This window comes from Achromobacter xylosoxidans (genome assembly GCF_002192695.1).
Lineage (GTDB): Bacteria > Pseudomonadota > Gammaproteobacteria > Burkholderiales > Burkholderiaceae_B > Achromobacter > Achromobacter xylosoxidans_C.
Genome location: NZ_MTLG01000011.1, coordinates 227,479 through 282,931 on the forward strand (window position 1 = coordinate 227,479; position 55,453 = coordinate 282,931).

At 66.1% G+C, this 55,453-nt stretch carries 53 protein-coding genes and 2 tRNA genes (2 of these 55 running past the window's edge); 23 read left to right on the plus strand and 32 right to left on the minus strand.

The window, feature by feature from the left end; translation table 11 throughout:
* A protein-coding gene (locus tag BRO63_RS03460; RefSeq protein WP_088138542.1) for a hypothetical protein crosses the window boundary here: on the plus strand, window positions 1-23 show its final stretch. It extends 205 nt beyond the left edge of the window; the window shows 23 of its 228 coding nt (coding positions 206-228); the start codon falls outside the window, past its left edge; it ends in the stop codon at window positions 21-23.
* Window positions 20-508, plus strand: a complete 489-nt coding sequence (locus tag BRO63_RS03465) for a MarR family winged helix-turn-helix transcriptional regulator (RefSeq protein ID WP_088138543.1) — start codon at window positions 20-22, stop codon at window positions 506-508. Before BRO63_RS03460 ends, BRO63_RS03465 begins: the two co-directional genes overlap by 4 nt.
* Here BRO63_RS03465 and BRO63_RS03470 read toward each other — a convergent pair.
* The 6 genes from BRO63_RS03470 to BRO63_RS03495 all read right to left on the minus strand — a co-directional run bounded on the left by BRO63_RS03470 (window position 505) and on the right by BRO63_RS03495 (window position 6,384).
* Window positions 505-825, minus strand: coding sequence for a 4a-hydroxytetrahydrobiopterin dehydratase (locus tag BRO63_RS03470; protein WP_088138544.1), 321 nt, complete (start codon window positions 823-825; stop codon window positions 505-507). The genes BRO63_RS03465 and BRO63_RS03470 overlap by 4 nt on opposite strands.
* A 68-nt stretch (window positions 826-893) precedes the next feature.
* Entirely contained in the window at window positions 894-1,541 is a 648-nt protein-coding gene (locus tag BRO63_RS03475) for an OmpA family protein (RefSeq protein WP_088138545.1), read from the minus strand.
* 230 nt (window positions 1,542-1,771) lie between these two features.
* Window positions 1,772-3,088, minus strand: coding sequence for an MFS transporter (locus BRO63_RS03480; RefSeq protein ID WP_256943231.1), 1,317 nt, complete (start codon window positions 3,086-3,088; stop codon window positions 1,772-1,774).
* Between the two features lie 40 nt (window positions 3,089-3,128).
* A complete protein-coding gene (gene argE / locus BRO63_RS03485) occupies window positions 3,129-4,313 on the minus strand; it encodes an acetylornithine deacetylase (RefSeq protein ID WP_088138546.1) in 1,185 nt (394 codons plus the stop codon).
* A 30-nt stretch (window positions 4,314-4,343) separates the two neighbouring features.
* Window positions 4,344-5,546, minus strand: coding sequence for a pyridoxal phosphate-dependent aminotransferase (locus tag BRO63_RS03490; protein ID WP_088138547.1), 1,203 nt, complete (start codon window positions 5,544-5,546; stop codon window positions 4,344-4,346).
* 43 nt (window positions 5,547-5,589) lie between these two features.
* Window positions 5,590-6,384, minus strand: coding sequence for an HpcH/HpaI aldolase family protein (locus tag BRO63_RS03495; protein ID WP_088138548.1), 795 nt, complete (start codon window positions 6,382-6,384; stop codon window positions 5,590-5,592).
* 165 nt (window positions 6,385-6,549) lie between these two features.
* Between BRO63_RS03495 and BRO63_RS03500 the strand changes: the two genes are divergently transcribed.
* Window positions 6,550-7,029: an Lrp/AsnC family transcriptional regulator gene (locus tag BRO63_RS03500; protein WP_088138549.1), complete on the plus strand. Its 480-nt coding sequence runs from the start codon at window positions 6,550-6,552 to the stop codon at window positions 7,027-7,029.
* Between the two features lie 33 nt (window positions 7,030-7,062).
* Here the strand turns inward: BRO63_RS03500 and BRO63_RS03505 are convergent, their stop codons facing one another.
* The 6 genes from BRO63_RS03505 to BRO63_RS03530 all read right to left on the minus strand — a co-directional run bounded on the left by BRO63_RS03505 (window position 7,063) and on the right by BRO63_RS03530 (window position 12,993).
* Window positions 7,063-7,719: an HAD family hydrolase gene (locus BRO63_RS03505; protein ID WP_088138550.1), complete on the minus strand. Its 657-nt coding sequence runs from the start codon at window positions 7,717-7,719 to the stop codon at window positions 7,063-7,065.
* A 100-nt stretch (window positions 7,720-7,819) separates the two neighbouring features.
* Window positions 7,820-10,252, minus strand: coding sequence for a TonB-dependent siderophore receptor (locus BRO63_RS03510; RefSeq protein WP_088138551.1), 2,433 nt, complete (start codon window positions 10,250-10,252; stop codon window positions 7,820-7,822).
* Window positions 10,253-10,340: 88 nt separating this feature from the next.
* On the minus strand, window positions 10,341-11,309 hold the full coding sequence (locus tag BRO63_RS03515; protein WP_088138552.1) for a FecR family protein: 969 nt from the start codon (window positions 11,307-11,309) through the stop codon (window positions 10,341-10,343).
* Entirely contained in the window at window positions 11,306-11,821 is a 516-nt protein-coding gene (locus BRO63_RS03520) for a sigma-70 family RNA polymerase sigma factor (RefSeq protein ID WP_088138553.1), read from the minus strand. Before BRO63_RS03520 ends, BRO63_RS03515 begins: the two co-directional genes overlap by 4 nt.
* 198 nt (window positions 11,822-12,019) lie before the next feature.
* Window positions 12,020-12,095: transfer RNA gene (locus tag BRO63_RS03525), tRNA-Lys, on the minus strand.
* A 151-nt stretch (window positions 12,096-12,246) separates the two neighbouring features.
* Window positions 12,247-12,993 carry an SDR family oxidoreductase gene (locus BRO63_RS03530; protein WP_088138554.1) on the minus strand — a complete coding sequence of 249 codons (747 nt, stop codon included), beginning with the start codon at window positions 12,991-12,993 and terminating at the stop codon, window positions 12,247-12,249.
* Between the two features lie 115 nt (window positions 12,994-13,108).
* Between BRO63_RS03530 and BRO63_RS03535 the strand changes: the two genes are divergently transcribed.
* Together BRO63_RS03535 and BRO63_RS03540 are read left to right on the plus strand one after the other, a co-directional pair.
* Complete coding sequence (locus tag BRO63_RS03535; protein ID WP_088138630.1) at window positions 13,109-13,726, plus strand: TetR/AcrR family transcriptional regulator; 618 nt, start codon at window positions 13,109-13,111, stop codon at window positions 13,724-13,726.
* 4 nt (window positions 13,727-13,730) lie between these two features.
* Window positions 13,731-15,320, plus strand: a complete 1,590-nt coding sequence (locus BRO63_RS03540; RefSeq protein ID WP_088138555.1) for a sensor domain-containing diguanylate cyclase — start codon at window positions 13,731-13,733, stop codon at window positions 15,318-15,320.
* Between the two features lie 3 nt (window positions 15,321-15,323).
* Here BRO63_RS03540 and BRO63_RS03545 read toward each other — a convergent pair whose 3' ends face one another.
* The gene (locus BRO63_RS03545) at window positions 15,324-17,411 is read right to left on the minus strand and encodes an AsmA family protein (protein WP_088138556.1); all 2,088 of its coding nucleotides are present in this window, start codon (window positions 17,409-17,411) and stop codon (window positions 15,324-15,326) included.
* A 346-nt stretch (window positions 17,412-17,757) separates the two neighbouring features.
* Here BRO63_RS03545 and BRO63_RS03550 point away from each other — a divergent pair, with 346 nt between their 5' ends.
* Window positions 17,758-19,680 carry an LTA synthase family protein gene (locus BRO63_RS03550; protein ID WP_088138557.1) on the plus strand — a complete coding sequence of 641 codons (1,923 nt, stop codon included), beginning with the start codon at window positions 17,758-17,760 and terminating at the stop codon, window positions 19,678-19,680.
* Window positions 19,681-19,698: 18 nt separating this feature from the next.
* On the opposite strand, the gene BRO63_RS03555 is transcribed toward BRO63_RS03550, so the two are convergent.
* Entirely contained in the window at window positions 19,699-20,304 is a 606-nt protein-coding gene (locus BRO63_RS03555) for a DNA-3-methyladenine glycosylase I (RefSeq protein WP_088138558.1), read from the minus strand.
* Window positions 20,305-20,543: 239 nt separating this feature from the next.
* Here BRO63_RS03555 and BRO63_RS03560 point away from each other — a divergent pair, with 239 nt between their 5' ends.
* Entirely contained in the window at window positions 20,544-21,005 is a 462-nt protein-coding gene (locus BRO63_RS03560; protein WP_088138559.1) for a YkgJ family cysteine cluster protein, read from the plus strand.
* Between the two features lie 11 nt (window positions 21,006-21,016).
* Here the strand turns inward: BRO63_RS03560 and BRO63_RS03565 are convergent, their stop codons facing one another.
* Window positions 21,017-21,880: an alpha/beta hydrolase gene (locus tag BRO63_RS03565; RefSeq protein WP_088138560.1), complete on the minus strand. Its 864-nt coding sequence runs from the start codon at window positions 21,878-21,880 to the stop codon at window positions 21,017-21,019.
* 186 nt (window positions 21,881-22,066) lie between these two features.
* On the minus strand, window positions 22,067-22,849 hold the full coding sequence (locus BRO63_RS03570; protein WP_088138561.1) for a helix-turn-helix domain-containing protein: 783 nt from the start codon (window positions 22,847-22,849) through the stop codon (window positions 22,067-22,069).
* 104 nt (window positions 22,850-22,953) lie between these two features.
* Between BRO63_RS03570 and BRO63_RS03575 the strand changes: the two genes are divergently transcribed.
* From BRO63_RS03575 to BRO63_RS03585, 3 genes are all read left to right on the plus strand, one after another.
* Complete coding sequence (locus tag BRO63_RS03575; protein WP_054457561.1) at window positions 22,954-23,394, plus strand: Fur family transcriptional regulator; 441 nt, start codon at window positions 22,954-22,956, stop codon at window positions 23,392-23,394.
* Entirely contained in the window at window positions 23,391-23,810 is a 420-nt protein-coding gene (locus BRO63_RS03580; protein WP_088138562.1) for a hypothetical protein, read from the plus strand. The genes BRO63_RS03575 and BRO63_RS03580 overlap by 4 nt, the downstream gene beginning before the upstream one ends.
* Window positions 23,811-23,920: 110 nt before the next feature.
* On the plus strand, window positions 23,921-24,208 hold the full coding sequence (locus tag BRO63_RS03585) for an MSHA biogenesis protein MshH (protein ID WP_088138563.1): 288 nt from the start codon (window positions 23,921-23,923) through the stop codon (window positions 24,206-24,208).
* Between the two features lie 12 nt (window positions 24,209-24,220).
* Here BRO63_RS03585 and BRO63_RS03590 read toward each other — a convergent pair whose 3' ends face one another.
* The 6 genes from BRO63_RS03590 to BRO63_RS03615 form a co-directional block, all read right to left on the minus strand.
* Window positions 24,221-25,240: a fumarylacetoacetate hydrolase family protein gene (locus tag BRO63_RS03590; protein WP_088138564.1), complete on the minus strand. Its 1,020-nt coding sequence runs from the start codon at window positions 25,238-25,240 to the stop codon at window positions 24,221-24,223.
* A complete protein-coding gene (locus BRO63_RS03595; RefSeq protein ID WP_088138565.1) occupies window positions 25,237-25,779 on the minus strand; it encodes a VOC family protein in 543 nt (180 codons plus the stop codon). The genes BRO63_RS03590 and BRO63_RS03595 overlap by 4 nt, the downstream gene beginning before the upstream one ends.
* Before the next feature lie 8 nt (window positions 25,780-25,787).
* Window positions 25,788-26,765, minus strand: coding sequence for a Bug family tripartite tricarboxylate transporter substrate binding protein (locus BRO63_RS03600; protein WP_088138566.1), 978 nt, complete (start codon window positions 26,763-26,765; stop codon window positions 25,788-25,790).
* Between the two features lie 65 nt (window positions 26,766-26,830).
* Window positions 26,831-27,808, minus strand: coding sequence for a Bug family tripartite tricarboxylate transporter substrate binding protein (locus BRO63_RS03605; protein ID WP_088138567.1), 978 nt, complete (start codon window positions 27,806-27,808; stop codon window positions 26,831-26,833).
* 30 nt (window positions 27,809-27,838) lie between these two features.
* On the minus strand, window positions 27,839-28,042 hold the full coding sequence (locus BRO63_RS03610) for a hypothetical protein (RefSeq protein WP_088138568.1): 204 nt from the start codon (window positions 28,040-28,042) through the stop codon (window positions 27,839-27,841).
* Window positions 28,039-29,697: an FAD-dependent monooxygenase gene (locus BRO63_RS03615; protein ID WP_088138569.1), complete on the minus strand. Its 1,659-nt coding sequence runs from the start codon at window positions 29,695-29,697 to the stop codon at window positions 28,039-28,041. The genes BRO63_RS03610 and BRO63_RS03615 overlap by 4 nt, the downstream gene beginning before the upstream one ends.
* A gap of 106 nt (window positions 29,698-29,803) precedes the next feature.
* Between BRO63_RS03615 and BRO63_RS03620 the strand changes: the two genes are divergently transcribed.
* The gene (locus BRO63_RS03620) at window positions 29,804-30,607 is read left to right on the plus strand and encodes a helix-turn-helix transcriptional regulator (RefSeq protein ID WP_088138570.1); all 804 of its coding nucleotides are present in this window, start codon (window positions 29,804-29,806) and stop codon (window positions 30,605-30,607) included.
* 75 nt (window positions 30,608-30,682) lie between these two features.
* Here the strand turns inward: BRO63_RS03620 and BRO63_RS03625 are convergent, their stop codons facing one another.
* The gene (locus BRO63_RS03625) at window positions 30,683-31,588 is read right to left on the minus strand and encodes a LysR substrate-binding domain-containing protein (protein WP_088138571.1); all 906 of its coding nucleotides are present in this window, start codon (window positions 31,586-31,588) and stop codon (window positions 30,683-30,685) included.
* Between the two features lie 371 nt (window positions 31,589-31,959).
* On the opposite strand from BRO63_RS03625, the gene BRO63_RS34400 reads away from it, so the two are divergent.
* From BRO63_RS34400 to BRO63_RS03660, 7 genes are all read left to right on the plus strand, one after another.
* Entirely contained in the window at window positions 31,960-32,226 is a 267-nt protein-coding gene (locus tag BRO63_RS34400; RefSeq protein ID WP_088138572.1) for a hypothetical protein, read from the plus strand.
* A gap of 139 nt (window positions 32,227-32,365) precedes the next feature.
* Entirely contained in the window at window positions 32,366-33,712 is a 1,347-nt protein-coding gene (locus tag BRO63_RS03635) for an MFS transporter (RefSeq protein WP_088138573.1), read from the plus strand.
* A complete protein-coding gene (locus tag BRO63_RS03640; RefSeq protein WP_088138574.1) occupies window positions 33,713-34,804 on the plus strand; it encodes a M14 family metallopeptidase in 1,092 nt (363 codons plus the stop codon).
* Window positions 34,804-35,895 carry a M14 family metallopeptidase gene (locus BRO63_RS03645; RefSeq protein ID WP_088138575.1) on the plus strand — a complete coding sequence of 364 codons (1,092 nt, stop codon included), beginning with the start codon at window positions 34,804-34,806 and terminating at the stop codon, window positions 35,893-35,895. The genes BRO63_RS03640 and BRO63_RS03645 overlap by 1 nt, the downstream gene beginning before the upstream one ends.
* 89 nt (window positions 35,896-35,984) lie before the next feature.
* Window positions 35,985-36,251, plus strand: a complete 267-nt coding sequence (locus tag BRO63_RS03650; protein WP_088138576.1) for a transposase — start codon at window positions 35,985-35,987, stop codon at window positions 36,249-36,251.
* Between the two features lie 71 nt (window positions 36,252-36,322).
* Window positions 36,323-38,059: a GGDEF domain-containing protein gene (locus BRO63_RS03655; protein WP_088138577.1), complete on the plus strand. Its 1,737-nt coding sequence runs from the start codon at window positions 36,323-36,325 to the stop codon at window positions 38,057-38,059.
* A 178-nt stretch (window positions 38,060-38,237) separates the two neighbouring features.
* The gene (locus tag BRO63_RS03660) at window positions 38,238-39,869 is read left to right on the plus strand and encodes a methyl-accepting chemotaxis protein (protein ID WP_088138578.1); all 1,632 of its coding nucleotides are present in this window, start codon (window positions 38,238-38,240) and stop codon (window positions 39,867-39,869) included.
* A gap of 230 nt (window positions 39,870-40,099) precedes the next feature.
* On the opposite strand, the gene BRO63_RS03665 is transcribed toward BRO63_RS03660, so the two are convergent.
* The 6 genes from BRO63_RS03665 to mnmC all read right to left on the minus strand — a co-directional run bounded on the left by BRO63_RS03665 (window position 40,100) and on the right by mnmC (window position 47,427).
* Window positions 40,100-40,175: transfer RNA gene (locus BRO63_RS03665), tRNA-Lys, on the minus strand.
* A gap of 130 nt (window positions 40,176-40,305) precedes the next feature.
* The gene (locus BRO63_RS03670) at window positions 40,306-41,103 is read right to left on the minus strand and encodes a MetQ/NlpA family ABC transporter substrate-binding protein (protein ID WP_088138579.1); all 798 of its coding nucleotides are present in this window, start codon (window positions 41,101-41,103) and stop codon (window positions 40,306-40,308) included.
* 55 nt (window positions 41,104-41,158) lie between these two features.
* Window positions 41,159-41,812, minus strand: a complete 654-nt coding sequence (locus tag BRO63_RS03675) for a methionine ABC transporter permease (RefSeq protein WP_042796433.1) — start codon at window positions 41,810-41,812, stop codon at window positions 41,159-41,161.
* On the minus strand, window positions 41,769-42,857 hold the full coding sequence (locus BRO63_RS03680) for a methionine ABC transporter ATP-binding protein (RefSeq protein WP_088138580.1): 1,089 nt from the start codon (window positions 42,855-42,857) through the stop codon (window positions 41,769-41,771). The genes BRO63_RS03675 and BRO63_RS03680 overlap by 44 nt, the downstream gene beginning before the upstream one ends.
* A 199-nt stretch (window positions 42,858-43,056) precedes the next feature.
* Entirely contained in the window at window positions 43,057-45,282 is a 2,226-nt protein-coding gene (locus BRO63_RS03685) for a glycoside hydrolase family 31 protein (protein WP_088138581.1), read from the minus strand.
* A 273-nt stretch (window positions 45,283-45,555) separates the two neighbouring features.
* Window positions 45,556-47,427: an FAD-dependent 5-carboxymethylaminomethyl-2-thiouridine(34) oxidoreductase MnmC gene (gene mnmC / locus BRO63_RS03690; RefSeq protein ID WP_088138582.1), complete on the minus strand. Its 1,872-nt coding sequence runs from the start codon at window positions 47,425-47,427 to the stop codon at window positions 45,556-45,558.
* A 142-nt stretch (window positions 47,428-47,569) separates the two neighbouring features.
* Here mnmC and BRO63_RS03695 point away from each other — a divergent pair, with 142 nt between their 5' ends.
* On the plus strand, window positions 47,570-48,445 hold the full coding sequence (locus BRO63_RS03695; RefSeq protein ID WP_088138583.1) for an inositol monophosphatase family protein: 876 nt from the start codon (window positions 47,570-47,572) through the stop codon (window positions 48,443-48,445).
* 6 nt (window positions 48,446-48,451) lie between these two features.
* Here BRO63_RS03695 and BRO63_RS03700 read toward each other — a convergent pair whose 3' ends face one another.
* Window positions 48,452-50,152, minus strand: a complete 1,701-nt coding sequence (locus BRO63_RS03700; protein ID WP_179215028.1) for an AMP-binding protein — start codon at window positions 50,150-50,152, stop codon at window positions 48,452-48,454.
* Between the two features lie 75 nt (window positions 50,153-50,227).
* Between BRO63_RS03700 and BRO63_RS03705 the strand changes: the two genes are divergently transcribed.
* The gene (locus tag BRO63_RS03705; protein ID WP_088138585.1) at window positions 50,228-51,424 is read left to right on the plus strand and encodes a M20 aminoacylase family protein; all 1,197 of its coding nucleotides are present in this window, start codon (window positions 50,228-50,230) and stop codon (window positions 51,422-51,424) included.
* A 3-nt stretch (window positions 51,425-51,427) separates the two neighbouring features.
* Here BRO63_RS03705 and BRO63_RS03710 read toward each other — a convergent pair whose 3' ends face one another.
* Window positions 51,428-52,321: a LysR family transcriptional regulator gene (locus BRO63_RS03710; protein WP_088138631.1), complete on the minus strand. Its 894-nt coding sequence runs from the start codon at window positions 52,319-52,321 to the stop codon at window positions 51,428-51,430.
* A gap of 120 nt (window positions 52,322-52,441) precedes the next feature.
* On the opposite strand from BRO63_RS03710, the gene BRO63_RS03715 reads away from it, so the two are divergent.
* Window positions 52,442-53,530: a YeiH family protein gene (locus tag BRO63_RS03715; RefSeq protein ID WP_088138586.1), complete on the plus strand. Its 1,089-nt coding sequence runs from the start codon at window positions 52,442-52,444 to the stop codon at window positions 53,528-53,530.
* Here BRO63_RS03715 and BRO63_RS34405 read toward each other — a convergent pair.
* Window positions 53,503-53,772 (minus strand): hypothetical protein, encoded by a 270-nt coding sequence (locus tag BRO63_RS34405; protein WP_256942813.1) that lies wholly within the window; start codon window positions 53,770-53,772, stop codon window positions 53,503-53,505. The two genes, BRO63_RS03715 and BRO63_RS34405, sit on opposite strands and share 28 nt — an antisense overlap.
* Between BRO63_RS34405 and BRO63_RS03720 the strand changes: the two genes are divergently transcribed.
* Window positions 53,702-54,046 (plus strand): acyl-CoA thioesterase, encoded by a 345-nt coding sequence (locus BRO63_RS03720; RefSeq protein WP_256942812.1) that lies wholly within the window; start codon window positions 53,702-53,704, stop codon window positions 54,044-54,046. The genes BRO63_RS34405 and BRO63_RS03720 overlap by 71 nt on opposite strands.
* Before the next feature lie 10 nt (window positions 54,047-54,056).
* Window positions 54,057-55,453, plus strand: the 5' portion of a protein-coding gene (mgtE, locus tag BRO63_RS03725) for a magnesium transporter (protein WP_088138587.1). Its footprint extends 76 nt past the window's final position; the window shows 1,397 of its 1,473 coding nt (coding positions 1-1,397); the start codon lies at window positions 54,057-54,059; its stop codon lies beyond the right edge, outside the window.

The following is a 55,453-nucleotide window of genomic DNA, read 5'->3' on the forward strand; positions in this document are numbered from 1 at the left end:
CTGCCCCTGCCCGCCCGACGTGAACCCGCCTGCCCTCGAACGATTCCTGACCTACCGCCTGCACGTGCTCAACAAGATCACGGACAGGGACACGAATCGCGCCTATCTGGAAGACTGCGGCATTCCGCTAGGCGAGGCGCGCTGCCTGGCGGCCATCGGCCGCTACGCGCCGCTCTCGGTCAACGACCTGGCGCGCGCGGCCAATCTGAACAAGGGCCAGGCCAGCCGCTCGGCGCAGGCGCTGGTGGACCGCGGCCTGGTGGAAAAAACCATGTCCGCCTCCGACGGCCGCGGCGTGGTGCTGGCGCCGACCCAGGCCGGCCTGGCGCAATACCAGCGCGTCATCGACCTGATCGCCCAGCGCAACGAGGAAATCTTCGGCTGCCTCAGCGCCGACGAACAGCGCCAGCTGGGCGACATGCTGGACCGCGTCATCGGCCATCTGCAGCCGGACGCGGACGGCGCGCAAGACCTGCTCGCGCCCGCGCCGCCGCAAGACACGCGCTAAGCCTTGGGCGCGGTCGCACCCAGTTGCGCCGCGGCCTCGTCCATGAACTGCGCCATGCGCACGTCCAGCTCGGTCACGCCGCCGGCGTCGTGCGTGGTCAGGGTCACGTCGACGCGGTTGTAGACGTTGGTCCACTCGGGGTGATGGTTCAGCTTCTCCGCGAACATGGCGACGCGCGCCATGAAGCCGAATGCCGTATTGAAATTGGGAAAACGGAAGCGCTTTTCGATGGCGTCGCGCATCGCCACGGCCTGCCAGCCGGACAAGGCGGCCACGGCGGTATCGGTGCCGACGCGGGCGGGAGGGAACATGCTCATGACGGACTCCAAAAAAACAGGCGGCGGCGCGTCGCGCCAGCCGCCTTGGACACTGGGCTGGCCCAGGCCTACTGCTGGACCGCGTACAGGTAGATTTCCACCCGGCGGTTCAGCGCGCGGCCTTCGGCGGTCGCATTGTCGCCGATCGGATCGTTCGGCCCGCGGCCCTCGACCGTCAGGCGGCCCGCGGCCACGCCCTGCTTGCCGAGGTAGTCCGTCACGCTCTTGGCACGATTGACCGACAGCGTCTGGTTGTGCGCCAGGGCGCCCGTGCTGTCGGTATGGCCGACGACCTTGGCCCGCAGTTCAGGATGCTGGTTGAGCGAACGCGCCACGCTGTCCAGCACCGGCAGCAGCGCGGGCTTGAGCTGCGTCTTGTCGGTATCGAACGACACGCCGCTGGGAATGTTGACCTTGAGGCTGCCGTCGGGCATTTCGACCACGTCGATGCCCAGCGACGAAGCGCCCGACTTCTGCACGTCTTCCTTGACGACCTTCCAGTTGTAGCCGACCAGGCCGCCCGCCACCGCGCCGATGCCAGCGCCAATGGCCGCGCCCTTGCCGTGGCCGATCAGCGCCCCGATGCCGGCGCCGATCGCGGCCCCCGCGCCCGTGCCCACGGCGGTATTGGTCTGCTGCTGCGTGGCGCATCCCGCCAGCAATGCACCCGCCGCCGCAACGACTGCGATCCGGTTGAATATTGTTCTTGAGCTCATGGCAACCTCCACTTATTTCCGTCGGTGTGCCGGATCATTCCGGCCAGACCATGCTAGCAAGCACGCGAAGGATGGCGGGCAACATTTTGTACTATCAGGAGGACCCTGAAGATAGCGCGGCCGCGCGGTGAGGCACGGCCGCGGCCAGGGCGGAAACGCGCCCAGTTCCGCAACAATGGGCTACATTCCACCCGCCGCCGGCCTCTCATGCGAAGGCCGGCGCCTGGCGCCTAACGCTGCTGGAACGTCCGGCGCGCCACGTTCAGCGACACCATGGCCATGAGCGCGATGGCCAGCAGGTAGTAGCTCGGCGACAGCTTGGAATCGGTGGCCGCGATCAGCCAGGTCAGGATGAATGGCGCGAAACCGCCGAAGATCGTCACCGCGATGTTGTAGCCCAGGGACAGGCCGGTGGTGCGCACCTGCACGGGGAAGATGGCGGACATCAGCGCCGGCATGGGCGCGAAGTACGCCGTCGCCAATACGCCCAGGATGACCTGCACGATCATCAGCACGCCCACGGTCGGATACGACACCAGCAGATAGAACAAGGGATAGCACAGCAGCGCTGTCGCCAGGGCCGCGGCCGTCATGATGCGCGCGGGTCCGATGCGATCGGCCAGCGCGCCGACGAAGGGCGCGCCTACCGTCATGATGACGCCCGTGACCAGCGTCGCCAGAAAGCCGATGGTGGGCGGCAGGCCCAGCTGACGGATCGAGTACGTGGGCATGTACAGGGCCAGGTAGTTGCCCACCGAGCCCAGCGCCACGAAGCCGACGGTGACCAGCAGGCGCAGCTTCTGCCCCGCGAACATGTCGCTCAGCGGCGAAGCCGAGGCCTCTGCCGCGCTGAACTCCGGCGTTTCATCCATGTGATGACGGATGTAGTAGCCCACCGGCGCGATCAACAGGCCGAAGACGAACGGAATGCGCCAACCCCAGCTTTCCAGCTGGGCCTGGGTCAGCGTCGCGTTGAGCACCGCGCCGAACAAGGCGGCGAGCAGGATCGCGGCGCCCTGGCTGGCGACCTGCCAGCTGGCGTAGTAGGCGCGCCGGTCCGGCGCATACTCAATCAGGAAAGCCGTGGCGCTGCCGAATTCCCCGCCCGCCGAGAAGCCCTGGATCAACCGGGCGACCAGGATGATGATCGATGCGGCCACGCCGATCTGCGCATGCGTGGGCACCACCACGATGATCAGCGTGCCTATCATCATCAGGAAAATGGATGCCGTCAGCGCCGCCTTGCGGCCGGCCCGGTCGGCATAGCTGCCCAGCACGATGGCGCCCAGCGGCCGCATCAGGAACGACACGCCGAAGGTGGCCAAGGCCAGCAACAGCGAGGAACTCTCGCTGGCCGACGGAAAGTAAAGCTTGGCGATGATCAGCGCAAAAGTGCCGTACGCGATCATGTCGAACCATTCCAGCGCATTGCCTATGGACGCGGCGATCACCGCGCGCCGCGCCTGGGCGCGCCGGTCGCCTGCCGGCGCCGCCTTGCCGCGGCCGGCAGCGGCCGCGTTCCACGTAGTCTTCTCCGAGTAAGCCATTTTTCCCTCTGTTTTTTTGAAGAGTAGTTATCGATTCAACTCATTGCCGGGCCATCGCAAGATGGCCCGCCAGCTTTTCCATGAATTGTTCGCACAGGCTGATCTGCGACAGCGCGACATACTCGTCCGGCCGGTGCGCCTGCTGCAGATTGCCGGGGCCGCAGATGACCGCCGTCATGCCGGCCCGCTGGAACAGGCCGGCCTCCGTGCAGTACGCCACCTTCTCGGTGCCGCGCGCGCCAGTCAGCGCCTGCGCCAGCCGCGCGATCTCGGCGGTCGCGGCGGTATCGAAACCGGGCACCTCGGCCAGCGCTTCCAGCTCGATGTCGGCCTGCGGGTTCTCTGCCTTGATGCGGTCGCGCAGCTCGCCGGTGATGTAGCGGCGCAGGCCGCCGATCACGTCCGGCGCCAGCACGCCCGGGATGGTGCGGAACTCGAACTCGAACTGACAGCGATCCGGAATCGTGTTGACGGACAGGCCGCCCGAGATCGTGCCGGTGTTGGCGGTGGTGTACGGCACCTCGAAATCCTGGTCGAAGGGGCCGTTCTGGCGATGGCCGTCGGCCATGTCGCGGATGTGGCAGATGGCGCGCGCCGCGTACTCGATCGCATTGACGCCGCGCGGCGTCAGCGAGGAATGCGCGGCCTGCCCGTGCACGGTGCAGCGGTACAGATTGCTGCTCTTGTGCGCCGAAATGACGCGCATTTCCGTGGGCTCGCCGACGATGCAGCTGTCGGGCCGGATTTCCAGCTTCGCCAGTTCGCGCAGCATGGCATCCGCCCCCAGGCAGCCGACCTCCTCGTCATAGCTCAGGGCCAGATGCAGCGGCACGCGCAGGCGCCGCGACGTGAACGACGGCAGCATGGCCAGCGCCGTTCCGATGAAGCCCTTCATGTCGCAAGTGCCGCGGCCATACAGTCGGCCATCGCGCACCTCGGGCGCGAACGGATCACTGCTCCAGGCTTGGCCGTCCACCGGCACCACGTCGGTATGGCCCGACAGCACCACCCCGCCCTGCGTGCCGCCGTCGCCGGCGGGCACGGTCACGAAGAGATTTGCCTTCTTGCCGTCGGCGTTGTAGATCAGCCTGGGCGCCAGGCCGGCCGAGGCCAGGTGGTCGCGCACGGTTTCGATCAGGCCCAGATTGGACAGGCGGCTGGTCGTATCGAAGCGCACCAGCCGTTCTATCCATTCCAGGGAACGGGGAAGCTCTGCAGTATTCATGGGTCGTACCCTAAGGTTGAGGCCTGGCGCTCAGGCAGCCTTGCCCCGCGCCGCATCCAGAAAGCGCGCTAGTCTAGCCACGCCTTCATCCAGCCGCTCATGCGCGCTGGCGTAGCACCAGCGCAGATAGCCCTCGCCCTCGGGACCGAAAGCCATGCCCGGCGCCAGGCCCAGCCCGCCGCGCACGACCAGGTCCTTGCAGAACGCCAGGCTGTCCGACACGCCACGGATACGGAAGAAGGTGTACATCGCCCCCGGCGCCGCGCCGGCCAGCTCGACCCCGGGCACCTGCGACAGCTTCGACGCCAGGTGGTCGCGCGCCAATCGCAGGCGTTGCACGGTGCGCGCAATGACGGGCTCGCCCTGTTCAAGCGCGCACAGCGCGGCGGTCTGCACGAAGCCAGGTGTGCAGGTGTTGCTGTATTCGATCAACTTGCCGATTTCCGGCAGCAGCCCACGCGGCACCACGACCCAGCCCACGCGCCAGCCCGTCATCAGCCAGGCTTTCGAAAACGAGTTGCAGCTGACCACGCGGTCGTCCGGCGCGGCGATGTCCAGGAAGGTGGGCGCCACCGCGCCTTCGTAGTAGTAGCGTTCGTAGACGTCGTCGGAAATGATCCAGATGCCGTGCTTGCGGCAGTGCTCCAGCACCGCGCGCTGCTGCTCGGCGCTCATCACCCAGCCCGTCGGATTGTTCGGCGAATTCACCAGGAGCGCCCGCACGTCCGGCGTCAGCGCGCCGAGCAAGGCGTCCAGGTCCAGGCGCCAGCCGCTCTCGGAGAACGACAGCGCAACCGTCGTCACGCTTGCCCCCAGCACCTTGGGCATTTCCACCAGATTGGGCCACAGCGGCGTCACGGCGACCACGCGATCGCCCGCGCCCACGATGGCCTGCACGGCCGTCATCAGCGCCGAGGTGCCCGAGCTGGTCACCGCGATGTTGTCCACATCGCGCTGGCCGTGCAGGCCGCTCACATATCCGGCCAGGCGTTCGCGCAAAGCGGGCACGCCCAGGGTCTGTACATAGAAGGTCTGCCCGGAAGCGATATGGGCGATGGCCGCGTCGCGGAATGCGGGCGGCGTCTGCTCGTCGGGTTCGCCGAACCAGAAGGGCAGCACGTCGGCGCGGCCCATGCCTGCATTGGCGACTTCGCGGATTTGCGACGAACGCAAGGTCTGCACGCCGGCGCGCGCGGTCGCGCCAAGGCCGCCGGAAGATACTGCTGTATTCATGCCTGTTCCTGTCTTGCCAGAAGAAAGAGATCGCGCCGCCGGTTCAGCGGCAAGCCTCGCTGAACTGCGCGCGCGCTTGGCGGGCGCCCCGGGCCAGCCAGGCCACGTCGGAGTGCAGCGCAATGAATTGCACGCCCAGCTTGCGGTAGCGCGCGGCCTCTTCGGGATCGTTGGCGAAGATGCCGACCGCCTTGCCCGCCGCGCGGCCGGCTTCGATCACGCGGCCGACGGCCTCGCGCACCTCGGCATGGGCCATGTCGCCCAGACGGCCCAGGCTGGCGGCCAGATCGGCGGTGCCGACGAACAGGCAGTCCGCTCCCGACAAGGCGGCAATGGCTTCCACGTTGCGCACCGCCTGCGCCGATTCGATCTGCAGGATCGCGCACGCCTGCTCATTGGCCCGCTTGACGTAGGAAGGGTCCTGTCCGTACATGCCGGCCCGCACCAGCCCCGCCACGCCGCGCACGCCGCCATTGCCCTCGGAGGGAAAGCGCATGGCCGCGATCGCGCGGCGCGCGTCCTCGGCCGTGTCGATGTTCGGGAAAATGATCGTCCGGGCGCCGCAGTCCATCGCGCGCTTGACCAGCGCCGCATCGTTCACCGTCACGCGCACAATCGGATACGCGGCGGCGCCATGCGCGCGCGCCGCGTCGATGGCCTGCAATTGCGCCGCCAGGCCCGCCACGTCATTGGGCGCATGCTCCATGTCGACGACCAGCCAGTCGAAGCCGCAGTGCGCAATCGCCTCGGCCACCGCCGGGCTCGCCAGCGTCAGCCAGCAGCCCTCGGAAGGCTGCAGCGCCAACAGCGCCGAGCGGATCGGATTCGGATCTTTCATGTCTGCTCCAAAGTGTTCAAACGGGGAGCATTCATGACGTCGACGCCCCCTCCAACAACCGAACAAAGATACCGGAGCAGAATCGCGAATATTTCCGAATTTTTGACGTGAATGTGTAATATTTTGGATTGAAATTAGCGAAACCTTCAATTTCTTGGAAAAATCGTGCAAAGCAAGAATTTCGACCCCACGGACCTGCGGATCCTGGCCGCCTTGCAGGTCGACGGACGCCTGTCCAGCGCCGATCTGGCCGAGCGCGTTTCGCTCACGCCCTCGCCTTGCTGGCGGCGCGTCAAACGGCTGGAGGACGAAGGGGTGATCCGCGGCTACCGGGCCGAGGTCGACGTCAAGAAGCTCGGCTTCGGCGTGACCGCGTTCGTCTGGATTTCGCTGGACAAGAAGGGTGCCGAACACGTCAAGGCGTTCGAGGACGCCATCAAGCACGTGCCGGAGGTGCTGACCTGCCATTGCGTGTCGGGCCGCTATGATCATCAGCTGACGGTCATCGCCCGCGACCTGGACGCTTTCGGCGATCTGGCGCGCTACGTGCTTGGCGCCCTGCCCGGCGTGAAGGAGGTCTACACCTCCTTCGTGCTGAAGGAGGTCAAGGGGCTGGGGGATGCGATTTCGTTGCCGGCGGACTGATGCAAGGCCCTCTGTGCCGGAGGCGGCCAGCCATCAGGCCGCGTTGAACCGTTCCAGCCACGGCAGCGCCGCTTCCAGCCGCGCGGACTCCAGCTCCGGCCGCGCCGCCCCTTCCGGCAGCGTCAGGCCCACCCGGTTATGCCAGTACGTGCGCAGGCCCACCTTGCTGGTGCCGAACATGTCGTAGCCAGAACCGGCGACGAACGCGGCCTCGGAGGGCTGCACCTGCAATCGGGCCAAGGCCAGCTCATAGGGGCGCGGATCGGGCTTGTAGTAGCCCGCCTCCTCCGACGTCACCACCACGTCCCAGTCCACGCCCAGCAAGCCGGCGGCGCGCTGCCCCAGGCGTGCGGAACAGTTGGTGACCACGGCCAGGCGGCAATGCGGCCGCAAGGCCTGCAGCAATTCACGGGCGCCATCCCAGGCAGGCAGTTCGTCCCAGCCCGCCTCCAGCGCGGCGGGCGCGGCCGCCGACAGGCCGACCGCGGACGCGGCCTCCTGCACCAGACGCTCATACGGTTGATAGACGCCGCAGCCATAGGTGCGGCGCAGATACTCCGCGCGCCAGGCCCGTCCGGCGGCCTCGGAACCGGCGGCACGGTTCCAGATGGTCCAGGAGTCGAGCAAGGCCGTCAGCAGGTCGAACAACACGGCCCGGGGATAGGCGGGTACTGCGGTGGGACTGGACATGCGCGGCTCTCTCGGGTGGGGATGGACCCACTATAAAGAGCAACGCCGCCGCTGTGATTCAACCTGCGTTTACCCAGCATTAAGCCTGAACTTAATCACGCTACCAGCGGTACGCCACCCGCGCCATGATGGTCCGCTCCAGGCCGTAATAGCAGTTGGTCACGCTGTCGCACGCGGCCACGTAGCGCTTGTCGAACAGGTTGCTGGCGTTCAGCGAGAACTGGTAGCTCCCCATGTCGTAGCGCAACGCGGCATCCACCAGCGTATAGGCAGGAACGTGCACCGCGTCCGGGATGTCATTGGTCGACCCCATGTAGCGCACGCCCGCGCCGAACCACAAGCCGGCCAGCGGCCCCGTCGCCGACAGGCGGTAGTCGGCCCACAGCGACGCCATGTGATCGGGAATGTAGGGCGGACGCTTGCCCAGGTTGACCGCCGTCCGCGCCGCCTTGGTCACCTTGACGTCGTTGTAGGTGTAGGACGCCAGCACGTTCAGCTGCGGCGTGACTTCCCAGGTGCCTTCCAGCTCGATGCCGCGCGAACGGATTTCGCCGGTCTGCACGCTGAAGCCGGGATGAGCCAGGTCCGCGGTCGACACATTGGTCTGCCGCAAGTCGAAGAGCGAGACCTGCGCGAAGCTGCGGGCGCCGGCCGGTTGATACTTCAAGCCGATTTCATACTGCTTGCCACGCGTGGGCTGGAACGGCGTGCCGCCGTAGCCCGCGCCCGCCACGGGTTCAAAGGACTCGGTGTACGACGCGTAGGGCGCCAGGCCGCTGTCGGCCAGATAGACCAGCCCGACCTTGCCGCTGAACTGCTCGTCGTTGGTGCGCGTGGTGGTTTCCACGCCGGTGCGCAGGATCGTCTCGCCCGTGGTGGAACGCGCCCAATCGTAGCGGCCGGCCAGTTGCAGCACCCATTTGTCGTAGAACTTGATCTGGTCCTGCGCATACAGGCCGAACTGCCTGCGCACCTGGTTGGTGTCGTTGGACGCCTGCGGCGTCGCGCCGGGGAATGGGCGGCCATACACCGGGTCCCACACATTGATCGGATCCACCGCGGCCGTGCGCAAGCCGTAGAGCCGGTCAAAGCGCGACTCCTGGTAATCCGCGCCCAGCAGCAGCGTGTGCGCCACCGGCCCATGAGCGAGATTGAACTGGGCCTGGTTGTCCAGCGTGAACAGGTGGAAGCCCTCTTTGCTGACCAGCGAAATGCGGCGCAGATCGGTATAGGGTTCGCGCGTCTGCACCCAGCCGCCGTTCGCCCCCAGGCTGCGGTAATCGACGTCCAGAGTGGAATAGCGCAGGTTCTGGCGCAACGTCAGCTGGTCGTTGACCCGATGCTCGGCCAGGTAACCGATCTGCGCCTTGCGCCGGTCGGTCTGGTCGAAGGTCGGGTCTCCCGTGAAGAAGTCCACCGGGATATGGCCGTTGGCGACTGGCCAGACCGTGCCCGCCGCAGGCAGGAAGTTGGCCGTATTGCCCGTGCGGTCGTGCTGGTACTGCGCCAGCAGCGTGATCGAGGTCGCCGCGCTGGGCTTCCAGGTCAACGACGGCGCCAGCAGGACCCGGTCGTCGTCGACGTGATTGGTCTGCGTGCCGCCCTCGCGCCCCACCGCCGTCAGGCGGTAGAGCCAGCGGCCGGCATCGTCCAAGGGGCCGGTGAAGTCGCCAGAGAGCTGCTTGCGGTCGAAGCTGCCGTACTGCACCGCCAGCTCGCCGCTGCGCGTATCCAGCGGACGCTTGCTGACCTGGTTGACGAGGCCGCCGGGCACGGTCTGCCCATACAGCACGGACGAAGGGCCGCGCAGGACCTCCAGGCGTTCCAGTGTGTAGGGATCGACCTCCCAGCCGCCGTAGCCGCCCGAGTAAGCCAACTTCAGGCCGTCCAGGTACTGGCCGTTGTTGGCGACGTTGAAGCCGCGCACATAATAGGTGCCGCGGCGCGTGTCGTAGATGGGCTCGGTGCGCACCCCGGCGCTATAGCGCAAGGCCTCGTCCACGCGGCTGACGCCCTGCGCCGCCATTTGCGCCTGCGTAATGACGCTGATCGATTGCGGCGTCTCGATCAGCGGCGTGTCAGTCTTGGTGGCGGTCGCGCTGTTGCGCGCGACATAGCCGTCGACCGGCCCCCAGGCCCGCTCGCCGCTGCCATGCACGGTGATCGGGTCCAACGTGCTGGTGGCGGCGCCGGGTGCGCGCCGGATCGTGTAGCCCGCCTCGCCACGCGCAACCGCCTCCAACCCGGTGCCAGCCAGCAGGCCGGCGAACGCATCCCGGGGCGCCAACGTGCCCGACAGGCCCGGGCTTCGCAGCCCCGCGGTCAACGCCGGATCGAACGACAGGATCAGGCCGGCCTGCTCGGCATAGCGGTTCAGCGCCGGGGCAAGCGGACCAGGCGGCACATCGACCGCGCGGGCGATCGTCGCAGCAGATGCAGCCGACGGCTGCGCCCAGACGGGATGAACCGCGGCCAGCGCGGCCGCGGCGGACAGCGCGCGCAGGGCGCGTGCAGTGAATTTGGAATGACTCATGAGCGGACGACCCTCTCCAGATTGATGGCTACTCATGAGTCATGACGAAGCAAACCGCGCCAGGGACAGCGGCATGCGGAATTTTTTTTCAACGGCGCTGCACCAGCACCAACCAAGGCGTGTATCGGCCGACCGTGATGGGAAGACTGGCCGCCAGCGATGCCAGCGCCTGGTCGGGCGCTTCCAGCGGAAACACCCCGGACACGCGCAAACCGTCCAGCGAACCCGGGTCGTATTGCAGGCGCCCCTTGCGGTAGCGGCTCAGCTCAGCCAGCACATCGGCCAGCGGCTGGTTGTCCACCACCAGGCTGCGCCGCGTCCAGGCCAGCGCCTGTTCCGGATCCACCGGTTCAACCTCCCCCACCTGGCCCCCGCCCATGCGCACGCGCTGCCCCGCCGCCAGATCGGCACAAACCGGCGCGGGAGCCTGGGCGCAAGCCCGCACGCGGGATTCCTGCACGATCACATCCGTATGGCCGTCGCCGCGCCGCACGGCATAACGCGTGCCCAGCGCCTGCGCCGTGCCGTCCGGCGTCTGCACCACGAAGGGCCGTCCCGTAGCCTCGTGGGCCACGTCGACGAGAATCTCTCCTTGCCGCAGAGTGATGAGACGCTGGCGGGCATCGAAGCGTACGTCGATGGCCGAATCGCTGTTCAAGGTAATGCGGCTATGGTCATCCAGTTCAATGACGCGCCACTCGCCCACGCCGCTGCGGTGATCGGCCAGCAACCAGGCCGGCGGCGCCATGCGCCACAGGCCGGCCCCGCACACCAGCAATGCCAGCGCGGCCGCTCCCAGGGCGCGGCGTCCGATACGCGGCTTGCGGTCGGCCTGCTCCAGGATGCGGCGGGCTGCCGCAGGCGAATCGAAGGCCGCGACCCGATCAAAACTTCCCCAAAGATCCTCGAGCCGACGATAGACCCGCTCGTGCTCGGGATCCGCCGCCCGCCACCGCAGACAGGCCTCGCGGTCGGCGTCGCTCGCGCCCTCATCGCGCAAGGTGGCCATCCATTGCGCCGCGTCCGCCACGATGGGAGGAAGGGCCTGCGCCTTCACGCAGCCTCCAGCGCCAGATAGCAATGGGCAAGCGCGCGCGCGACATACTGCTTCACCATGCTAGAGGACACGCCCAGTTCGGCAGCGATCTCGCCATAGCTCCACCCTTCCAGCCTATGCAGCAGAAAGGCGCTGCGCGGCTTGGCAGGCAAGGTATCGAGCATGCGCGCCAATTCCGCCAGGATCTCGACGGTTTCAAGCAGCTGTTCGGGCGCGGGCGCAGTTTCGCCGCCATGCAGGATGGCCCAGCTTTCCAGGCAGAACGCCTCGAGCTTGCGCCGCCGCGCATCGTCGATCACCAGCCGTGTCGCAGTCGTCGTGAGGTAGGCGCGCGGCGTCCTGATCGCCGCCAGATCGTCGCGGCCGATCAGCCGCACGAAGGTGTCCTGCGCGAAGTCAGCGGCGTCGCAGGGCGAGCCCAGCTTGCGGCGCAGCCACCCGACCAGCCAGCCGTGATGATCGCTGTACCAGGTCAACAAGGCCGCGTGGCGGGCGGTATCGGGAGCGGACATGGCACGCGCGGAGGAATTTGGAAATAAGAATGATTAGCAATCATATCAAAGTCCGTTTCCCGTCATCGCGCTTTTTCCATCGCGGCGCGGATGCGTTTTTTTCTAAGCCCGACGATTCACGCAGCCTGCCGCTGCTATCAGTTTGACGCGGCAAAAACAAAAGGCCGTTGACGATAACGTCAACGGCCTTTGAAATTCTGGTGGGCTGTGAGTGGCTCGAACACTCGACCTACGGATTAAGAGTCCGCTGCTCTACCAACTGAGCTAACAGCCCTGCAACTTCACTCAGTCTCGTCCGCTTTGCTGCGCGTTTTTTAATCCGCTGCCGCTGCGTTTCGTTATGTGTGTAGTGCGAAGAAGCAAGATTATATGCAGCTTTTTTGGTTTGTGCAAGTCACGTGGAAAAAACTTTCTTCAGCCCTGCCTCAAGCCGCAAATCCGCCGTCCACCGACAGGCTCGCACCGGTGACGTAGCGCCCTTCCGGTCCAGCCAGGAACGCCACCATGCCGGCGATGTCGCGGGCTTCGCCGTAGTGCGGTAGGGACAGCACCGCCACCAGGTCCGCTGCATGCGCGCCGTCGGCCGGATTCATGTCGGTGTCGATCGGGCCGGGGTGCACCACATTGGCGGTGATGCCGCGCGCGCCCAGGTCGCGCGCCAGGCCCTGGGTCAGGCCGACCAGCGCGGACTTGCTGGCGGCATACAGCGCGACGCCGGCGCGGCCCGCGCGCCCTGCCAGGCAGCTGCCAATGTTGATGATGCGTCCGCCGTCCGGCATGGCCGCCTGCGCCGCCTGGATGGCGACGAAGGGCGCGCGCACGTTGATGTCCATGGTGCGCTCGTAGTCGTCCAGGCTGGTCTCGCCGATCGCGCCGGTCAGGAAGATGCCGGCGTTGTTGACCAGCACGTCGATGGGGCCCAGTTCGGCGATGGCCCGGTCGACCGCGCCCCGGACCGCGGACGCGTCTGCCGCATCTGCCTGGATGGCGAGCGCGCGGCGCCCGTCCACCGACAGTTCACGCGCCAGCGCCTGCGCGCTGGCGGCCGAGGAAGCGCTCACGTAAGTGAAAGCCACGTCGGCGCCATCGGCCGCAAGGCGGCGCACGATGGCGGCGCCGATACCCCGGCTTCCGCCGGTGACGAAGGCAATTTTTCCAGTCAGATTCGGCATTGCGATACCCATATTTGTAGTGATCAGTACAAATATATTCGCCGAGCCCACTAACGCCCGTCAACTATTTTTTTATCGATCACCACAAAAATCCCTGGCAGGTAAAATCATGCCCATGGCAGAACGTGGGCGCCCCCGGAACTTCGACCGAGCCCAGGCCTTGCGCAAGGCCATGGACGTCTTCTGGTCGAAGGGATATGACGGAGCATCGCTGACCGACCTCACGGCGGCGATGGGCATCAATTCGCCCAGCCTCTATGGCGCATTCGGCTCAAAGGAAGGACTGTTCCGCGAAGCGGTGGAGCTCTACCGCGAAACCGAGGGCGGATCGGCGCGGCGCGCGCTGCAGGATGCGCCCACCGCCCGCGAAGCCATCCAATCCATGCTGCTGTCATCCGCCGAACGCTTCACAGCTCCCGGCACGCCGTCGGGCTGCATGATCGTGCTGGGCGCGCCGGCAGGCTGCGCGAACCAGGCCGGCGTAGGCGACTTCCTGGGCGACAACCGCCGGGAGATGCAAAGCCGCATCCTGGCCCGCCTCAATGCCGGCGCCTCGCATGGCGAACTGCCGGCCGGCGCCGACCTCAAGAGCCTGGCCGCCTTCTACACCACCGTGCTGCATGGCATGTCGATCCAGGCGCGCGACGGCGCCAGCCGCAAGACCTTGCAAGCCGTGGCCAGACAGGCGATGTGCGCCTGGGACGCACTGACCGAACGCATACCCAACGGATAACGTCATGTTCCGGATCAATCTGCGGCATCTCATCCTGTGGATCAGCCTGCTGTCGGTTGTGCTCGCGCTGATGGGCAGCCTGCATGCCAGCTACCTGGTGCAGCGCGACCTTCTGCTGCGTACCGCGCTGGAACTCAACCAGGCCTACGCTTCCAAGCTGGCTTCCGTGACCGACGTGTTCCTGACCGACCTCAGAAACTATCTGTCGTATGGCGCGGAAATGCTGGCCGACATGGAAGTGCATCCCGAACACATGGCGGCCGAAACGCAGCGGCAGGAACGGCAGCTCGGCCAGTTCAACTCCACGTTTGTCGTGTCGCCGCAAGGCAAGGTGCTGGCGGCATCGACATCGGACCGCGCGTTGCTGGGCCAGCAACTGAACAGCGAGGCCGTCAGACGTGCGCAGGAAACCTTGCACCCGACGGTCAGCGCCCCGTTCATGGATCTCAAGAACCGCTGGCTGATCCTGTACACCCACCCCATTTTCTCGGCCGACCACCGCTATCTGGGGTTTCTGGGCGGCACGCTCTACCTGCATGAGCACAATATGCTGGATCACCTGCTGAGCCAGCACTTCTACCGCGGCGACTCCTCCCTTTACGTCATCGATCGCAACGGCACCCTGATCTATCACCCCGACCGCGGCCGGCTGGGACAGAGCGTCTCCAAATCCGGCGCGTTCGCCCCCGCCCTGCGCGGTGAAACCGGTGAAATGCGCTTCACCGACGATGACGGCCACGCCTTGCTGACGGGCTATGCGCCAGTGCCCAGCATGGGCTGGAGCATCATCGCGCAACGTCACGTCGATGCCACCTTGCAGCCCCTGGGCGATCTGCTTCTGACCACGGCTCTCCATACCTTGCCATTGCTGCTGCTTTCAGTGGCCTCCATCTGGCTGCTGTCGCGCTGGATCGCCCGGCCGCTGGGCGAACTGGCCGGCATCGCCAAGCACATGCAGAACGCGGATTCGGCGGATCGCATCCGCGACGTGCGCTCCTGGTACTTTGAAGCCGCGCAACTCAAGCGCGCGCTGCTGGCGGGCCTGTCCTCGATCCATCACAAAATCCGCGACCTGCGCCGCGAAACCACCACGGATACCTTGACGGGCCTCTTGAACCGGCGAGGAATGGACGAGGCGCTGGCGCTGCTGCAAGCCGAGAAGCAACCGGTGGCAGCCGTGGTCATCGACATCGATCACTTCAAGCACATCAATGACCGCCACGGCCACGCGGAGGGCGACCGCGCGTTGCAGTCCCTGGCCAAGCTGATGAGCGAAGGGTCGCGCAGCGGCGACACCGTGGCGCGCGCCGGCGGCGAGGAATTCGTCATGCTGCTGCCCGGCGCGCCACTGGAGGCGGCCATCGCGCTGGTGGAGCGGCTGCGCCAGCGCATTGCCACGGAGCCGGGCGCCGTCGCCACGCCCCTTACCATTTCGGCGGGCGTGGCGGCCTACCCCGCGCATGGCGCGACGCTGGAGGCCGTGCTGCAGCGCGCCGACCAGGCGCTCTATTACGCCAAGAACCACGGCCGCAACGCCGTCTGCGTCGCGGACGACGACGCCCAGGCCGGAGCGCGCCGGGCCTCGCCGGCCTGAGCCCTATTTGCCTTTGGACGGAGCAGGCGGCGGCGCCTTGGGCGGCACGCGCATCTGCTTCAGCAAGGGACCGCAGGCATTGTCGTCGGTGGTGCTGGGCGCAACCAGCGCCAGCAGCCCGGCGGCCGGCGTCAGCAGTACGCCCAGGGCCACCATGCCCGCGCCGCGCGCCGCCAGCGGCAACACATGCACACCCACGTCCGGCGAGCCGAAGGTTCCCCGCACATACAAGGGAGAGCGCAGCGAGAAGATGCGGAAACCCTTGCTGTCCGGGGTGATTTCCAGGTCCATCTTCTCGTTCTTGAAGTCAGCCGTGCCGGTAATGCTGATCAGCGCGTTCTCGGTGTCGAACACGAACACGCGCGGCGTCATGACGCCGTTCTTCATTTCCAGATCGGCCGCGCCACAATTGATCTTCACCTCATCGTCGCCGAACAGCTTGGAGACGACGTAGTTGCCCACGTTGAGCCCCGCGATCTCCATCAGGCTGCGGCTGATGACGCCATCGTTGACCAGCATCTTCACATCGCCGGTCGCCGTGCCCAGCAAGGCGGCGACCGAGTTCCCCGCGCCGCTCACCGCCATGTCGCCATTCAGCTCTCCCAGCGTTTTCTGCATGGCGGCGGTGCCAGGAAACAGCTGCTTGAGCCGCAGGCGGCGCGCGCTGATTTCCACGCGTCCGGTCAGGGTCGAGCCGGAGCCGTCCAGCCGTATGGTGGAATTGATGTTGCCGCCGGCCATGCCGAAGCGCAGGGGTTCGAGCGTCAGTTTGCCGTCCTGCAGCACCAGGTGCACGGACAGATCCGACAGCGGCAGCTTGCTGTCATGCACGATGCGGCCCGCGTCCAGCGCAACGTCGGCATCCATGTCGCGCCAGCGGTCGGTGCGGAATGCCTGCGTGGGCAGCACCTTGCCGCCCTTGGGCTTGGCCGGCGCGTCCTTGGCCTTGTCCGTTTCGGCGCCCGCCACCTTGCCCGACGGCACGCCGATCAGCGGACCCAAGTCCTCCATCCGCAACTGTTTGGAGGAGAGCTTGCCGGTCAGCTTGGGGCGGGGCATGCCCAATGCGAAGCTGATATCGCCATGCAGATCGCTGTTGCCCACCTTGCCGTTGAAGTCCTTGTAGTCGAACACCGCGCCGCCGGGATTGCGCAGTTTGGCCACCAGGTGGCCGTCGGTGGAATAGGGCGGCGTGTCCGGCAGGGTGACGCCCGTCAGCGGATACAGCTGCGCCATGGATGCGCCCGACAGCTTCAGGCGCAAGTCCAGCGACCCCAGATTGACCGGATCGGTCAAGGTGCCCGCGATCGAGGCTCGGGTGCCGCCGATGGCCACGTCGGCCTGCACCGGAAAGGGCTGCCTGGGATCCTGCAGGGCCAGCATGCCGCCGACCTTGCCTTCGCCCTTGGTGGCCAGGCCCTTGTACTTGCCGTCCACCTTCCAGCCGAACACATAGTCGCGCGGCGACGGCGCAGCGCCGCCCTCCTCCGCCGCGAAGGCCGCGCCGGCCACGTCCGCGAACGGCACCGGCTTGCCCAGGGGATCAACCAACACGGTCAGGTCCGCCTTGAGGACTTCGTCCACCAGCCCCACGCGGCCCTTGTCGAAGCCGATTTCGTTGATGTCCAGCACCCAGGGCGAAGGCTCGCCGGTTTCGGGCAGCGTGAACTCCCAGTTGGCGCGGCCGTCGGCCAGGCGTTCCAGGTCGGCGGCGGGCTCGGTCAGCTGGATGCGCCGGATGACGACGCGCTGGCGCAGCAGCGGCAGGGGCGCCAGACTGAATTCCCCGCGCTTGAGCGTTGCGAACTGCGGCGCCTTGGCCCAGGGCGCATTGCCCACTGAAATATCGTTGGCGATGACGTGAGGCCACGGCACCCAGGCGCGCCAGCCCCCCTCGTCGGGCTCGCGCGCCCATTCGATGCTCAGGTCGCCGTTGATGGCGAACGGCCGGCCGATAGCGGCGCTGGCCCGCTCGTTGATGAAGGGCTTGGCGCGATTCCAGTCGAAGGTGGCGATCACGGCCACCAGTATCGCCACGAGGAGCGCCGCTCCCCCTACAATCCCGATCGCTATTTTTCTTGAGCGCGTCATGGTTATTATCCTTGGCATTGCGGCCGGCGTATCGCTGCCGGCTCCTGTTACCTCCAAGGGTATCGCGGCCCGCGGCCCTGTCTGGACGCGCCGGCCCCATAATGTGTGCGGATTTTTCCAGGCTCGGCGCTCCCTGCAAAGCCGCGCGGCACGCGTTGCCCGGGGTTTGCGCAGCACGGCCCGTGCCCGGCCCCGCAGTGGCCGGTTACAAAACGAAATGGCTCCGCGACGCGAAATGTGACGCGAACGCCGGCATCCATCGAATTTTCGACGCCGGCGCCGCTCAAATGCTCAAACGACAGACCCCGGCCCATCGGACCGGCTGGCAGAACAACCTGGAGGCCCGATGCGGCATTCGACCTTGATTTTCGTGGTGGCGGCATTTGCGCTGCTGACGCTGAGCCGCCTGGCGCTGGCCGCCTGGCAGTCCAAGCGCGTGCGCGATGCCGGGGGGTTGATCCCCCTGCTGCTGGGCGGGCTGCGCATCGACGCGCACCAGATCGCCGTGCTGGCTGCGCTGCCGGCTGCGCTGTCGCCCTGGCTCGGCCACATCCCGCTGGCCGCCGCGCTGGCCGGCTACTGGTATCTGGTCGCGTTCATCCTGCTGGCCTTCCTGGAAGTGGCCACCCCGCCCTTCATCATGGAATACGACTCGCGCCCCAACCGCCTGTTCGTCGAATACCTGAAGCATCCGCGCGAGGTCTCCGGCATGCTCTGGCGCGGCTACAAGGGCGCGCTGGTGGGCGGCCTGGCCGTGGTGGGGCTCATCGGTTGGGGCGCCTACGGCCTGTTCGGCCACGCCCAGCCTGATGCGCAACTGAGCTGGTGGCAGATGCCGCTCGCCAGCCTGGCGATCATCGCGATCACCGTCCTGGCCATACGCGGTACCCTGGGCCACCGTCCGATCAACCCGTCCTCGGTCGCCTACAGTTCGGATGGCATGCTGAACACGCTGGCGCTGAATTCGCTCTACAACGTCTTCTACGCCGTCTACAGCATGAAGAACGAAAAGTCCGCCTCGGACGTGTATGGCGGCATGGACGACGACAAGATGCACGGGCTGGTGCTGGCCCAGGCCGGCCTGCCCAACCCACCCGCCAACCCCGACTATCCCAGCCTGCACCGCCAGTTGGCCACCCGCAAGACGGCGCGGCCGCTGAACCTGGTGATCATCCTGGAGGAAAGCCTGGGCGCGCAGTATTGCGCCGGCCTGGGCGGCGCCGACCTGACGCCCGAACTGGACGCCCTGGCGCGCGAGGCCTGGACATTCACTCGCGCCTATGCCACCGGCACCCGCTCGGTGCGCGGGCTGGAGGCGGTGGTCACGGGTTTTCTGCCCACTCCCGCCCAGGCGGTGCTGAAACTGCCGCGCTCACAGCGCGGCTTCTTCTCGCTGGCCGACCTGCTCGGACGCCATGGCTACCATTCGCGCTTCATCTACGGCGGCGAATCGCACTTCGACAATATGAAGGGCTTCTTCCTGGGCAACGGCTTCAAGCAGATCGTGGACCGTCCCGATTTCGTGGACCCGGCCTTCGTCGGCACCTGGGGCGCGTCGGATGAGGACATGTTCAACCAGCTGGACCGGCTGCTGCGCGAAGACGGCGACCAGCCGACCTTCACGCTGGCCTTCAGTGTGTCCAACCATTCGCCCTGGGAGTATCCGGCCGGCCGCATCCAGACCGACGGCAACCCGGCCACCGTCGAAAACACCGTGCGCTACGCCGACTGGGCGCTGGGCCGCTTCTTCGAACGCGCCAAGGCCTCGCCGTACTGGGAAAACACCGTGTTCCTGATAGCGGCGGACCACGACTCCCGCGTCTTCGGCGCCAGCCTAGTGCCCGTGCGCCACTTCCATATTCCTGCCGTGATCCTGGGCGCCGGCATCGAGCCGCGCCGCGACGACCGCCTGATCAGCCAGGTCGACCTGGCGCCGACCCTGCTGTCGCTGATAGGCGTGGACACCGAACATCCGATGATCGGCCACGACCTGACCCGCAGCACCCCGGGCCGGGCCATCATGCAGTACGACAACACCTATGGCTACCTGAAGGAAGACGAGCTGCTGGTGATGGCGCCCAACAAGACGCCGCTGCAATACCGCTACACGGCGCCCGAGGAATACGCGCCCATGCCGCTGAATCCGGATCTTGCCGCGGAGGCGCTGGCGCATGCGCTGTGGCCCAGCTGGGCCTATCGCGAAGGCCGCTACAGCCTGCCAGGGCAGGCTGCCGAACCGTCCGCCTCCGGCGAAAAGCCTGCCGCCTGATCCCCTGTCCGGCGGCCGCTACGCCGGCCGCTTGAACGCCCTGCGGGCCTTTTCGCTGGCGGCGTGGCAATGGCAATCGGGGCTGTGGTCGTTCACCATGCCCACCGACTGCATGAAAGCGTAGACCGTGGTGGGCCCGACGAACTTCCAACCCAGTTTCTTCAAGGCCTTGGACAGGGCCTCTGATTGCGCCGAAGTCGAGGCGCCACGGGTCGACGGCGCCCCTTTGGGGGCTTCGAAGCGCCACAGGTAGGCGCCCAGCGAGCCTTCGCGCTCGATCATCTCCAGCGCGCGGGCGGCATTGTTGATCACGGCTTCGATCTTGCCGCGATGGCGCACGATGCCGGCATCGTCCAGCAGCCTCAGCACCTCTTTTTCGCCAAAGCGCGCCACCTTGGCGGGCTCGAAGTTGGCGAAGCCGCGGCGGAACGCCTCACGCTTGGACAGGATGGTGCGCCAGCTCAATCCCGACTGAAACCCCTCGAGGCAGAGCTGCTCGAACAGGGCCCGGTCATCGCCCTCCGGGTAGCCCCATTCGGTGTCGTGGTAGGCCATGTACTCGGCGGACGTGTCCACCCAGCCGCAACGGACCAGGCCGTCGGGAGATTCAGTGTTGGCGTTCAAGGCAGGCTCCTGGCCGCTGTTGGGGCTACCGATGCTACCGCAGCAACGTCCCCGATAAAAGACCATCCCAGGCCAAAAAAATCGTGGCGGCCGCCGCTCATATCCCGCTAATATTTGCAGCCCTGATCCCGCGCCGGCCCTGTCCGCGCGCGTCCCGGCGCTGTACGGGGGGTCTGCGTCATGCGGCCCGTTTTGCGAGCCAGCCGGGACCTGGACAGGTTTTCAGCCTTCCGCGCGCCATGTCCCTGCTAGAGTCCTCTCTCATTTCCTTCGTCTCGCCCGCCGTCCTGGCAGGCGACGACCCGGCCGCCAACCCCTGTCTGGACTGCGGGGCATGCTGTGCGCATTTCAGGGTGTCGTTCTATTGCGGCGAACTGGCCGGCGAGAACGGCGGCCATGTGCCGCTGGAGCTGGTCACCCAGATGAGCCCGCTGCGCGCCTGCATGAAGGGTACGGAAACCGGCGGCGGCCGTTGCATCTCGCTGCGCGGCGAACTGGGCCAGCCCGGCATCCATTGCGCCATCTACGAAAACCGCCCCACGCCCTGCCGGGAATTCGACATCTGGATGCCTGACGGCTCGCCCAACCCCGATTGCCAGCGCCTGCGGCTGGCGCTGGGGCTGGCCCTGGTGCCGCCCCGGCCGGACGCCGAGAACGACCCGCAAGGCCCCATGCACCCCAACCAGCCCGCCGCCGCCTGAAACGGCGGGTTTCAGCCCGCGCAGGGATGGCTGGCGTGCGCCAGCATGGCCGGCGCGGGACGGGTATCGGACGCAGGCGCCCGCGCCCGTTTGCGCACCCGGACGATATCCGGATCCTTGCCCAGAAAGCCCAGCACGTTGCGCATCACCCGTTCGCGCTCCTGGTCCACGCAGATCATGTGATAGCTGTCCTGCAGCATCACCACCGTCGATTGGGGTATGCGCCGTTCCAGGAAGCGGGCCGAGCGTGGGCTGGTCAGCTCGTCCTCTTCCGCGTGCATGATCAAGGTCGGGCAGCGCATGCGCTCCAGTCCCTGCCGGACCATGCCGCGCAGCCGGTCCACCTGGCGCACGCAGGCCAGCGGCACCCATTGGTAATGGAAACCGTCGCCGCGCGCAAAGCCCGCCTTGATGAAGGCGCGCACCAGCTCGCTCTTGACGCCATACGGATCTTCCTCGCGCACCCGGATCCACCGCCGCAGGCCCGGCAAGCGATACACCAGGTAGCGCACGGCCCGGTACCAGGGCGTGCTCCACCCATCCAGGAACACCGGCGCGGACAGCGACACCAGCGCGCCGCGCGTGTGCGATTCGCGCTTGCACAGCTCCACCGCCAGCAGAGCGCCCAGGCACATGCCGATGACGTGCAGCACCTCGTATTGCGCGCAAAGCTCGCGATAGCGCTGCGTCACCACCGCCATCCAGTCCTCGACCTTCACATCGAGCAGGTCTTCCGGACAACCGGCATGGCCGGGCAAGGTCACGCCGTGGGTCTCGACCCCGGCGCGCGCCAGCACCTTGTGCATGGCGCCCATGTCGAATTCGGTGCCGCCCAGGCCATGGATGAGCAGCGCGCCGACGCGTTGCTGGCTCACGGCGCACTCCTGGCCGACGACGACGCCAAGAAAAAAAAGTCATTCATGAAACACCCCTGAAGCATGGCGGGCAGGACAAAAAGGCTTGTCCGACCCTGGCGTCATACTAGGCAGGGGGTGTCTGGGAAGATCGGCAAAACTGTCGGAGAACCGTGAAAATGCGTAAAGCCCGCCGGTTGGACCGCGCTACTCGCGTTCGGCCAGGTAGCGCGTGGGCGTCACGCCGAATACCGCGCGGAAGCTGCCGATGAAGGCGCTGGTGCTCTCATAGCCCACCGCGAGGCCGGCCTCGGTGACCGAGCCGCCGCGGCAGAGCAGCTCCAGCGCGCGCAGCAGGCGGGCCTGCTGGCGCCACTGTCCCAGCGTCACGCCGGTTTCCTGGCGGAAACGGCGCATCAGCGTGCGCGAGGACATGTTCAGGCGCTGCGCCCACTCATCGATGCCGGCCGTGTCGTCGGGCCGGTCCAGCAGCGTATTGGCCAGATCCTGCAAGCGTGGATCCACGGGCATCGGCAGCGGCACGGGCTCATGCTCGCGCTGCTTGAGTTCTTCCAGCAGGACGTCGAACAGCTGCTCCTGGTAGGCAGGAGACAAAACGGTGTTCGGCTGGACCGAAGTGAAGCGGTCCATCAGGGCTTCGATCAGCCGGGACGCCGGCCAGGACCGGCAGTGGTCCGGCAGACGCTCGCAGGCGTCGCGGCGCACGTACAGGAACGACCCGCGCGCCTCGCCGAACCAGCGCGCGCCATGCTGCACCCCCGGCGGGATCCAGCCCAGGCTGCCCGGCATCACGGTCCAGACCTGGGCGCCCGCCTGCACCAGCACCAGCCCCTCGTGCACCAGCACCAGCATGCCCTCGTCATGGACATGAGAGGGCACGGCGATGCCTTTGGATTCGCGCCGTCCGCGGACGCTGAACGGCGTCAGCAATACGTCCGGCAAGGGAGGCGCAACGGCCACGTGAAGCATGGTTGGCAGGTTTGAGCTACAGGTTGACGGTTTCCGGTGAGCGGGCCTAGTTGGAAATGTACATCATTCTCACCTGGATATCAGCCACGCAAGGAAACCCTCCCATGGACCACTCAAGACTGCGCCATGCCGGCATCAAGGCCACCTTCCCGCGCATGAAGATCCTGGATCTCTTCTATCAGCACGCCGGCCTGCACATGAGCCCGGCCGACATCTACCGCAACCTGCTCTCGGACAGCAGCAATATCGGCCTGGCCACGGTTTATCGCGTCATCACGCAACTTGAAGGCGCCGGCCTGCTCAAACGTACTCAGCTCGACGCCCACACCACGGTGTACGAGCTCAACGACAAGGGACACCACGACCATCTGGTCTGCACCGATTGCGGACGGATCCTGGAGTCCAGCGACCCGGCCATGGGCCAGCTGGTCAGGAAGATCGCCAAGCGCAGCGGCTTCCTGCTGGACTCCTACAGCCTGGTGCTTTACGGCCATTGCGGCTGCGGCAAGAACGCGGCAGCCCTTCCTCACGGAGAATTCGAATGAACCACGAACAGTTTTTCTTCCACGACCTGTCCCAGTTTCCCATCGTCACTTCCAGGCATGGCGGCGCGCCCGACGGCTACTCCGCCAGCTGGATACGCGAAATGGAGATGCTGGTGGACAACCCGCAGAGCTTCGTCATGGTCGTGCCCGACATGCGGCAGGAAGCCGGCCAGGCGGACCGCAAGGCCATGGTCGAATGGCAGACCGCCAACATGCCGCGCCTGAAGGCCCGTTGCCGGGCCTTCATCGCCGTGGAGGGCAATGCCGAGGCGCTGGACAAGATCCGCAAGCGCGGCGAAAAGATGACCCGCGCCTTCGGCGTGCCGTTCCTGGCCGTGGCCACCGTCGGCCAGGCGGCGCAATGCGCCCGCGAACTGCTGGGCCATTCCGGCCCGGGAGGCTTTATCGTCGACTAGAAGGGCCCGTCGATTTAAGAGTTGGCCGCCAGCGCCGTTGTCCATTGATGTCAGGGCGCTGGTACCCACCGGGTTGCGCGCCCCATCAACCCCAGGAGCGGCAGCCCAGCATGAACCGCGCACTCGCCTGCATTTTTTGCCAATCGACGCTTGCGCAAGGCGCTCCGCTGCTCGAACAGAACGGTGCAGCCATCTGCAAGACCTGTGCCGACAGCTTCTCGGCCCGGTTCTCCGAACGCGCCTGGACCATGGCGGCCACCCTGCAGGAGCAGCTCGACGTGCTGCTGGAGGAAAGCCGGCGCGCCCTGGCGCAAAGCGAATTGATGGCGGAGCGCGCCCGCAGCTGCGGCCTGAACCTGCACGATCTGTCGGCCATGCCGGCGCGCACCCTGTCCTGAAATCCCCCGCCGTCAGCGCCCTCCTCCTGCGATTTTCACACGTTGGTCGATGGCGCCGAACGGCGCATCGCCATTCGGTCCGCGCGCCAGGATACGAACGCGGTCGCCATGCCGCAGATAGGGCGGCAGCCGCGCTTCGGGCACACCATCGAGCTGGGCGCGCACCCGCGCTTCGGTAATGCAGGCGCTGCCCGCGCCCGGGTCCGCGTTGCTGATGGTCCCCGCGCCGACGATGCTGCCCGCCGCCAGGCTGCGCGTCCTGGCAAGGTGCGCGATGATCTGGGCGAAATTAAAGACGATCTCGCTATTGGCATGGGGTTCGCCGAAGCGCTCGCCATTGATCTCGATGCGCACAGGCAGGTCCAGCATGCAGTCCTTCCAGGCGGCGCCCAGCGCGTCCGGCGTCACCGCAATGGGCGCGAAGCTGGTCGCAGGCTTGCTCTGGTAGAAGCCGAAGCCCTTGGAGAGTTCGCCAGGAATCAGTCCGCGCAGGGACACGTCGTTGAGCAGGACCACCAACGCGATCAGATCGGCAGCGTGGGCGGCATCGGTGCCCATGGGTACGTCCTTGGTAATCACGGCGACCTCGGCCTCAAGGTCGATCTGATGGGCCTCGTCGACCGCGACGATGGCGTCCTCCGGCCCGAGCATCACGTCCGACCCGCCCTGATACACCAGCGGTTCGTCTTCATAGCGCGGCGGAATAGGCTCCCGACGCCACTGGTAGATCAGCCGCGCGTGATTGCGGTAGACGGAGGCATCCGCCCACTGGTAGGCCCGGGGCAGCGGGGCCATGCACTGGGCGGCGTCGAAGGCGTCGGCTCCGGCCCACTCGGCGGCGTCGAGTTCCTGGCTGCGGCGCACGAGCCGCGGCGCCACTGCCTCCCAACCATCCAGCAAGGCCTGCAGCGTTGCCGCGCCGGCCCCGGCGGATGCCCACCGCAAACCCGAGGCGCTCACCAGCATCAACTCGCCGTCACGCGAGCCATTCCTGCGCGTCGCCACGCGCAATGGCAAAGCAAGCTTCGTCATGCCAGCCCCCCCGGCGCGGTCGCGAAACCGCGCTTGTCCTCGGTCCAACGATCCAGGGCCGCGCGGGCCTCGCGCACGTAGCCCTCAACCACTTCGGGCGCCGCCACTTCGACCGTCAGCTCCAGCCGCAAGCCATTGGGATCGAAGAAATAGATCGATTCGATGTAGCTGTCGTGGTCCGTGACGCCGACCACCTCCACGCCATGGGCTTCGAGCCTCGCCTTCATGGCCAGCAGATCATCGCGCTGAGGCACTCTCAGGGCGATGTGATTGACCCAGCCCGGCGTGTTCGGCGACGGCAGCGCCGCGGTCTGGTCGCCCAGGTCGAAGAACGCGATGCAGGAGCCGTCCCGCATGCGGAAGAAGATATGCACGTAAGGGCAGAATTCCCCGGTGCTGGGCACCGAGTCCTTCTTGATGACGTGCACCAGCGGCAAGCCCAGCAAGTCCTCGTAGAAACGCCGGGTTTCCTCGGCATCCCGGCAGCGCCAGGCGAAATGATGCAGTCCCTGCACGGGACGGGCGGCGGTATGGTCCATGCGATTCCTCAATCGAGCGAGATCTTGTTGGCGCGGATGACTTCGCCCCAGCGGGCCGATTCGGCGCGCGCCAGGGTCCTGAATTCCTCGGGCGTTCCGGGCAGCGGCTCGAAGCCAAACTCGGCAAAGCGCTTCACCACGGCAGGATTCGCCAGGGCCGCGTTCAGTTCCTGGTTCAGGCGCGCCACCGCCGGCGCCGGCATGCCCTTGGGGCCGAGCATGCCTTGGAACGCGAACACCTCGGCGTCCGGCACGCCCAGTTCGGCCAGCGTCGGCACCTCCGGCAGCAGCGGCGAACGGACCTGCGAGCCGATGGCCAGCGGCCGCACCTTGCCGGCCTTGATGATGCCTGCCCCCGAGGCCAGGTCCAGGAACATCACCGGCACCTGCCCTCCCATCACGTCCTGCATGGCAGGCGCGGCGCCGCGGTAAGGCACGTGCGTCAGGCGCACCCCAGTGCGGCTCTGGAACAGCTCCATGGCCAGGTGATGCGGCGAGCCATTGCCGACCGAGGCGTAATCCACCTTGCCCGGCTCCGCCTGCACGCGCGCCATGAAGGCCTTGAAGTCCGCAACGGGAAACGCCGGATGCACCACCAGCACCAGCGGAAATTTGCCGATGGCGCCGATGTAGGTGAAGTCCTTCTCCGGACTGAAGGCCAGCTTGCGGAACAGATGCTCATTGAAGGCCAGTACGCCGTTGTCCGCCGACATGACGGTATAGCCGTCGGGCTTGGCGTTCGCGACCTGCTCCGCGCCGATATTGGTCGCGGCGCCCGGCCGGTTGTCGATGATGATCTGCTGGCCCAGCGCGGCGCGCATGGACTCGGCCAGCGTGCGCGCCAGATTGTCGGTGCCGCCGCCTGCGGGGTACGGCACCACCCACTTGATCAGTTGGTCGGGATACTTGCCCTGGGCGCGGGCCAGCGGCGCGGCGGCGGCCAGGGCCGCGGCCCCCATGGCCTCGAGGAAATGGCGTCGGTTCAAGTCTGTCTCCTTAGGAATGGTCGTCGCCGGTCAGCCGGCTGAATTGGCATGGATCATGGAATTCCTCAATCAAGCACGATCTTGTTGGCGCGGATGACCTCGCCCCAGCGGGCCGATTCCGCGCGAGCCAGCGTCTTGAATGCTTCGGGCGTTCCGGGCAGCGGCTCGAAGCCGAACTCGGTGAACAGCTTGAACACCTCCGGCTTGGACAAGGCTGCGTTCAAGGCCTGGTTCAGGCGCGCCACGACCGGCGCCGGCAATCCAGCCGGGCCCAGCAACCCCTGGAACGCAAACACCTCGGCATCGGCAACCCCCAACTCGGCCAGGGTCGGCACCTCCGGCAACAGCGCTGAACGGACCTGCGAGCCGATTGCCAGCGGCCTGACCTTGCCGGCCTTGATGATGCCGGCCCCAGAGGCCAGGTCCAGGAACATCACCGGCACCTGCCCTCCTATCACGTCCTGCATGGCTTGCGCGGCGCCGCGATAAGGCACGTGCGTCAAGCGGGTGCCGGTGCGGCTCTGGAATAGCTCCATGGCCAGATGATGCGACGAGCCATTGCCGGGCGAGGCGTAATTCACCTGTCCCGGCTCCGCCTGCACGCGGGCCAGGAAAGCCTGGAAGTCCGCGGCGGGAAACGCGGGATTCGCCACCAGCACCAGCGGGAACCTGCCGATGGCGCCGATGTAGGAAAAGTCATTTTCCGGGCTGAACGGCAGCTTCCTGAACAGATGCTCGTTGAAAGCCAGCACGCCGCTGCCGGCCGACAGCACCGTATAACCGTCCGGCTTGGCCCGCGCGACATACTCCGCGCCGATGTTGGTCGCGGCGCCCGGCCGGTTGTCGATGATGATCTGCTGGCCCAGCTCCGCGCGCATGGCTTCGGCCAGCGCACGCGCCAGGATGTCGGTGCCGCCGCCGGCCGAATACGGCACTACCCACTTGATGAGCTGCCGGGGATAGCCGTCCTGCGCGCGGGCCAGCGGCGCAACGGCAACCAGCGCCGCAGCCGCCAGCGCTTCGAGAAAATGGCGTCGATCCACGTCTGTCTCCTTCAGGATGCCCGCCGCCCGTCAGTCGGCGGAAAGCGATGGGTTGGGCAAATCGCGCAAGGCGTGCTCGATGGCATCCAGGCAGCGCTGCTCGTCCTCGACCTGCTCGAACAGCAGCAGGGCCAGGCGCGCCAGAAACAGCGACTCGCGGCCGCGCCCGGCGGTCGCGATGGCATTGCTGCAGCGGGCATAGATGCGGTCCTGGACCGCGGCGTCTTCAATCATTGGAGGCTCCTTGCGCCGCAGGCGCGTTCAATGGCGGCTAGCACCGTATCCAGCGACGGCGAGCGCCACCGGCCGCAAACATGGCCGTCAGGCCGCAAGAGATAGGCCATGCCGGCCTGCCGCGTATCCCCGGACGCCGGACTCCCTGCCGGCATCGCAGGCACAACGCAACGGCCGGGCAGGAACCGCCACCCGGCCGAGGCCGTCGCCGCTTCCAGCGCCTCCTGCTCCGGCCAGCCGCCGAACGCCAGCAAGGTAAAGCCGCCGGGCGTCAGCAGATCGGTCAGGTGCCCGCCATCCGCCGTGCCGCAATCCATCAGCGGCGCGCCCGGCGCCCAATCGCCGCCGCTCTCGCCGTCCGTCGACAAGGGCGATCCCGGATAGGCGATGGCTCGCGTCTGCCGCGGATTGACCAGGCGCGCGATGCCGGGGTGCCGGCCCGCCAGCGACAGACTGGCCTCGCGCATCAGATCGAAGCCTCGATGCGGCGGCGACATGAACTCGGTGCTGCGCATGGCGTTCTCCGCATTGATGTGGAAGGCCTGCCGCCGCTCAAGGCAATAGCTGTCCAGCAAGGCATCCTCGCCCTTGCCTTGCAGCACGGCCGCCAGTTTCCAGACCAGGTTGTCGGCGTCGTCAAAGCCCGAGTTCAACCCGCGCACGCCGAATATCGGCATGGCATGCGCAGCATTGCCCGCAAACAGGATGCGACCATGGCGATAGGCATCCAAGGTCATCGCGCCGGCGCGATACACCGAGGTCCATACCGGCGTCCATGGCAGATGCCCTTCGCCGATGGCGTCCAGATGCGTCTGCACGAACGCTTGCACCTGGTCCGGCAGCAAGGCTTGCGCGGCATCCGCCCCGGCCGCCAGTTGATAGTCCACGCGCCAGATGTTGTCCGGCTGGCGGTGCATCAGGATGGTGGTTCCGCGCGCCCAGGGCGGATCGAACCAGGCGCGGCGCTCCGCCGGATGCTCGCTGGCCAGTTCGATATCGACGATCGCATAGCGTCCTTGATAGCCCGTTCCCTTCAGCTCCAGCCCCAGGCTGGAGCGTATGAAACTCTGGCCGCCATCGCAGGCCAGCAGCCAATCGGCGCGCGTCTCGTAGCTACCCAGCGGATTCTCGATCCGCACGCTCACGCCCGCCGCGTCGGGCCGGCATGCGGCCACCTTGCTGGCCCAGCGGATATCCACCCGTCCCGGGAAACGGCTGTTGATCTCGTCGATCGCGTCCAGCAGGAACTGTTCGATGTAGTACTGCTGCAGATTGATCATCGGCGGGTACTTGTCGCCGGGCGCCGACGGCATGTCGAACACCAGCACTTCCTCGGTACCGTAGTAGCTGCGGCCCCGGGTCCAGGCCAGGCCCTTCTCCATGAATGCCGGCGCCACGCCCAGACGGTCCAGGATTTCCAGGCTGCGGCGCGATATACAGGCCGCGCGGCTGCCCTCGCAGACCGAGTCGTCGGCCTCGATCACGACGCTGCCCATGCCCAGCCGGGCCAGGCCCAGCGCCGCCGCCAGCCCCACCGGACCGCCGCCCGCGATCAGCACGCGATGATGCAGAGCCTCGTCGCCTTGCGGGGTCAATCTGGGCAGCGTAGGCGGGAAACGCCGGTACTCGAAGGGTCCGATTCTTTCTAGGGGCATGCGCAAGTCCTGATCGTGTCATCAAACAGCCGTATTGGCTTGCGTCATATTCTGCTGGGCCGGACTGGTTAATATGTCCTAATTAATCAGGACAGGCTAACCCGCGATGAAACTGTTGCCCCTGCCGCCGCGCCCCCCTCCTCCCGGCCAGGCGCTTGGCATTGCGCTGATGCATGCGATCGGCGCCGACAACTTTGCCGCCGAGGTGCTGGGCGCACTGGGCGCCACGCTGCCCGCCAGCCATTGCACCGTATTTGCGCTGCGCAGCAGCGGGCGCGTCGAAGCCGTTTCCAGCGCCAGCGCCATCGGCGAAGTGGCGACCCTGACCGCCATCGAGTACATGCGCCTGGGTTTCGACAAGCAGGACTCCAACATGAACTGGCTATCCCGGCGCAAACCCGCCAAGGCGCGCCAGCTCTGGATCGGGCACCAGTTCGCCGAGGAAGTCGCCGACGCCCACTACCGCCGCGTCTGCTACGACGACCCGGGCATACGCGAACGCATGTCGCTGCTTGCCGTCTTCCCCGACGGCTACCGGGTGGCAGTCAGCCTGCACCGGAATTTTTCGTACCCGGACTACGGTCCCAAGGACTTCGAACGCATGTCGCAACACGCGCCCCTGATTGCGGCGGCGGTCATGCGCCATGTCCAGGTGACCCGGCGCGCGCCCGCGGACCAGCCGCTGCAGGTTCAGCTCATGACCAAGCTGTCCGGACGGGAACGCCAGTTGATCACCCATGTGCTGGACGGGCTGACCACCAAGGAAGCGGCGCGCGAAATGGGCGTGTCCGAAACCACCGCGTTGACGTACCGCTACCGGGCTTTCCAGCACCTGGGGGTGCGCAACCATCGGGAGCTCATGGTGCTGCTGGGTTCGAGCGTGCCCAAGCGCGGCCGACAGGCGCGCTGATTCGCATCCTGCGTGATCTCTGCAGCCATGGAGGCGCCCGTCCCGCGAGCTCCGTCAAACCGGTTGGTCGCCCACTTACCTGCTGGTGTATACGAGGCTGTCCCGGGTGGCGATCAGGCAATCGATGAAGCACTCGGCAGCCGGCGTGGGTGGCGATTCCTTCTTCGCCAGAATCGAAATGCGGGCAGAGGGAAGGTCATGCGCCAACGGCATCATGCGCATGTGCGACGGCAAAAGGTCGTGCTCGAACAAGGGGCGCACGAAAATGCCCAAGGCATCGCTTTTTGCCATGATCGCCAACGCAACGGCCACCGAATGGCAAGCAATGGTGTCACGCGGCATGGACAGGCCGTGTGCGGCAAAGGCCATCCTCAACAGGTTTGCGGGAGCGTCCGTGTTGCCAGGCACCAGCCAAGGCGCGTCGTGCAGTTCGGTCAGGCTGCGGGCCTTGCGCAGCGGATGACCAAGACGCGCGCCGACCGCAAGCGGCAGCGTGAACAAAGGACGGTGCGCAAAGCCATCGCTGATCTCCCCGTCGTATTCGGTTTGCACGAGAAAGTCGTAGCGGCCCGACTCCAGCTGCTCATGGCTGTAGGGTGGCGCCACTTCATTGAACGAAACCGCCACGCGCGGCATGCGTGCGCGGAAAGCGACCAGCGCATCCGGCACGACGACCAACGCCGCTGAACTCACTGCCAGATTCAACGTGCCGCCTTCGCCATCGCGCATCTGTCCGATTTCCTCGCGAGCCCGCCGGGTCTCCTGCAGAATGACGATGGCCCGCTTGTACAGCGCCTCTCCGTAGGTGGTCAGTTCCACGCCCTTGACGCTGCGGCGCACCAGATCGACGCCCACGCTCTGTTCAAGTTCGCGCAAGCTGCGCGTGGCGGCAGGCTGCGTCACCGCGAGCGCGCGCGCCGCGGCCCGGATGCTGCCATGCTCGGCAATCAGCGCGAAGGCGCGCAATTGGCGTAGGTTCATGCGTTCGGCTCCGGCGGATTTTTCGAGACATTAAAAAAACAGATAACTTCGGACTTTTTTTGTCTTTTTTTTATTCTATGGCAACCCGGTGGCCCCTGCGAGCAGAAACGCTGGGGCCGAATTCAGGGGCAGCTACCGCGGACACGCCGCCAGCGGCACGGCGGATGGGCTTGCCTAAGCAAAACCGCAATCTCCACCCTGCGATATAAGCAGAATTTCCCAGGTATTTCACCCTATAAGAAAAAGTATTCATTACAACGCAAATCCTGTCTTTTTCTTATTTCACGGCATCCTTATAGTCCCTTCGAAGAGGAAGGCCGAGGCCCGTCGTCACGGGCCGGCAACCCTCTCAACCGACGCGAGGGGAAACCATGCCTATTGCAATCGCCGCAGCCGCGCCCAACGCGCTCCACACGCCTTCCATGCACCGGTGCGTCACCGCCGGCACCGCCATCGGCAACGCGCTCGAGTTCTTCGAGAGCGGCGGTTTCACTTTCCTGATGCCGGTGCTCTGGCCTCGCCGCCGCGCGGCCATGACGCGGTGGCCGACGGGCCTGCGCGGACGGATGGCCATGGATAGGCTGCAACGGCTTCCGCGGCCCAAGGCCATGCAAAAGACACCGCGAAAGGAGGACTGATCTGTACAAAAAAGTGTTCACTAAAACATATTTTCTTTCTTTTTCTTATCCCAGGGCATCCGTATAGTGCCCTTCGAGGGGAGCCCAAGGCCCGGAGCCACGGACCGGCAACCCTCTAAAGCAGACACAAGGGGAATCCATGTCTATCACCATCGCAGCGGCCGCACCCAACGCGCTGCACACGCCATCCATGCGCCGGCGCGTCATCGCCGGCACCACCATTGGCAACGCACTCGAATTCTTCGACTTCACCGTTTTCACTTTCCTGATGCTGGTGCTCGGGCCTCTATTTTTCCCGGCGGCCTCGGGCTACGGCCAATTGCTGTTGACCACCGCCACCTTCGGCGTGGGATTCCTCATGCGCCCCGTGGGCGGCATGCTCATCGGCTCCTATGCCGATCGCCACGGCCGCCGCGCGGCCATGACGCTGACGCTGTGGCTGATGGGCCTGGGCTGCGCCTTGATCGCGGTGGCCCCCACCTATGCGCAAATGGGCATGGTCGGCCCGATCATGATGGTGCTGGCCCGTCTGATCCAGGGCTTCGCCGCGGGCGGCGAGGTCGGCGCCTCGACCACCCTGCTGGTCGAACACGCTCCGCGCGGCAAGCGCGGCTTCTATTCCAGCTGGCAGTTCGGCAGCCAATCGCTGGGCGTGATGTTTGGGGCCCTGATCGTAACGCTGCTGACCATGGGGCTGAGCAAGGATCAGATGCAGGCCTGGGGCTGGCGCGTGCCCTTCGTGATCGGCATCCTGACCGTGCCCGTGGGTGCCTACATCCGCCGCAACCTCGAAGAAACGCTGACCAGCCCACCCACGAAGGCCGGCAAGCCGCAGGCCGCGACCGCGCATCGCGCCACCGCTCATCAGCCTTTGCGCCGCATCTTCTCGGAATACAAGCTCACCATCGTCAAGGGCATATTGCTGCTGATCGGCGGCATGGTCAGCACGCAGATCCTCAGCTTCTACATGCCGGCCTATGCCAACCGGGAACTGGGCTTGCCGGCAACCTCGACGCTGTCGGCCAGCGTGGTGTTCGGCGCGGTCGGCTTCCTGATCGCTCCTTTCGTCGGCATGCTGGCCGACCGCTACGGCCGCAAGCGCGTGATCTTCTGGTCGCGCCTGGCGACCCTGATCGTCCTGTTGCCCTGCTTCCAATGGCTCATGGCCGCTCCCAGCACCGAACGGCTGATGCTGCTCGTCGCCCTGTTCGCGCTCCTGGTGGCACTGCAGTCGGCACCGGCGTTCACGATGCTTCCCGAACTCTTCCCCAAAGCCGTGCGCACGACCGGCATGTCGGTGGTGTATGGACTGGGCATCTCCGTGTTCGGCGGCTTCGCGCAATTCTTCGTGACCTGGCTGCTGCACGTGACCGGCAACTCCATGGCTCCGGCATGGTTCCTGATGGTGGCCATCGCGCTTTCAACGGTGGTGCTGTTCTGGATCGACGATCGCACCCATGACGACATCGACGGCCAGGAGGCTTGAATGCAGCACGGCTCCAGTTACTTCTCCCGCAGCTACGAAGAAGCCCGCCATCGTTTCGTGCTCGCGGCCAAACCGCTAGCCACGCAATTTCAATCCTATGTCATCGAGCCCGCCGGTCGCGCCGGCGAAGCCCTGGCGACCGATGTCGCGCTGATCGGCCCGGCGGACGCGGAACGTCTATTGATCATGACCTCCGCCACCCATGGCGTCGAGGGCTTCTGTGGCTCGGGTTGTCAATTGGCCCTGCTGGACGATGCCACCATGCTGGAACGCGCCCGCAGGGCCGGCGTGGCCTTGCTGCTCGTGCACGCAATCAACCCCTACGGCTTCTCCTGGCTGGCGCGCACGAACGAAGACAACGTCGACCTGAACCGCAATGACCAGTCCTTCGACGGACGGCCCCTGCCGCAGAACCCCGGATACGCCGGGATCCACGATCTGCTGCTGCCCGCGGAATGGCCGCCCACGGCTGCGAACGCCGCGCGCATCGATGCCTATGTCGCCGAACATGGCCGGGAAGCCTTTGCGCAAGCCGTGACCCGCGGCCAGTACACGCACGCAGATGGCCTGTTCTATGGCGGCACCCACCTCACGGCATCGCTGCTTAATCTGCGGCATATCCTGCAGCAGCACGGCAGCCGCAGCAAGCATATCGGTTGGATCGATGTGCACACCGGCCTGGGGCCGCGCGGGCACGGCGAAAAAATATACGCGGGCCGCCGCGACGCCGCGGCCGTCGCGCGCGCGCGAAAATGGTGGGGCAGTGATATCGCGGTTCCCTACGAAGGCAGCTCCGCATCCGCGGACATCACCGGCCAGCTGGCGGGACTGATCTACCAGACCAGTCCGGACGCCCAGCACACGCTGATGGCGCTGGAGTTCGGCACCCTGCCCTTTGCAGCCATGATCGAAGCGCTGCGCGGCCGCAACTGGCTGCTTGCGCATCCCGAAGCTGACGATGCCAAGCGCGACGCAATTCTCGATGCCACCCTGGATGCGTTCTATTGCAACGCCGCCGATTGGCACGGCATGATCCTGGGCCAGAGCCGGGTCGCCGTGCTGCAAGCATTGGCCGGCTTACAGGAGGCGTGATGCGAACCAGCGCCAGCTACTTCTCCCACAGCTATGCGCAGGCGCGCGAGCGCTTTGCGCAGGCGGCCAGGCCGCTCGCCGATTCATTCCACTCCTACGGCATCGACGAGACGGGACTCGAAGGCGAAACGCTCGCCACCGATGTCGCCTATATCGGGGATCCAGACGCAGACCGCGTCCTCATCATGACCTCCGCCGTGCTGGGAGTGGAAGGATTCTGCGGCTCGGGATGTCAGCTGGCGCTGCTCGACGATACCGTCATGCTGGCCCGCGCGCGCGAAGCTGGCGTGGCCTTGCTGCTGGTGCACGCGGTCAACCCATATGGTTACTCTTGGATCGCCCGCACCGATGAATGCAATATAGACCTGAACCGCAACGGCCTGCCCTTCGACGGGCGGCCGTTGCCCATGAACCCGGATTACGCACGGATACATGACCTGCTGCTGCCCGAGGAATGGCCTCCCACGCCCTCCAACCAGCAGCTGATCGCCCAGTACATCGCCGAACACGGCCAATCCACCTTCGCGCAGGCTGTCTCGCGCGGCCAGTACACCCACGCCGACGGCCTGTTCTATGGCGGCGACCGCCCGGCGGCATCGCTGCTGAACCTGCGCCGCATTCTGCATGAGCATGCACGTACGCGCACCCATATCGGCTGGATCGACGTGCATACCGGTTGGGGTCCGCGCGGCCATGGCGAAAAACTCTATGCCGGTCGCCACGACGATGCCGAGGTCTCGCGCGCGCGCCAATGGTGGGGTAGCGACGTCACCGTTCCCTACCAGGGAAATTCCGTGTCGGTGGATATCTCCGGCCAGCTCGCCGATCTGATTTACCAGGCCTGCCCATTGTCCCTGCCCACCTCGATGGCGATCGTCTTCGGCGCCGTGCGTTTCGACGCCATGGTGCACGCGTTATGCGGCCGGAATTGGCTGCACGCGCATCCCGAGGCGCCCGCGGAACTGCGGCGCAGCATCCTGCAGACCACACTGGACGCGTTCTATTGCAACGAGGCTAACTGGCACGGCATGGTGCTCGGGCAAACCCGGGTGGCCGTGCTGCAAGCGCTACGCGGCTTACAGGCGGCTTGACGCAGGCAGCCGAAAGGATAGCGCCGGCACTTTCCATCCTCGCAGCTCGGAAGGAGTTGGCTTCATGTCAAGACACGGAGGTGCATCATATGGACCGGTCAGGTTTTACGGAAGAACAGATCAGGCACGCGCTGAAGCAGGCAACGCTGGGCACGCCGATACCTGACATCTGCATGCACATAGGCGTGAGCGAAGCAACCTTCCATGCCTGGAAAGTGCACTACGACGGGTTGGCGTCCTACGAGCTGAAGTTATTGAACAGGCTCGAGAACGAATGCAACCGTCTCGAGCGCCTGATCGCCATCCTGGCGCTGAACAAAGTGATTCTGCAGGACACGCTTGGGGCCAAGGAATAAGGCATATGCGGCGCGGCGCATTCTCCACCGCGCCTTCAGCATGTTGAAATCTCTACGTCTGCACCGTTCTTTTGAAATCTCTGAACCGCTACACGGTGGCATATGTCATCGGCGTATTGATCCCGGTCAGTGCGCTGATCGGTATCCAACTTATTCATAGCTGGCGCGCCCATGCCGCGGCGCGCGATGCAATATCGAGCCTGAGCGTCGTCCAAACCACGCTGGACGCGATGGCTGCCGTTCTGATGGAACGCGGCTCGATGAATGCCGCGTTGATAGAAGGCCATCCCGTGTCCCAGGCCAGGCAGCAGGAATTGCAGCTTGCGCGCAGCACCAGCGACAACGGAATCGCCGGGCTGCTGGAGCTGCACCGGACTCGCAACTGCGACGGCTGCCGGGACGCGCGGGCCTCCATCCAGCACATCGCGCGCACTCTGGCCCAGCACCGCGCCACCGCGGATCGGCTCATCGCCAGGCGACGCGCGCAGATCAGCGCTCAAGAACTGAACGACGTCGTGGTAATCATGGCTGGGCTTATCCCGGCGCTGGAAGAAACCGCGCTCGACAATTCTGCCGTCGTGATCCGCCATGAAGTGGAAAGTCCCGGCCTCATGACCATTGCCACGCTGGCCGCAGGCCTGCGCGAACAAGCCGGCCTGCTGGGCTCTGCCTTCATGCCGGCACAGGTTCAACGCCGCCCGCTCAGCGAGACGGAAACGCAGCGCATCGAGCAGCAACTGGGCCGCGTCGCCCAATTGCGCGCGCTGCTCGAAGTGCAGCTGTCGACCCACGCGGAACTCGAAACCCGAGCGTATCCGCGGGTGCAATATGAGTACTTTGGCGCGGGCCTGGAGTACATCGAAGAGTTGCGGCGCGCCGCCCCTTCCAGTCCCCACCCGATGACGCCAACGGCGGGCCTGCAGGAGCGCTATGTTCCGTTGATGCAATCCATCGTCGATTTCCGCGACGAAGTCCTGCGCGCGCTGGAAAAATTGCTGGAGCGGCAACGCATCAATGCGCTGACGGAACTGATTACGACGACCTCGGTCGCCATCGTGCTGCTGCTGGCCGCCACCTGGGGCTTCACCAAGTTCCGCTGGCGCCTGATACGCCCTTTTGTCGTGGCCACCGAAATCGTCAATTCCATCAACGACGATGCTCCCGCGCCAATCTCCGCGACTGGCTATCGCAAGGAAGTCCACGCCCTGTTCGACGCCATCCAGAAGCTCAAGGACAACGCCATCGCCAAGTCTCGAACGGAGCATGAGCGCGAACGCCTCATTGCCGATCTCGCGGCATTGGCGGAGACGGACTTCCTCACCGGATTGCTCAACCGCCGCGCCTTCCATGCCCGTGCCGCAGCCCTTTGCGCCAGCCTGGACGAGCCTGGACAGATGCTGACCCTGATCGTCTTTGACATCGATCATTTCAAACGGATCAACGATTCATACGGACACGCCGGCGGCGACAACGTGCTGGTGGCCGTGGCGCAGGCATGCCACCAGACGTGGCGCCGCTCCGACATCGTGGCGCGCATCGGCGGCGAGGAATTCGCCGTGCTGTGCACGGTCCGCAGCCTGGCGCAGGCCAGCGCAATGGCGCAGAGCATGCGCCGCCGCATCGAACGCCTGGCGGTGCCGGTGGATGGCAACACCATTGAGTCGATCACCAGCAGCTTTGGCGTGGTCTGCGCACACGCGGATGAAATCGACAACATCGACGCCCTGCTGAAGCAGGCAGACGAACTGCTCTATCGCGCCAAGGCATCCGGCCGCAACTGCGTCGTCACGCAGTCCGACAACGCCTGATCCCCACACAATGCCGCGCATGCGCGTCGCTGACGCCCATGCGATCTGCGGTCGCCCGCAAGATAGAAAAAGGTACTTGGTGGAAAAAAATTTCTGTCTTTTTCTGCACGCGACGCGTCCGTATAGTCAGGACAGAGCATGCTGAATTCAGAGATTCCATTTTGAAAGCGAAGAAGAAATGAAACCGTCAAACTTGAAGATGCGTACGCGCCTCGCCATGGGCTTTGCATTGATCATGATGGCACTGCTGGTCTGTGGCGCGTTGGGCGCGTATGGGATCCGCGCCTTGGAACAAGAGGTCTACCAGATCACCGCGATCAACAACGAACAACGCCGCCTGGCGATCGAGATGCGTTACCAGGTCCAGGAGCAGGCCATCGCCATCCGCAACATCCTGCTTCTTACTGATCCGAACGTGCTGAAAGCCGAAGTAAGCCGGGCGACCGAGGCGGAGAAACAGTACAACGACGCGCGTGACCGTCTGGGCAGCATGTTTGGCAGCAGTCCAACCACGATCGACGATGAAAAGCGTCTATTCAGCGCGGCGGGCGCCGCCCAACAGACCCTGCGCTCGGTGTTCGAAAAGGTGCTGGCGGAAGGCATGGATGGAAACCGCCAGGATGCACAACACATGCTCGAAGAAGACCTGCGTCCCAAGCAGCGCGTTTTACAGGAAACCCTGTCCACGCTCGCCTCGGTCGAGTCCCAGCTTAATGAAGCGCGGGCAGCCGCCGCTCGCGCCTTGGCGAATCAGCTGCAATGGGCGATGGGAACGACCATCGCCATCGCATTGCTGCTCGCCGTGTTCGCGGCCTACCTCACCGCGCGCGGCATCCTGCGTCAATTGGGTGGAGATCCCGGCGATGCGCAACTGCTGGCGGTGACCATCGCCGATGGCGACCTGAGCAACCGGTTGCAGCTCGACTCCCGCTACGACCACAGTCTGATGCACGGCCTGGAAGCCATGCGATCACGACTTTCCAGAATCGTGGAGGCCATCAAATCGTCGGCGGCATCCATCTCGACGGCAGCAAGCCAAATTGCCCAGGGCAATACGGACCTGTCGCAGCGCACCGAAGAGCAGGCGGCCTCGCTGGAAGAGACTGCAGCCGCCATCGAACAACTGACGTCCACCGTGAAACTGAACCAAGACAACGCGGCAAGCGGCGACGAAATGGCTTCCGAGGGCGCCAAGGCCGCGGAAAAGGCAGGCGGTGTCGTTTCCGAGATGCTGGCGGCCATGACGGAGATCTCTTCCAACTCCGAAAAGGTCGGACATATCGTGTCGCTGATCGAGAGCATCGCATTCCAGACGAACATACTGGCGCTGAACGCGGCGGTGGAGGCCGCCAGGGCCGGAGATCAGGGCCGCGGCTTCGCCGTGGTGGCCGGCGAAGTCCGCGCGCTGGCGCAACGCAGCGCCACCTCCGCCCGGGAAATCAAGGATCTGATCGAAACCTCCACTTCCGTGGTCCAGACTGGCAGAGAGCTGGCCGTGCGGGCGGGCCAGGACATGGAGGATGTGGTCACGTCCGTCATGCGCATGAAGATCGTAACGGGAGAAATCGCCACCGCGTCACGCGAGCAGGCCATTGGCATCGAACAGGTCAACGTCGCCATCGCCCAACTGGACTCCGTGACGCAACAGAACGCGGCGTTGGTCGAGGAATCCGCGGCGGCGGCGCTCTCGATGGCGGACCAGGCGCGAGACCTGCTGCAGGCCGTGGAGGTGTTCAAGACGGCATCGTCCGGAAGCTCGCGGCACGTCCCCATGGCAGAGCCGGCCCTCATCGCGTTCGCAGCGTCGTAAGAACGTCGAGAGAAAAGCCGGCCGCGACATGTTTCGCCGTCGGCCCGGCTGACGCCAACTACTGGGTCAACGCATTTGGGTCAACGCATTTGGGTCAATGAATCTGAGTCAATGAATCAGACACCAATGAAAAACGCCGCTATCTAGCGGCGTTTTTCTCGCGTATTTCTTGCGTTTTTTTGGCATGCCAGTACTTGGAAAAGCACTGCGGCGTACCACGGAAATTGGGGTGGTGGGTTGTGCGAGACTCGAACTCGCGACCAACGGATTAAAAGTCCGCTGCTCTACCGACTGAGCTAACAACCCGACCGAAGCTAGAAATTATGGCCGATTTGGCGCCGTTTGTCAAAATTCGATGCAACGGTCCTGGACAGATTCCCTGCCCGCATTGAAAACGGCCGCTCGCGGCGGCCGTTCCCGGGGCAGTGCGCTGGACTTACCAGGCGGCCACCACCGCACCCTTGTACTTGGTCTCGATGAACTGCTTCACGGCCGGGCTGTGGTAGATCGTGATCAGCTTGGCGAACTCGGGGCGATCCTTGTCCTTTTCACGCACGACCAGCACGTTGGCGTAAGGTGAGTCGGGCGACTCCTGGGCGATGGCGTCCTTGGCGGGGTTCAGGCCTGCTTCCAGCGCGAAGTTGGTGTTCACGGCCGAAGCGTCGGTGTCGTCCAGCGAGCGCGGCAGTTGGGCGGCGTCCAGTTCAATGAAACGCAACTTCTTGGGATTCTCGACCACGTCGATCGGGGTCGCCTTCAGGCCGACGTCGGGACGCAGCTTGATCAGGCCATTGGCCTGCAGCAGCAACAGGGCGCGGCCGCCGTTGGTCGGGTCGTTGGGCAGCGCGATGCGGGCGCCTTCCTTCAGCTCGGACAGCGACTTGATCTTCTTGCTGTAGATGCCGATGGGGAAGATCACGGTCTTGGCGATGCTGACCAGCTTGTAGCCGCGGTCTGCGTTGGCGTTGTCCAGGTAGGGCTGGTGCTGGTAGCTGTTGGCGTCCAGGTCGCCCGAGGACAACGCGACGTTGGGCTGCACGTAGTCGGTGAATTCGATGACCTGGATGTTCAGGCCCTGCTTGGCCGCTTCCTGCTTCACCACATCAAAGATCTGGGCGTGCGGGCCGGCGGTCACGCCGATCTTCAGCGGCTTGTCCTGAGCCAGCGCGGGCTGGGCGAATACGGCGGCGCCGAGTGCGAACGCGGCCAGCGACTTCAAAACCTTGATGCTCATGTTGCGATATCCCGAATGTCGGAAGTGAGGAGAAATTGTTGCGGCGCCGGCAGGATCAGCGATGCGAGATGCGACGCACGTAGCGGTCGCCCAGGCTCTGGATCACCTGCACCAGGACGATCAGCACGATAACCACGGCGGCCATCACGTCGGATTGGAAGCGCTGGTAACCGTAGCGGATGGCCAGGTCGCCCAGGCCGCCTCCGCCGATGGCGCCGGCCATGGCCGAGTAGCCGATCAAGCTGACGACGGTGACGACGGTCGCGGCGATGAGGCCGGGCAAGGACTCGGGCAGCAGCACCTTCATGATGATCTGCATCGGCGATGCACCCATGGCGCGTGCGGCGGTGATCAGTCCCGGGTCGACTTCGCGCATGGCGTTTTCCGCGATGCGGGCCATGAACGGGATCGCGGCCACCGACAAGGGCACGATGGCTGCCGTGGTGCCGATGGAAGTCTGGGCCACCAGGCGCGTGAACGGAATGATCGCGACCATCAGGATGACGAACGGCACCGAACGCGTGGCGTTGATCACCGCGCCCAGCACATGGTTGACGGACTGGTTCTCGAGCATGTTGCCGCGGGCCGTCACCGTCAGGATCACGCCCAGCGGAATGCCGATCACCACCGCGATGGCGCTGGCCACGCCCACCATCAGCAGGGTATCAAGCAGCGACGTAATAAGCAGGTCGATCAGTTGCGGACTCATGAGCTATTTCTTCAACGGTAATGTCACGGGCGGCCAGTGCGGCAATCGCGTCCTTGACCGATGCGGGCGCGCCCTGGGCCAGCACGAACATCGTGCCCACGGCCACGCCCTGGATGTCTTCCACGCGCGCCTGGATCAGGCCCACGTCCAGCGAATACTGCTTGTACAGATCGGACAGGAAGGAACCCGACGCGTCGGTGCCGGTCAGCGACAGACGCAGCAGCCGCACGGCCTGGCCCGGCTTGGCCGCGGCAAGCGCCTGGATGCGCTCCTTGACCGCCGCCAGCGTGGCGTCGGTCAGGTCGGACGCGGTGGCGGCCGACACCATGGCGCGGGTCACTTCGTGGCGTGGCTGCGCGAACACTTCGCGCGTGCTGCCCATTTCAACCACTTCGCCCTGCGACAGCACGGCAACGCGGTCGCAGACTTCGCGCACGACTTCCATCTGGTGCGTGATCATGACCACGGTCACGCCGGTCTTGCGGTTGATGTCGCGCAGCAAGGCCAGGATGTTGTGGGTGGTTTCCGGATCCAGCGCGGACGTGGCTTCGTCGCTGAGCAGCACGTCCGGGTTGTTGGCCAGGGCGCGGGCAATGCCGACGCGCTGCTTCTGGCCGCCACTGATCTGGCTGGGGTAGCGGTCGCGCAGATGCTCCAGGCCCACCAGCGCCAGCAGGCGCTCGACGCGGGCCGGAATCTCGGCCTTGGCCACGCCGGCGATTTCCAGCGGCAGCGCAACGTTGCCGTACACCGTGCGGCGCGACAGCAGGTTGAACCCCTGAAACACCATGCCGATGCGGCGGCGCTGCCCGCGCAGTTGCGCTTCGTTCAGTCCGGTCAGGGATTGGCCGCCGATGGCGATCGAGCCTTCGTTAGGCCGCTCCAGCAGGTTGATGCACTGGACCAGCGTGCTTTTGCCGGCCCCGCTGGGGCCGATGATGCCGAAGACCTCGCCCTGCTTGATATGCAGGTTGATGCCGCGCAGCGCCTGGAATTGTCCGTGCGGCGTGGCGTAGGTCTTGGATAGGTTCTCGATCTGAATCATGGCAAGCGATTTTGTATCTTTTCTCTTCTACAGAGAACGACTGTTTCTTTCATTTTTTATAACTACAAGTAATATAAAAACCCGTACCCGCGCCCTGTTGCGTCCCCAAGGAGCACATGCCATAACGCGGAAAGGGCAGTCAGGAAGGAAAGCCTTCCTGACTGCCCAGTTTGTGCCGGACCGGCCGCAGCCGGTTTTTTCAGCGTGCGCGCGAGATGCGGACTTCCGCGCCGCGGCGCTTGACCTCCAGGCCCTCGGACGGAGAGATGCGCAAGCCTTCCAGCCCCTTGATGTAGCTGGAGCCCTGCATCTGCATCACGCGGATTTTGTTGCGCATGACGACCGGGTTATGCACAGGCATGCCGAACATCCAGACCTCGTCCAGGATGCGGGCCGAGTTGAACTCGCCCGTATGCTGAGCCGCCGGTCCAAGACAGAGCATGTGCCCTTCGCGGCCGAAAACCGGGAACTGGCCCAATTCGCAATCGATGGTCCAGGTGGTGCCGCCTTCGTAGCGGTGCCCCGTGTTCAGGTCCCACCAGGCTTCGCCCTTGGGCAGGTACACGCGCACCTGCTTGCCGGGTTCGGTCACGGGTGCCACCAGCAGGGCCGGGCCCAGCAGGTATTGCAGGTCCCAGTCATGCGCGTGCGGATCGTTCGGGAACGACATGGCCATGGAACGCTGCACCGGCAAGCCGGTGCGCGCCGAGTCCTCGATGGCGCCCAGCACATAGGGCACCAGGCGGTAGCGCCACTGCATCCAGGTCTTGGCATGCGCCAGGGTTTCTTCGCCGAAGTCCCAGGGCATCAGGCCTTCCACGCCCTGGAAGGCGAAGTTCGACGAGAACACGCCGGCGGTCAGCCAGCGCAGGTACAGTTCGGGCGTCATGCCGGCGCGGTCGCGCGCGGCCGAGCCGATGCCATGCACCTGGACGGGCAAGCCGCTGGCGCCGATCGACAAGGCGGTGCGCAGGGTGTGGCGCAGCCCTTCCCAGGTATTTTCAGCCTGCGGCCCGACCTGCCAGGGCAGGCGCTGGGCAGCGGGGAACAGATCGGAGCTGGGCACCACGCCTTCCGGCGGCACCTTCAGGCCAGCGACCGCGTCGAACAGCGCGCGGCGCACCAGCAGCGGATACATGCTGCGCAGCGCGGGGCCGGTTTCGCCGTTGCGGGCCGTGACGCCGTCGGGGATGGCAATCTGGGCGTCGCACGCGGGCGCGTCCAGGCCGTCTTCGACCAGTTGGCGATGGCGCTCCACCCACAGGTTGTAGATGTCGCGGTAGGTCAGGTCCAGCAGGCCGTAAGGCTGTCCCGAGGTGGCGGCATTGCCGTCGAACACCTGGGCCGATCCGTCGTCCTTGGCCAACAGCCAGCCGCGGTCTTCGAGTTCCTCGAACAGCGGGCTGGTCTTCAACACGCCCGGGAAGCCGGAAGCGGCAACGTGCACGTGATGCTTGTGGAACAGCGCCAGCATCTGCTTGGCGTCCGGGAAGCGCTGGGCGTTCCATTCGAAAACCGTCTTGTCCGACTGGAAGCCCCAGGCCGCCGGCTGCGCCAGCGTCACGGCATCCACGGGAATCTGGTTTTCGCGCATGCGCGCCACCAGGGCCACGGTGTCCGTGGGCATTTCGCCCGGGGCCTGCTGCAGCCATGCGCCCATCGCCCACAGCGACGGCTGGCCGGCGCGGCCGGTCAAGGCGGTGTACTGGTTGAGGATCTCAGCGGGCTCGCCGGCGAACAGGAACATGTCCAGCACGACGTCGTCCACCGCCAGCACATAGGCGGAATCCGCGGGCGCCACGCCCACCGAATGCTCGACGCGGCGCATGGTGTTGACGTAGACGCCCCAGCCGCGCGGGCTCCATGCCAAAGGCAGGGCGCGGTGTTCGGGATCGTCGGAAACCACGGATTCTTCGCGACGGTTCAAGTCGCCCGGGGTTTCGCCCAAGCCGTACACGCGCTCGTCGGACTGGAGGGTGAAGCCCGCCGTCCAGACGGCGTCGTCGGCCTGGTCCAGCGCGTTGTGCCCGAATGCGGGCGTATGCGCGGATACCTCGGACTCGAACACCCGTTCGTCGTTGCGGTAGATCGCGACGCGCACGGGGTTGGACAGGATTTCCAGGGAGACGTCGCCCTGGGTGATCCGCCAGCCCTCCCCGTCGTCGCGTGGAGCGATAACGGCTTCGCCAACGGCCTCTTGGCGCGCGAGCAACATTTCCGCCACGGCGCGAGCACGCGCACCGGGCTTGTCATCGGTAAGGTGATTAGCCTCGCCGCAGCGCAGGCGAAAGACGCCAGGCGCATGCGCCTCGACTACCAGGTGCAACCCATCGCCCGCGTCGAAATCGATGCGACTGGGGCGGGACGTCAGCAGCTCGACGTTTTCGAGCTGGGTAGTATGGGCAAAGTCGAACTTGGGCGGCACAGAGCATCCCCCGGCTTAAGCCAAAAACCATCAAAAGACGCTATTTTGACGGATTTGGGCTTTGAAATAAACTCGGTCCCTCATTTGGACTGCGATCTCATCCATAAAAGGGGTCTAAAGCCTTCGGCCAGCGCCCCCCAAAAGGAGCGGCCGCCGAGCCGCCAAAATACCAGGCTCGCGGCCAACTCAGGCCAATTTGGCGCCAAATCCCGGCAATTCCTGCCATTCTACGCCACCCGGGACATGTCCCCGACACCCCCGTCCGGCTTTTTTTCATCGTGGCGAAATAAGTTGCGCCAGGTCCGTTTCCAAAGGGGACGGCTCGCCCGCGAGGCGCGCGGCGATCAAGTCGCCCATAAGCGCGGACCACGACAGCCCTCGCGATGCGTAACCGATGGCCAGCCACAGGCCGGGGGCCTGAGGTAGCTCGCCCACCGCCGGCAGGCGACCCGGCAGCACGGCCCGCCAACCCGCCCAGCCCGGCAGGCTACCGGGTTCCAGGGAGTCGAATTCCGGGAAACCGCCGCCCAGCAGGCCGGCCGCCTTGTCCAGGGTGACGCGCTGGCCCTCGGCGCCGATCCGCGCTTCGGTCGCGCCGTGCACATAGGTGCTGCCGGCCACGCAGCCCGAGCCCACATCGGGCAGCAGATAGCCTTCGCCGCCCACGATGCAGTGGGGGCCGCCGCGCAGCGCCTGCGCGGGCACCAGCGTCACTTCTCCCGCAAGCGCGTGCATCTGGCTGACGCGCGGCAAGGGATCCAGCAAGCCGCTATCTGCCAGCACGGTGCGCGCGCCGAACGCGTTGGCCAGGACGACGGTATCGGCGCGCGCCAGTTCGGCGCCGGCCGCATCGCGCACGCTCCAGCCGGCGCCGGCGCGCTCGACCCTGGCCGCCTTGCCGGGCAGAAGCGTCACGCCCTCCGTCGCCAGCAGGGCTTCTATCAGCAGGTCCGGCCGTAGCAGCATGCCCTGTCCGAAATACACGCCGCCCCGCGCCAGCGGCAAGCCGGCCAGGGCGCTGGCTTCGTCGCAGCCGACCTGGCGCACCCAGTTTGCGGGAAACGCCAAGGTCTCCAGGGTGCCGGCCAAGGCCGCGGACCGGCCTTCGTCGCGCTCCAGCTGGACGGTGCCGCAGACCAGGGGCGCCGCGCCGGCCGGCAAGCCTTGCCAGCGCGCCAGCGCCCGCAGGCTGCCGGCGCGCGACAGGCGCGCCCGCGCGTTGTCGTCGCGCGCCACCACCGGCGTCAGGGCCGCCGCCACGTGCCCGGCATGCGCCGGCGCCCCCTGCGCCCGTCCCGCATCGATCACGGTCACGCGCCACCCGCGCGCGGCCAGCGCCTGGGCGATGCCCGAACCCGCCAGCCCCGCCCCCACCACCACCGCCTGGCGGGCAACCCCGTCCGGCGCGCCGGGAACCGCGCTGCCCGGCGCGACTGCCGCCGCTACCGTCATGTGCCATTTGCCGCCATGGCCGGGCGCGCGCCGGGCCTCGAAACCCGCCGTCCGCAGGGACTGGCGCAATTCGCCGGTGCAGGCCCAGGTGGCCAGCGTGGCGCCGGGCGCCGCCAGCTTGGCAAGGTCGCGCAACAAGGGCAGTTCCCACATCCGCGGATTGCGCTCGGGCGCAAAGCCGTCCAGGAAGAATGCGTCCACACCAACGCTCAACCGGGGCGCCAGAACCTGCGCATCGCCGAAGCCCAGGGTCAGCGTGACGGCGCCGCCCTCGAACTCCAGGCGATGCAGCCCGGGCAACAAAACCGGCCACGCTGCCGCCAGTTGCCGCCCCAGGTCGGCCAAGGGCTCGGGCGCATAACGCGTCAACAGAGACGCCAGATCGTCGCGTTCAAAGGGATGTCCTTCCAGCGACACCACATGCAGCGCGGCGCTGCGCTGGGGATCGTCGCGCCATGCCTTCCAGAGAGCCAGGAAGTTCAGTCCCAGCCCGAAGCCGGTTTCGAAAACGGTGAACGCGCGGCGCCCGCGCCAGCGCCCGGGCAGGCCGTTGCCCCGCAGGAACACGTGTTCCGCCTGACCCAGCGCGCCCGATGGCGAATGGTAGACATCGCCATAAGCGGGGCTGTAAAGCCGGCCGTCGGCGTCGAATTCAGCCTTGGCGGGGATCAGAGGGGCGTAGGAGAAGGACATGGAAACGGCGGCGGCGGACGAAAAAGAGAATGGAAATCGGCGTGGATCATTGGAGGCGGCCGCGTTGGGCGGATGCCACGCGGCACGGCGGTTTCGGGGCTCAGCCACGGATTTGACGCATACATGGGCTTACACTGGTTTCATGGATACCTATGATCAGCCCCGTTCGCAGACCTCGCCCATCGACCTGTGCGCCGCGATCGACGCGGCAGTCACGGCGGCCCATGCCGGCGCGGCCATACTGCAATCCTACGCGCATCACCGCGCGGATCTCGTGATCGACCGCAAGGCGCGCAACGATCTCGTATCCCAGGCGGATCGCGAGGCGGAGGCCGCCATTATCCAGGAGTTGCAGGCGCGCACGCCCAGGTTCGCCATCGTCGCCGAGGAAACTGGCGGCAAGCCGCAGGGCAGCGCCACCTGGTATATCGACCCGCTGGACGGCACCACCAACTTCCTGCACGACATCCCGCATTACGCGGTGTCGATCGCGCTGATCGCGCACGCCGGCACCGCCATATCGGCCTCCGAAACCCTGGCCGAAGACACGCCCGTGGTCGGCGTGGTCTACGATCCTTGCCGCGAAGAACTCTTTACCGCGGTCTACGGCCTGGGCGCCTGGCTCAACGGCCGGCGCATCAAGTGTTCGCGCACGCCGACCATCGAAGACGCGGTGCTGGCCACTGGCTTCCCGTTCCGCGACTTTTCATTCGCCGCGCAATACATGCCCATGCTGCATGACGCCATCAACCGCGCGCGCGGCGTGCGCCGCATGGGCGCGGCCGCGCTGGACCTGGCGTGGACGGCTTGCGGCCGCTACGACGGCTATTGGGAAATGGGCCTGGCGCCCTGGGACGTGGCCGCCGGCACGCTGATCCTGCGCGAGGCGGGCGGCGCGTGTTCGGACATGCACAAGCAGGATCCCTGGCCCATCGGCGGGCGCGTCGTGGCCGGCAACAAGGCCATCGAGCGCGCCTTGCACGAGATGATCGCGCCGCACCTGGACAAGCAGGACTGACGGCCCCTAGGCCGCCTTGTCCGCGGGCGCGCCCGCGACCGCATCCGGACGCAGCTCCCGGCGCAATATCTTGCCCACGTTGCTCTTGGGCAATTCGTCGCGGAACTCCACATAGCGCGGGCGCTTGTAGCCCGTGAGCTTTTCCCGGCACCAATCCTGGATCTGCGCCTCGGTCAGCGCCGGATCCCGCCGCACCACGAACACCTTGACGGCTTCGCCCGAATGCTCGTCCGGCACGCCGATCGCGGCGCACTCCAGCACGCCAGGATGCTGGGCCACGGCCGCTTCGACCTCGTTCGGATAGACCTTGAAGCCCGACACCGCAATCATGTCCTTCTTGCGGTCGACTATGCGGGTATAGCCCTGCTCGTCCATGATGCCGATGTCGCCCGTGCGGAAGTAGCCGTCGGCGGTCATGGAGTTGCGGGTTTCCTCGGGCTTCTGCCAGTATCCCAGCATGACCTGCGGACCGCGGATGGCGACTTCGCCGCGTTCGCCCAGCGGCACTTCGCGGCCTTCGTCATCGAGGATGGCCACGTCCGTGGAGGGCAGCGGCAAGCCGATGGAACCCGAATACGCGGTGGCGTTGGTGGGATTCACGGTGGCCACCGGCGAGGTTTCCGACAGGCCATAGCCTTCGATCAGCGGCCTGCCCGTGATCTTCAGCCAGCGTTCGGCAACCTGCTGCTGGACCGCCATGCCGCCGCCCAGGGTCAGCCGCAAGCCGGAGAAATCCAGGCGCGCAAAGTCGTCGTTGTGCGCCAGCGCGTTAAACAGCGTATTGACGCCGGGGAACACATTGATGGGCACCTTGCGCCACGCGTTGATGAGCGAAGGCTGGTCGCGCGGGTTGATGATGAGCACGTTGCGCATGCCAGCATGCAGGCCGTACAGCCCGCATACGGTCATCGCGAACACGTGGTAGAGCGGCAGCGCGCTGATGATGGTGAGCTGCTGGCCCGCGAGATCATGCACCACGGGCTGCGCCACCGCTTCCGTCTGCAGCACATTGGCCACCAGGTTGCGGTGGGACAGCATGGCGCCCTTGGGCACGCCGGTGGTGCCGCCGGTGTATTGCAGCACCGCCACGTCGTCCATCGACAGCGCCGGCGGCGTAAAGCGTTGGCGCGCGCCGTCGCGCAGCACGTCGGGCAGCATGCGGGCGCCATCGATCCGCCACGCGGGCACGATCTTCTTGACATAGCGCGCGGCCAGGTTGACCAGCGGCGCCTTCAGGCCGCCGAGCAGATCGCCTGGGCCGGTCACAATGATGTGCTTGAGCTGTCCGCGGTCCGTGACGCGCTGCAGGGTGTGCGCGAAGTTCTCCAGGATGACGATGGCCGACGCGCCGCTGTCCAGCAATTGCCGTTGCAGTTCTTCGGCGGTGTAGAGCGGATTCACGTTCACCACCACCAGGCCCGCGCGCAGCGTGCCCAGCATGCTGACCAGATAGGCCGGCACGTTCGGCATCATCAATGCCACCCGTTCGCCCTTGGCCAGGCCCGCGCTTTGCAGCCAGCTGGCGAATGCCTGCGCATGGGCGTCGAGTTGCGCATAGGTGATGTCGCTGCCCATGGCGGTGCACGCGATGCGCGAGGCGTACTGCTTGCAGGCCCGGTCCAGCAAGTCAGTCAGGGAGGCATAACCGTCTGTCGATATCTCCGCCGGAACACCCTGCGGATAATGGGCAAGCCACGGACGCGTCATGGTATTTGTCTCCATTAAATTGGTTTTTGATTGATGATACCCTTGTTGCGTTCCCTTTTTTCGCCCGAGAGCCCCATGAAACTGCTCGAACCCATCGTCGCGTGGCATCACGACATTTCCAAGATACGACGCGACATCCACGCGCATCCCGAACTGGCGTTCGAAGAGTTCCGCACCGCCGACGTGGTGGCGGCAAAACTCGAGGAATGGGGCATCGAAATCGACCGCGGCCTGGGCGGCACGGGCGTGGTCGGCATCATCCGCGGCAATCTGCCGGGCGACCGCGCCGTGGGCCTGCGCGCCGACATGGACGCGCTGCCCATGCAGGAGGCCAATACCTTCGAGCACGCCAGCACGCACGCCGGCAAGATGCACGCCTGCGGCCACGACGGCCACACGGCCATGCTGCTGGCCGCCGCGCAATACCTGTCGCAGCACCGCGATTTCGCGGGCACGGTCTACGTGATCTTCCAGCCTGCGGAAGAAGGCGGCGGCGGCGCCAAGCGCATGATCGACGACGGCCTGTTCAAGCGCTTCCCCATGGAAGCGGTGTTCGGCATGCACAACTGGCCTGGCATGAAAGCCGGCCAGTTCGGTCTGACGGCCGGCCCGATCATGGCTTCCAGCAACGAGTTCTCCATCATCGTGAAGGGCAAGGGCACGCACGCCGGCATGCCCAACCTGGGCATCGATCCGGTCATGGCGGCCGTGCAGCTGGCGCAATCGCTGCAGACCATCATCACGCGCAACCGCAATCCACTGGATGCTGCGGTGCTCAGCATCACGCAGATCCACGCCGGCAGCGCCGACAACGTCGTGCCCAACCACGCCGAATTGCGCGGCACCGTGCGCACCTTCACGCTGGACGTGCTGGACCTGATCGAACGCCGTATGGAAGAGATCGCGCGCCACACCTGCGCCGCGATGGACTGCGAGGTGCAGTTCACGTTCCAGCGCAACTATCCGCCGACCATCAACCACGCCGAGGAAGCCGCGTTCTGCGCCGACGTGCTGCGCGACATCGTGGGCGAGGCCAACGTCAACGACCACGTGCAGCCCACCATGGGCGCGGAAGACTTCGCCTTCATGCTGCAGGAACTGCCGGGCTGTTATGTGTGGATCGGCAACGGCACCGGTGAACACCGCGACAGCGGCCACGGTCTGGGCCCCTGCATGCTGCACAACGGCAGCTACGACTTCAACGACCAACTGCTGCCGCTGGGCGGCACGTACTGGGTACAGCTGGCGCTCAAGCGCCTGGCCAAGGCCTGAGCCTCAAACGCCGTCCGCCGTCCGGACCGCCAGGCACATCGCCAGGAAGCGTTCGGCGGCGCGGGCAGCTGCGTCCGCATGCGGCACCAGGATGCTCAAGGTCCGCGTCAGCGGCTTGGGCAACAGGCGCAAGGCCGCCAGCGCGCCGTCCTCGTGCCGCATCGACATGACGGACACGAAGCCCACGCCCAGGCCGGCCCGCACGGCCTGCTTCACGCCTTCCACGCCGGCCAGCTCCAGCCCCACTGAAGGCGCCAGGCCCGCATCCGCAAACGCGCGCTCCACCAGCCGGCGCACGCCAGAACCGGGCTCGCGCATGACCAGCGCTGACGCCGCCAGGTCGCGCAGCGTCACCGCTCCCTTGCCCGCCAGGGCGTGGTCCGCGCGCACCACCGCCACCACTTCGTCCTGGCGCCAGGCATGCACGGCCGTGTCGGCGGGCAACCCTGCGGGCACGTCGCCTTCGATGAACGCCAGATCCAGGGCCGGCAGGCGTTCGACGATCTCGCGCGTGTTGCCGTCCGACAGATGCAGGCTGACCGCCGGAAAAGCATGGCGGAAGTCCGCCACCAGGCTGGGCAGCAGATAGCTGGCGGGGGTGGTGCTGGCGCCCAGGCGCAGATCGCCTGTTTCCAGTCCGCGCCAGGATTCGCGCACGGCCTGGGCCTGCCGGTACACCTGGCGCAACTGGCGGGCCTGCTCGGCCAGGCGCTCGCCAGCCTCGGTCAGCGCGATGCCGTGGCCGCTGCGGCGGTAGAGGGGTTCGCCGAACCATTCCTGCAGCATCCGCAACTGGCCGGACACGGCGGGCTGGGACAGGTTCAGCAATTGCGCCGCGCGGCTGATGTTGCCGGCATCGGCCACGGCGGCGAAGGTAAGCAGCTGGTCGGGAGTCATGATCGCCAAATTATCAGAATTTCTGATATTACATATCCGAAATAAAGATTTTTCAAATATTAGGCGGGAAATTAATATTTCGTGAAGTTATTTAGATATGCCTCCCCCAAAAGGCCAGCCATGAGTACCTCTTCCAGCACCGCCGTTCCCCTGCCCGCCGCTCCGGCCTCGCCCGCCGCCGCCCCCGCCGCCACGCCGTGGCGCGACAAGCTCAATGGCGTGCTGTTCGTCGGCCTGATGGCCGCCGCCGTGATGCAGCTGGCAGACCTGCCCGCGATCCGCCAGTTGGGCTTCTCGCCGCTGGTGGTGGGCATCGTCTGCGGCATGCTCTACGGCAACTTCCTGCGCGGCACCATGCCCGCCGACTGGGGCGTGGGCGTGAACTTCACCGCGCGGCGCCTGCTGCGCATCGCCGTGGCCTTCTATGGCCTGAACATCAGCATCCAGCAGATCGCCGCCGTGGGCCTGCCCGGGCTGGCGGTTTCGGTGGCGGTGGTAGTGGGCACCCTGCTGCTGGGCACCGTGGTGGGCCAACGCCTGCTGGGCCTGGACCGCGACACCGCCATGCTCACCGCCGCCGGCAGCGCCATCTGCGGCGCCGCCGCCGTGCTGGCCTTCGAGCCCACGCTGCGGGCCGCGCCGCACAAGAGCGCGGTGGCCGTGGCGACCGTGGTGCTGTTCGGCACCTTGTCCATGTTCCTGTACCCGGTGCTCTATCACGCGGGCTGGCTGAATCTCGACACCCAGGCCCTGGGCATCTATATCGGCGGCACCATCCATGAAGTGGCCCAGGTCGTCGGCGCGGCCAGCAATGTCGACCCCGCCACCACCGAAGTCGCCACCATCGTGAAGATGACCCGCGTGGCCCTGCTGGTGCCGGTCCTGCTGGTCCTGGGCCTGTATCTGCGCAGTGCCGCCTCGCACGCGGCCGGCGGCCAGGGCAAGGGCGGCAAGCTGCCCATTCCCTGGTTCGCGGTGGGCTTCCTGGTGCTGGCCATCATCAACTCGCTGAACATCATCCCTGCGGACGCCGTGGCCGCCATCCGCCGCCTGGACATCTTCGCCCTGACCATGGCCATGACCGCGCTGGGCATCGAAACGCGCTTCGCCCAGATCCGCAAGGCCGGTCCCCGGGTGATGGCGCTGGGCCTGATCCTGTACCTCTGGCTGCTGGTCGGCGGCTACGCCATCGTCAAGCTGGCGTCCTGATTCCCGGCCCGCCGCGCCCAGCGCCGCGGCGGGCTTCGCGCATGCACGCCGCTGTCGCGTTTTTCCTGCATAATCGGCTGGTTCCCTAGCAGCGGAGTCAGCCGCATGACCTCCAGCACCAAAACCCCGTTTACGACTTTGCCCGCCGATCGCGACGCGGTATTACGCGTCATGCCGATGCCGGCCGACGCGAATATCCACGGGGACGTCTTTGGCGGCTGGATCATGTCCCAGGTCGACATCGCCGGTTCCATCCCCGCCGCGCGCCGCGCCGCCGGGCGCGTGGCCACCGTGGCGGTCAACGCCTTCCAGTTCAAAGAGCCGGTCTTCGTGGGCGACCTGCTCAGTTTCTACGCAGCCATCACCAAGACCGGCACGACGTCGGTCACCGTGTCCGTCGAGGTCTACGCGGAGCGCCAGCGGCTGGACGCGGAGATCGTCAAGGTCACCGAGGCCACGCTGACCTACGTCGCCACCGACGAAGCCCGCCGCCGCCGTCCCCTCCCCACTCTTTGAGCCGTAACGCATGACGCAGTCCGCCGCCGCGCAGAAACCGCCCGCGACGCCCCGCCGCCTCGACCCGGAAGACGCCCAACACGCCCTGGCGGAGGTGCAGGAACGCCTGCGCCGCCAGCAGCTGGTGGCCGACCTGGTGCATCGCCAGGAAGAAGGCGATTCCAAGGCCTCGCTGGTCGAGGACCTGGTGCACCGCCAGCACGAGGCCGAACTCAAGACCCTGCTGGACGGGCTGCATCCGGCCGACATCGCCTTCATCCTGGAATCGCTGCCCAAGGACGAACGGCAAGCCATCTGGAAGCTGGTCAGCCCCGAGCACGACGCGGACGTGCTGCTGGAAGTCGAAGACTGGGTGCGGGAATCGCTGATCGAGGCGATGGACCGCCAGGACCTGGTTGCCGCCACCGGCAACATGGACGCCGACGAGCTGGCCGACCTGGCGCCCGACTTGCCGCCCGACGTGGTGGCCGAAGTCCAGAAGGGCCTGACCGAAGAGGAACGCGCGCAGCTGCTGGAAGCCATGGGCTATCCGGAAGACAGCGTCGGCGCGATCATGGACTTCGAGATGGTCCGGGTGCGCGAGGACGTGACGCTGGAAGTGGTGCTGCGCTACCTGCGCCGGCTGCATGAACTACCGGACCACACCGACCAGATCTTCGTGGTGGACCGCCAGGACAAGCTGCAGGGCATCCTGCCCCTGTCCAAGCTGCTGGTCAGCGAGCCCGAAACCGAAGTGCGCGCCGTCATGAACTCGGACTTCCTGACGCTCAATCCGCTGGACTCCGACGCCGACGCCGCCGGCGCCTTCGAACGCTACGACCTGGTCTCCGCGCCGGTCATGGACGACCAGGGCCGCCTGATCGGCCGCGTGACCATCGCCGACGTGGTGGACGTGATGCGCGAAGACTCCCAGGAACAGGCGCTGTCGCGCGCCGGTCTGCAGGAAGAAGACATCTTCGCACCGGTGTCCACGGCCTTGCGCAACCGCGCCCCCTGGCTGCTGTTCAATCTCTGTACCGCCGCCACGGCCTCCTTCGTGGCATCCCAATTCGAAGGCACGGTCAGCCAGATCGTGATCCTGGCGTTCCTGATGTCCATCGTGGCCGGCATCGGCGGCAACTCCGGCAACCAGACCATGACCCTGATCATCCGGGCCCTGGCCATGGGCCGCATTACCGGCCGCAACCTGTGGCAGCTGGTCAAGCGCGAGCTCCTGGTCACCTTGATGGTGGGGCTTTGCGGCAGCCTGGTCGCCGCCTTGTTCGCCTGGGCGATCTCGCACTCGTTGTCCATCGCTCTGGTGATGATGGCCGCCATGATCTGCAACATGCTGGTCGGCGCGTCGGTGGGCGTGCTGGTGCCGATGGTGCGCGCCCGCTTCGGCAAGGATCCGGCGATGGGTTCTTC

Bases quoted from the DNA above. Each gene is read 5' to 3' on its own strand.
- BRO63_RS03470 (WP_088138544.1), bottom strand. From the start codon at position 825: ATGAGCATGTTCCCTCCCGCCCGCGTCGGCACCGATACCGCCGTGGCC.
- BRO63_RS03475 (WP_088138545.1), bottom strand. From the start codon at position 1,541: ATGAGCTCAAGAACAATATTCAACCGGATCGCAGTCGTTGCGGCGGCG.
- BRO63_RS03480 (WP_256943231.1), bottom strand. From the start codon at position 3,088: ATGGCTTACTCGGAGAAGACTACGTGGAACGCGGCCGCTGCCGGCCGC.
- argE (WP_088138546.1), bottom strand. From the start codon at position 4,313: ATGAATACTGCAGAGCTTCCCCGTTCCCTGGAATGGATAGAACGGCTG.
- BRO63_RS03490 (WP_088138547.1), bottom strand. From the start codon at position 5,546: ATGAATACAGCAGTATCTTCCGGCGGCCTTGGCGCGACCGCGCGCGCC.
- BRO63_RS03495 (WP_088138548.1), bottom strand. From the start codon at position 6,384: ATGAAAGATCCGAATCCGATCCGCTCGGCGCTGTTGGCGCTGCAGCCT.
- BRO63_RS03505 (WP_088138550.1), bottom strand. From the start codon at position 7,719: ATGTCCAGTCCCACCGCAGTACCCGCCTATCCCCGGGCCGTGTTGTTC.
- BRO63_RS03510 (WP_088138551.1), bottom strand. From the start codon at position 10,252: ATGAGTCATTCCAAATTCACTGCACGCGCCCTGCGCGCGCTGTCCGCC.
- BRO63_RS03520 (WP_088138553.1), bottom strand. From the start codon at position 11,821: ATGTCCGCTCCCGATACCGCCCGCCACGCGGCCTTGTTGACCTGGTAC.
- BRO63_RS03530 (WP_088138554.1), bottom strand. From the start codon at position 12,993: ATGCCGAATCTGACTGGAAAAATTGCCTTCGTCACCGGCGGAAGCCGG.
- BRO63_RS03535 (WP_088138630.1), top strand. From the start codon at position 13,109: ATGGCAGAACGTGGGCGCCCCCGGAACTTCGACCGAGCCCAGGCCTTG.
- BRO63_RS03540 (WP_088138555.1), top strand. From the start codon at position 13,731: ATGTTCCGGATCAATCTGCGGCATCTCATCCTGTGGATCAGCCTGCTG.
- BRO63_RS03545 (WP_088138556.1), bottom strand. From the start codon at position 17,411: ATGACGCGCTCAAGAAAAATAGCGATCGGGATTGTAGGGGGAGCGGCG.
- BRO63_RS03550 (WP_088138557.1), top strand. From the start codon at position 17,758: ATGCGGCATTCGACCTTGATTTTCGTGGTGGCGGCATTTGCGCTGCTG.
- BRO63_RS03560 (WP_088138559.1), top strand. From the start codon at position 20,544: ATGTCCCTGCTAGAGTCCTCTCTCATTTCCTTCGTCTCGCCCGCCGTC.
- BRO63_RS03570 (WP_088138561.1), bottom strand. From the start codon at position 22,849: ATGCTTCACGTGGCCGTTGCGCCTCCCTTGCCGGACGTATTGCTGACG.
- BRO63_RS03575 (WP_054457561.1), top strand. From the start codon at position 22,954: ATGGACCACTCAAGACTGCGCCATGCCGGCATCAAGGCCACCTTCCCG.
- BRO63_RS03580 (WP_088138562.1), top strand. From the start codon at position 23,391: ATGAACCACGAACAGTTTTTCTTCCACGACCTGTCCCAGTTTCCCATC.
- BRO63_RS03585 (WP_088138563.1), top strand. From the start codon at position 23,921: ATGAACCGCGCACTCGCCTGCATTTTTTGCCAATCGACGCTTGCGCAA.
- BRO63_RS03590 (WP_088138564.1), bottom strand. From the start codon at position 25,240: ATGACGAAGCTTGCTTTGCCATTGCGCGTGGCGACGCGCAGGAATGGC.
- BRO63_RS03595 (WP_088138565.1), bottom strand. From the start codon at position 25,779: ATGGACCATACCGCCGCCCGTCCCGTGCAGGGACTGCATCATTTCGCC.
- BRO63_RS03610 (WP_088138568.1), bottom strand. From the start codon at position 28,042: ATGATTGAAGACGCCGCGGTCCAGGACCGCATCTATGCCCGCTGCAGC.
- BRO63_RS03615 (WP_088138569.1), bottom strand. From the start codon at position 29,697: ATGCCCCTAGAAAGAATCGGACCCTTCGAGTACCGGCGTTTCCCGCCT.
- BRO63_RS03620 (WP_088138570.1), top strand. From the start codon at position 29,804: ATGAAACTGTTGCCCCTGCCGCCGCGCCCCCCTCCTCCCGGCCAGGCG.
- BRO63_RS03625 (WP_088138571.1), bottom strand. From the start codon at position 31,588: ATGAACCTACGCCAATTGCGCGCCTTCGCGCTGATTGCCGAGCATGGC.
- BRO63_RS34400 (WP_088138572.1), top strand. From the start codon at position 31,960: ATGCCTATTGCAATCGCCGCAGCCGCGCCCAACGCGCTCCACACGCCT.
- BRO63_RS03635 (WP_088138573.1), top strand. From the start codon at position 32,366: ATGTCTATCACCATCGCAGCGGCCGCACCCAACGCGCTGCACACGCCA.
- BRO63_RS03640 (WP_088138574.1), top strand. From the start codon at position 33,713: ATGCAGCACGGCTCCAGTTACTTCTCCCGCAGCTACGAAGAAGCCCGC.
- BRO63_RS03645 (WP_088138575.1), top strand. From the start codon at position 34,804: ATGCGAACCAGCGCCAGCTACTTCTCCCACAGCTATGCGCAGGCGCGC.
- BRO63_RS03650 (WP_088138576.1), top strand. From the start codon at position 35,985: ATGGACCGGTCAGGTTTTACGGAAGAACAGATCAGGCACGCGCTGAAG.
- BRO63_RS03660 (WP_088138578.1), top strand. From the start codon at position 38,238: ATGAAACCGTCAAACTTGAAGATGCGTACGCGCCTCGCCATGGGCTTT.
- BRO63_RS03670 (WP_088138579.1), bottom strand. From the start codon at position 41,103: ATGAGCATCAAGGTTTTGAAGTCGCTGGCCGCGTTCGCACTCGGCGCC.
- BRO63_RS03675 (WP_042796433.1), bottom strand. From the start codon at position 41,812: ATGAGTCCGCAACTGATCGACCTGCTTATTACGTCGCTGCTTGATACC.
- BRO63_RS03680 (WP_088138580.1), bottom strand. From the start codon at position 42,857: ATGATTCAGATCGAGAACCTATCCAAGACCTACGCCACGCCGCACGGA.
- mnmC (WP_088138582.1), bottom strand. From the start codon at position 47,427: ATGTCCTTCTCCTACGCCCCTCTGATCCCCGCCAAGGCTGAATTCGAC.
- BRO63_RS03695 (WP_088138583.1), top strand. From the start codon at position 47,570: ATGGATACCTATGATCAGCCCCGTTCGCAGACCTCGCCCATCGACCTG.
- BRO63_RS03700 (WP_179215028.1), bottom strand. From the start codon at position 50,152: ATGACGCGTCCGTGGCTTGCCCATTATCCGCAGGGTGTTCCGGCGGAG.
- BRO63_RS03705 (WP_088138585.1), top strand. From the start codon at position 50,228: ATGAAACTGCTCGAACCCATCGTCGCGTGGCATCACGACATTTCCAAG.
- BRO63_RS03710 (WP_088138631.1), bottom strand. From the start codon at position 52,321: ATGACTCCCGACCAGCTGCTTACCTTCGCCGCCGTGGCCGATGCCGGC.
- BRO63_RS03715 (WP_088138586.1), top strand. From the start codon at position 52,442: ATGAGTACCTCTTCCAGCACCGCCGTTCCCCTGCCCGCCGCTCCGGCC.
- BRO63_RS03720 (WP_256942812.1), top strand. From the start codon at position 53,702: ATGCCGATGCCGGCCGACGCGAATATCCACGGGGACGTCTTTGGCGGC.
- BRO63_RS34405 (WP_256942813.1), bottom strand. From the start codon at position 53,772: ATGTCGACCTGGGACATGATCCAGCCGCCAAAGACGTCCCCGTGGATA.